The organism is Massilia sp. BKSP1R2A-1 (genome assembly GCF_050586525.1).
Taxonomy (GTDB): Bacteria; Pseudomonadota; Gammaproteobacteria; order Burkholderiales; family Burkholderiaceae_D; genus Telluria.
In genome coordinates, this window is the sequence record NZ_JBOBRE010000009.1 from 1 (window position 1) to 56,240 (window position 56,240).

General features: G+C 67.5%; 46 protein-coding genes and 4 tRNA genes. 23 read left to right on the top strand and 27 right to left on the bottom strand.

What is annotated here, in order from left to right; genetic code table 11:
* Window positions 1-78: 78 nt before the first annotated feature.
* Both ACQ7JA_RS14825 and ACQ7JA_RS14830 read left to right on the top strand, forming a co-directional pair.
* A complete protein-coding gene (locus ACQ7JA_RS14825) occupies window positions 79-468 on the top strand; it encodes a hypothetical protein (RefSeq protein ID WP_430898993.1) in 390 nt (129 codons plus the stop codon).
* Window positions 469-540: 72 nt separating this feature from the next.
* The gene (locus ACQ7JA_RS14830) at window positions 541-3,213 is read left to right on the top strand and encodes a GNAT family N-acetyltransferase (protein ID WP_430898995.1); all 2,673 of its coding nucleotides are present in this window, start codon (window positions 541-543) and stop codon (window positions 3,211-3,213) included.
* Window positions 3,214-3,365: 152 nt separating this feature from the next.
* Here the strand turns inward: ACQ7JA_RS14830 and ACQ7JA_RS14835 are convergent, their stop codons facing one another.
* The 3 genes from ACQ7JA_RS14835 to ACQ7JA_RS14845 all read right to left on the bottom strand — a co-directional run bounded on the left by ACQ7JA_RS14835 (window position 3,366) and on the right by ACQ7JA_RS14845 (window position 5,537).
* A complete protein-coding gene (locus ACQ7JA_RS14835) occupies window positions 3,366-4,613 on the bottom strand; it encodes a DEAD/DEAH box helicase (protein WP_430898997.1) in 1,248 nt (415 codons plus the stop codon).
* A gap of 49 nt (window positions 4,614-4,662) precedes the next feature.
* Window positions 4,663-4,785, bottom strand: a complete 123-nt coding sequence (locus ACQ7JA_RS14840; protein ID WP_430898999.1) for a hypothetical protein — start codon at window positions 4,783-4,785, stop codon at window positions 4,663-4,665.
* Between the two features lie 65 nt (window positions 4,786-4,850).
* Entirely contained in the window at window positions 4,851-5,537 is a 687-nt protein-coding gene (locus ACQ7JA_RS14845) for a hypothetical protein (RefSeq protein WP_430899001.1), read from the bottom strand.
* Window positions 5,538-5,755: 218 nt separating this feature from the next.
* On the opposite strand from ACQ7JA_RS14845, the gene ACQ7JA_RS14850 reads away from it, so the two are divergent.
* The 4 genes from ACQ7JA_RS14850 to ACQ7JA_RS14865 all read left to right on the top strand — a co-directional run bounded on the left by ACQ7JA_RS14850 (window position 5,756) and on the right by ACQ7JA_RS14865 (window position 8,965).
* On the top strand, window positions 5,756-7,021 hold the full coding sequence (locus ACQ7JA_RS14850) for a sensor histidine kinase (RefSeq protein WP_430899003.1): 1,266 nt from the start codon (window positions 5,756-5,758) through the stop codon (window positions 7,019-7,021).
* The gene (locus tag ACQ7JA_RS14855; protein ID WP_430899005.1) at window positions 7,014-7,784 is read left to right on the top strand and encodes a LytR/AlgR family response regulator transcription factor; all 771 of its coding nucleotides are present in this window, start codon (window positions 7,014-7,016) and stop codon (window positions 7,782-7,784) included. Before ACQ7JA_RS14850 ends, ACQ7JA_RS14855 begins: the two co-directional genes overlap by 8 nt.
* Window positions 7,785-7,918: 134 nt before the next feature.
* Window positions 7,919-8,398: a hypothetical protein gene (locus ACQ7JA_RS14860; protein ID WP_430899007.1), complete on the top strand. Its 480-nt coding sequence runs from the start codon at window positions 7,919-7,921 to the stop codon at window positions 8,396-8,398.
* A gap of 180 nt (window positions 8,399-8,578) precedes the next feature.
* Window positions 8,579-8,965, top strand: coding sequence for a VOC family protein (locus ACQ7JA_RS14865; protein ID WP_430899009.1), 387 nt, complete (start codon window positions 8,579-8,581; stop codon window positions 8,963-8,965).
* Here the strand turns inward: ACQ7JA_RS14865 and ACQ7JA_RS14870 are convergent, their stop codons facing one another.
* Window positions 8,966-9,949 (bottom strand): aldo/keto reductase, encoded by a 984-nt coding sequence (locus ACQ7JA_RS14870; protein WP_430899011.1) that lies wholly within the window; start codon window positions 9,947-9,949, stop codon window positions 8,966-8,968.
* Window positions 9,950-10,132: 183 nt separating this feature from the next.
* Between ACQ7JA_RS14870 and ACQ7JA_RS14875 the strand changes: the two genes are divergently transcribed.
* Entirely contained in the window at window positions 10,133-11,434 is a 1,302-nt protein-coding gene (locus tag ACQ7JA_RS14875; protein ID WP_430899013.1) for an NAD(P)/FAD-dependent oxidoreductase, read from the top strand.
* An 18-nt stretch (window positions 11,435-11,452) separates the two neighbouring features.
* On the opposite strand, the gene ACQ7JA_RS14880 is transcribed toward ACQ7JA_RS14875, so the two are convergent.
* A complete protein-coding gene (locus ACQ7JA_RS14880) occupies window positions 11,453-12,163 on the bottom strand; it encodes a sensor histidine kinase (RefSeq protein ID WP_430899015.1) in 711 nt (236 codons plus the stop codon).
* A 179-nt stretch (window positions 12,164-12,342) separates the two neighbouring features.
* Here ACQ7JA_RS14880 and ACQ7JA_RS14885 point away from each other — a divergent pair, with 179 nt between their 5' ends.
* The gene (locus ACQ7JA_RS14885) at window positions 12,343-12,798 is read left to right on the top strand and encodes a hemerythrin domain-containing protein (RefSeq protein WP_430899017.1); all 456 of its coding nucleotides are present in this window, start codon (window positions 12,343-12,345) and stop codon (window positions 12,796-12,798) included.
* 170 nt (window positions 12,799-12,968) lie between these two features.
* Here the strand turns inward: ACQ7JA_RS14885 and ACQ7JA_RS14890 are convergent, their stop codons facing one another.
* A complete protein-coding gene (locus ACQ7JA_RS14890) occupies window positions 12,969-14,591 on the bottom strand; it encodes an ATP-binding response regulator (protein WP_430899019.1) in 1,623 nt (540 codons plus the stop codon).
* Window positions 14,592-14,853: 262 nt separating this feature from the next.
* Here ACQ7JA_RS14890 and ACQ7JA_RS14895 point away from each other — a divergent pair, with 262 nt between their 5' ends.
* Complete coding sequence (locus tag ACQ7JA_RS14895; protein WP_430899021.1) at window positions 14,854-15,303, top strand: hypothetical protein; 450 nt, start codon at window positions 14,854-14,856, stop codon at window positions 15,301-15,303.
* 194 nt (window positions 15,304-15,497) lie between these two features.
* On the opposite strand, the gene ACQ7JA_RS14900 is transcribed toward ACQ7JA_RS14895, so the two are convergent.
* From ACQ7JA_RS14900 to ACQ7JA_RS14915, 4 genes are all read right to left on the bottom strand, one after another.
* The gene (locus ACQ7JA_RS14900; RefSeq protein ID WP_430899023.1) at window positions 15,498-16,502 is read right to left on the bottom strand and encodes a diguanylate cyclase domain-containing protein; all 1,005 of its coding nucleotides are present in this window, start codon (window positions 16,500-16,502) and stop codon (window positions 15,498-15,500) included.
* Between the two features lie 127 nt (window positions 16,503-16,629).
* Window positions 16,630-19,647 (bottom strand): ATP-binding protein, encoded by a 3,018-nt coding sequence (locus tag ACQ7JA_RS14905; protein WP_430899025.1) that lies wholly within the window; start codon window positions 19,645-19,647, stop codon window positions 16,630-16,632.
* Window positions 19,644-20,732: a 5-methyltetrahydropteroyltriglutamate--homocysteine methyltransferase gene (locus ACQ7JA_RS14910; protein WP_430899027.1), complete on the bottom strand. Its 1,089-nt coding sequence runs from the start codon at window positions 20,730-20,732 to the stop codon at window positions 19,644-19,646. The genes ACQ7JA_RS14905 and ACQ7JA_RS14910 overlap by 4 nt, the downstream gene beginning before the upstream one ends.
* 127 nt (window positions 20,733-20,859) lie before the next feature.
* Window positions 20,860-21,699, bottom strand: a complete 840-nt coding sequence (locus ACQ7JA_RS14915; protein ID WP_430899029.1) for a response regulator — start codon at window positions 21,697-21,699, stop codon at window positions 20,860-20,862.
* Window positions 21,700-22,048: 349 nt separating this feature from the next.
* Between ACQ7JA_RS14915 and ACQ7JA_RS14920 the strand changes: the two genes are divergently transcribed.
* The 4 genes from ACQ7JA_RS14920 (at window position 22,049) to ACQ7JA_RS14935 (ending at window position 27,562) form a co-directional block, all read left to right on the top strand.
* Complete coding sequence (locus tag ACQ7JA_RS14920; protein WP_430899031.1) at window positions 22,049-23,962, top strand: TonB-dependent receptor plug domain-containing protein; 1,914 nt, start codon at window positions 22,049-22,051, stop codon at window positions 23,960-23,962.
* Window positions 23,963-23,976: 14 nt separating this feature from the next.
* Window positions 23,977-24,570, top strand: coding sequence for a YfiR family protein (locus ACQ7JA_RS14925; protein WP_430899036.1), 594 nt, complete (start codon window positions 23,977-23,979; stop codon window positions 24,568-24,570).
* Window positions 24,570-26,462 carry a hybrid sensor histidine kinase/response regulator gene (locus tag ACQ7JA_RS14930; protein WP_430899037.1) on the top strand — a complete coding sequence of 631 codons (1,893 nt, stop codon included), beginning with the start codon at window positions 24,570-24,572 and terminating at the stop codon, window positions 26,460-26,462. The genes ACQ7JA_RS14925 and ACQ7JA_RS14930 overlap by 1 nt, the downstream gene beginning before the upstream one ends.
* Window positions 26,463-26,596: 134 nt before the next feature.
* Complete coding sequence (locus ACQ7JA_RS14935; protein WP_430899039.1) at window positions 26,597-27,562, top strand: IS1595 family transposase; 966 nt, start codon at window positions 26,597-26,599, stop codon at window positions 27,560-27,562.
* Window positions 27,563-27,633: 71 nt separating this feature from the next.
* On the opposite strand, the gene ACQ7JA_RS14940 is transcribed toward ACQ7JA_RS14935, so the two are convergent.
* Together ACQ7JA_RS14940 and ACQ7JA_RS14945 are read right to left on the bottom strand one after the other, a co-directional pair.
* Window positions 27,634-28,152: an FxDxF family PEP-CTERM protein gene (locus ACQ7JA_RS14940; RefSeq protein ID WP_430899422.1), complete on the bottom strand. Its 519-nt coding sequence runs from the start codon at window positions 28,150-28,152 to the stop codon at window positions 27,634-27,636.
* 540 nt (window positions 28,153-28,692) lie between these two features.
* Window positions 28,693-28,769 (bottom strand) — tRNA-Arg (locus ACQ7JA_RS14945).
* A gap of 144 nt (window positions 28,770-28,913) precedes the next feature.
* Here ACQ7JA_RS14945 and ACQ7JA_RS14950 point away from each other — a divergent pair.
* Window positions 28,914-30,239 carry an ISNCY family transposase gene (locus ACQ7JA_RS14950; protein ID WP_430899424.1) on the top strand — a complete coding sequence of 442 codons (1,326 nt, stop codon included), beginning with the start codon at window positions 28,914-28,916 and terminating at the stop codon, window positions 30,237-30,239.
* A gap of 65 nt (window positions 30,240-30,304) precedes the next feature.
* On the opposite strand, the gene ACQ7JA_RS14955 is transcribed toward ACQ7JA_RS14950, so the two are convergent.
* The 4 genes from ACQ7JA_RS14955 to ACQ7JA_RS14970 all read right to left on the bottom strand — a co-directional run bounded on the left by ACQ7JA_RS14955 (window position 30,305) and on the right by ACQ7JA_RS14970 (window position 31,341).
* Entirely contained in the window at window positions 30,305-30,760 is a 456-nt protein-coding gene (locus ACQ7JA_RS14955) for a hypothetical protein (protein WP_430899041.1), read from the bottom strand.
* Between the two features lie 92 nt (window positions 30,761-30,852).
* A tRNA-Arg gene (locus tag ACQ7JA_RS14960) sits at window positions 30,853-30,929 on the bottom strand.
* A 129-nt stretch (window positions 30,930-31,058) separates the two neighbouring features.
* Window positions 31,059-31,135 (bottom strand) — tRNA-Arg (locus tag ACQ7JA_RS14965).
* Window positions 31,136-31,264: 129 nt separating this feature from the next.
* A tRNA-Arg gene (locus ACQ7JA_RS14970) sits at window positions 31,265-31,341 on the bottom strand.
* Window positions 31,342-31,447: 106 nt separating this feature from the next.
* Here ACQ7JA_RS14970 and ACQ7JA_RS14975 point away from each other — a divergent pair.
* Window positions 31,448-35,365, top strand: a complete 3,918-nt coding sequence (locus tag ACQ7JA_RS14975) for a two-component regulator propeller domain-containing protein (protein ID WP_430899043.1) — start codon at window positions 31,448-31,450, stop codon at window positions 35,363-35,365.
* On the opposite strand, the gene ACQ7JA_RS14980 is transcribed toward ACQ7JA_RS14975, so the two are convergent.
* Both ACQ7JA_RS14980 and ACQ7JA_RS14985 read right to left on the bottom strand, forming a co-directional pair.
* Window positions 35,358-36,302, bottom strand: coding sequence for a D-2-hydroxyacid dehydrogenase (locus tag ACQ7JA_RS14980; protein WP_430899045.1), 945 nt, complete (start codon window positions 36,300-36,302; stop codon window positions 35,358-35,360). The genes ACQ7JA_RS14975 and ACQ7JA_RS14980 overlap by 8 nt on opposite strands.
* 100 nt (window positions 36,303-36,402) lie before the next feature.
* Window positions 36,403-36,753: a hypothetical protein gene (locus ACQ7JA_RS14985; RefSeq protein WP_430899047.1), complete on the bottom strand. Its 351-nt coding sequence runs from the start codon at window positions 36,751-36,753 to the stop codon at window positions 36,403-36,405.
* Window positions 36,754-36,937: 184 nt separating this feature from the next.
* Between ACQ7JA_RS14985 and ligD the strand changes: the two genes are divergently transcribed.
* Window positions 36,938-39,571, top strand: a complete 2,634-nt coding sequence (gene ligD, locus ACQ7JA_RS14990) for a DNA ligase D (protein WP_430899049.1) — start codon at window positions 36,938-36,940, stop codon at window positions 39,569-39,571.
* A gap of 15 nt (window positions 39,572-39,586) precedes the next feature.
* Here ligD and ACQ7JA_RS14995 read toward each other — a convergent pair whose 3' ends face one another.
* Both ACQ7JA_RS14995 and ACQ7JA_RS15000 read right to left on the bottom strand, forming a co-directional pair.
* Window positions 39,587-41,050, bottom strand: coding sequence for a catalase (locus ACQ7JA_RS14995; protein WP_430899051.1), 1,464 nt, complete (start codon window positions 41,048-41,050; stop codon window positions 39,587-39,589).
* Between the two features lie 99 nt (window positions 41,051-41,149).
* Window positions 41,150-42,601, bottom strand: coding sequence for an App1 family protein (locus tag ACQ7JA_RS15000; protein ID WP_430899053.1), 1,452 nt, complete (start codon window positions 42,599-42,601; stop codon window positions 41,150-41,152).
* 150 nt (window positions 42,602-42,751) lie between these two features.
* Here ACQ7JA_RS15000 and ACQ7JA_RS15005 point away from each other — a divergent pair, with 150 nt between their 5' ends.
* Window positions 42,752-42,877: a hypothetical protein gene (locus tag ACQ7JA_RS15005; protein WP_430899055.1), complete on the top strand. Its 126-nt coding sequence runs from the start codon at window positions 42,752-42,754 to the stop codon at window positions 42,875-42,877.
* A 259-nt stretch (window positions 42,878-43,136) separates the two neighbouring features.
* Here ACQ7JA_RS15005 and ACQ7JA_RS15010 read toward each other — a convergent pair whose 3' ends face one another.
* The 3 genes from ACQ7JA_RS15010 to ACQ7JA_RS15020 are packed head-to-tail and all read right to left on the bottom strand — an operon-like array spanning window position 43,137 to window position 45,449.
* A complete protein-coding gene (locus tag ACQ7JA_RS15010) occupies window positions 43,137-43,394 on the bottom strand; it encodes a hypothetical protein (protein WP_430899057.1) in 258 nt (85 codons plus the stop codon).
* 3 nt (window positions 43,395-43,397) lie between these two features.
* On the bottom strand, window positions 43,398-44,453 hold the full coding sequence (locus ACQ7JA_RS15015; protein ID WP_430899059.1) for a Ku protein: 1,056 nt from the start codon (window positions 44,451-44,453) through the stop codon (window positions 43,398-43,400).
* A gap of 30 nt (window positions 44,454-44,483) precedes the next feature.
* Window positions 44,484-45,449, bottom strand: a complete 966-nt coding sequence (locus ACQ7JA_RS15020; RefSeq protein WP_430899061.1) for an SDR family oxidoreductase — start codon at window positions 45,447-45,449, stop codon at window positions 44,484-44,486.
* 165 nt (window positions 45,450-45,614) lie between these two features.
* Between ACQ7JA_RS15020 and ACQ7JA_RS15025 the strand changes: the two genes are divergently transcribed.
* From ACQ7JA_RS15025 to ACQ7JA_RS15040, 4 genes are all read left to right on the top strand, one after another.
* Window positions 45,615-47,114, top strand: a complete 1,500-nt coding sequence (locus ACQ7JA_RS15025; RefSeq protein WP_430899063.1) for a diguanylate cyclase — start codon at window positions 45,615-45,617, stop codon at window positions 47,112-47,114.
* Between the two features lie 59 nt (window positions 47,115-47,173).
* Window positions 47,174-48,805, top strand: coding sequence for a SulP family inorganic anion transporter (locus ACQ7JA_RS15030; RefSeq protein ID WP_430899065.1), 1,632 nt, complete (start codon window positions 47,174-47,176; stop codon window positions 48,803-48,805).
* 40 nt (window positions 48,806-48,845) lie between these two features.
* A complete protein-coding gene (locus ACQ7JA_RS15035; RefSeq protein ID WP_430899067.1) occupies window positions 48,846-49,001 on the top strand; it encodes a hypothetical protein in 156 nt (51 codons plus the stop codon).
* Between the two features lie 100 nt (window positions 49,002-49,101).
* A complete protein-coding gene (locus tag ACQ7JA_RS15040; protein ID WP_430899069.1) occupies window positions 49,102-50,958 on the top strand; it encodes a DUF1302 domain-containing protein in 1,857 nt (618 codons plus the stop codon).
* 33 nt (window positions 50,959-50,991) lie between these two features.
* Here ACQ7JA_RS15040 and ACQ7JA_RS15045 read toward each other — a convergent pair whose 3' ends face one another.
* Window positions 50,992-51,624 carry a 1-acyl-sn-glycerol-3-phosphate acyltransferase gene (locus ACQ7JA_RS15045; protein WP_430899071.1) on the bottom strand — a complete coding sequence of 211 codons (633 nt, stop codon included), beginning with the start codon at window positions 51,622-51,624 and terminating at the stop codon, window positions 50,992-50,994.
* Between the two features lie 197 nt (window positions 51,625-51,821).
* Here ACQ7JA_RS15045 and arsC point away from each other — a divergent pair, with 197 nt between their 5' ends.
* Both arsC and ACQ7JA_RS15055 read left to right on the top strand, forming a co-directional pair.
* Window positions 51,822-52,169 carry an arsenate reductase (glutaredoxin) gene (arsC, locus tag ACQ7JA_RS15050; protein ID WP_430899073.1) on the top strand — a complete coding sequence of 116 codons (348 nt, stop codon included), beginning with the start codon at window positions 51,822-51,824 and terminating at the stop codon, window positions 52,167-52,169.
* Window positions 52,170-52,350: 181 nt separating this feature from the next.
* Window positions 52,351-54,057, top strand: a complete 1,707-nt coding sequence (locus tag ACQ7JA_RS15055; RefSeq protein WP_430899075.1) for a diguanylate cyclase — start codon at window positions 52,351-52,353, stop codon at window positions 54,055-54,057.
* Window positions 54,058-54,129: 72 nt separating this feature from the next.
* On the opposite strand, the gene ACQ7JA_RS15060 is transcribed toward ACQ7JA_RS15055, so the two are convergent.
* The 3 genes from ACQ7JA_RS15060 to ACQ7JA_RS15070 form a co-directional block, all read right to left on the bottom strand.
* Window positions 54,130-55,374 (bottom strand): right-handed parallel beta-helix repeat-containing protein, encoded by a 1,245-nt coding sequence (locus tag ACQ7JA_RS15060; protein ID WP_430899077.1) that lies wholly within the window; start codon window positions 55,372-55,374, stop codon window positions 54,130-54,132.
* A gap of 108 nt (window positions 55,375-55,482) precedes the next feature.
* On the bottom strand, window positions 55,483-55,935 hold the full coding sequence (locus tag ACQ7JA_RS15065) for an acyl-CoA thioesterase (RefSeq protein ID WP_430899079.1): 453 nt from the start codon (window positions 55,933-55,935) through the stop codon (window positions 55,483-55,485).
* A 75-nt stretch (window positions 55,936-56,010) separates the two neighbouring features.
* Window positions 56,011-56,175 carry a hypothetical protein gene (locus ACQ7JA_RS15070; RefSeq protein ID WP_430899081.1) on the bottom strand — a complete coding sequence of 55 codons (165 nt, stop codon included), beginning with the start codon at window positions 56,173-56,175 and terminating at the stop codon, window positions 56,011-56,013.
* Between the last annotated feature and the right edge of the window lie 65 nt (window positions 56,176-56,240).

Genomic DNA, 56,240 nt, shown 5'->3' on the forward strand with positions numbered 1-56,240 from the left:
TTACAACACCTTTTGATTATAAAATTGCTAAGATCGTGACCGACTGTTAGTATGCTTTCTCCATGTGAGGAGCATAAGATGCCGCTTCTGTTACGCCTGTTCGGGCCGCGACGCAGGAAAACCCAGGACGACGTCGCCGGCCGCGCCGCCGAGGTCGTCGTGCAGGTGCTGTACGACGTCGGCGTCGACCGTTTCCTGGAGGGCAGCGTGCTGCTGGACCGCCGCTTTCGCGTCGTGTTCTACGCCGTGCCGCCGATCGATTCGCCGATCTTCCTGGCCAGGGTGGCGATGCGCGAACTGCCGGCGGCCTGCCGCTTCCGCGATGCCGTCGCCGCCCACGGCTTCGATGCCGCCCTCGACCGGCACGTCCCCGGCATGGTGGACGCGCTGATGCGCGCCCTGCGCGAACGCGCGCCCGCCCTGCGCGCCTTGCACCCGAAGCGCAACAGCGAGGACGCCGCCTGCTGAGCGGTGCGTGCGCGCCGCCTTGCCAAGGGGCGCTATGCTTGCCTGCATCGATCAGCCCAAGGAAAGGCCACCATGAGCGTCCGCAACCTCGAGCACCTGTTCGCGCCGAAGTCGGTGGCCCTGATCGGGGCCTCGGAGCGTCCGGGCAGCGTCGGGGCGACCCTGCTGCACAACCTGCTGGCGGGCGGATACCAGGGCCAGGTCTGGCTGGTGAATCCCAAGTACGAGACCCTCGCGGGCAGGACCTGCTACGCCGGCGTGGCCGAGCTGCCCGAGGCGCCGGCCCTGGCCGTGATCTGCACGCCGCCCGCCACCATCCCCGCCATCGTGCGCCAGCTGGGCGAGGCCGGTACCCGGGCGGCCGTGGTCCTCAGCAGCGGCGTGGACGGCAGGGGCGGGCGCGGACGCAGCCTGCGCCAGCAGATGCTGGATGCGGCCCATCCCTACCTCCTGCGCCTGCTGGGCCCGAACAGCGCTGGCCTGCTCACGCCTGGCCGCGGCCTGAACGCGAGCGTGGCGGCCGGCAGCGCGCTGCCGGGGCGGATCGCCTTCGTGTCGCAGTCGGGCGCCCTGATGTCCGGGGTGCTGGACTGGGCGCGCATGCGCGGCATCGGCTTCTCGCACTTCATCGCGCTGGGCGACTCTGCGGACGTGGACCTGGGCGACGTGCTCGACTACCTGGCCAGCGACGGCGGCACCTCCGCCATCCTGCTCTACGTGCAGGACCTGCGCTATGCGCGCAAATTCATGTCGGCGGCGCGGGCGGCGGCGCGCAGCAAACCGGTGCTGGTGCTGAAAGCCGGACGCGAGACCCACCCCGCGCCCGCCGCCAGCGAGAGCGGGGCGCTGGCCGGCAGCGACGATGTGTTCGACGCCGCGATCCGGCGCGCCGGCATGCTGCGCGTGTATACGACCGAGCAGCTGTTCTCGGCGGCCGAGACGCTCGCCTATGCGCGCCCGCTGCACGGCGAGCGCCTCGCCATCGTCAGCAACGGCGCGGGGCCGGGCGTGCTGGCGCGCGACGCGCTGGCCTACGGAAACGGGGGCGAGGCCGCGTTCCAGGACGCCACGGTCGACAAGCTCGACGCGCGGCTGGCGCCCGGCTGGCGGTGCGGGAACGTGGTCAATCTGCGTGGGGACGCCTCGCCCGAGCTGTACCGGGAGACCCTCGAGCTGCTGCTGCAGGACCCGGGCGTGGATGCGGTGCTGGCGATCCAGTCGCCGACCGCCACGGTCGCCAGCCGCGACGTGGCCGACGCCATCGCGCCCCTGGTCAAGACGGCGTCCAAGACCCTGCTCTCGTGCTGGCTGGGCGGGGAGGCGGTGCGCGAGGCGCGCGCCATCGCCTCGGGCGCGCGCCTGCCGGCCTTCCGCACGCCCGAGGATGCGGTGGCGGGTTTCCTGCAGCTGGTGCAGTACCGGCGCAACCAGAATCTCCTGATGGAAGTGCCGCCCTCGATGGCCGGCACGGTGGCGCCGGACCGGGCGGCGGCGCGCGCCCTGGTGCGCGAAGCGATCGCCGCGAAACGCTACCTGCTGTCCGACCCCGAGACCAAGTCCATCCTGCGCACCTACGGGCTCGCGGTGGTCGAGACGCGCAGCGCTGCCACCGTCGACGAGGCGGTGGCGGCCAGCGAGCGCATCGGCTATCCGGTGGCGGTCAAGATCCTCACGCCCGACGTGATGCACAAGTCGGACTTCGGCGGCGTGACGCTCGACCTGGAGAGTCCGGAGGCGGTGCGCGCCGCGGCCCGGCGCATGCGGCGGCGCCTGGAGGAGCTGTTCCCGCAGGCGAAGTTCGAGGGCTATTCGGTGCAGGCCATGGCGCGCAGCACCCACGCCCACGAGCTGATCGTCGGCGCCGCCCTCGACCCCGTGTTCGGGCCGGTGATCGTGTTCGGGCAGGGCGGGGTGGCGGTGGAAGTCACGGACGACCATTCGGTCGGCCTGCCGCCGCTGAACCTGGTGCTGGCGCGCGACCTGGTCGACCGCACGCGCGTCGCCAGGCTGCTGGCGGGCTACCGGGGACGGCCGGCGGTGAACATGGACGCGCTGCTCGCCTCGCTGGTGCAGGTCTCGCGCATGGTCTCGGACATCCCCGAGATCGTGGAACTGGACCTGAACCCGCTGCTGGCCGACAGCCGTGGCTGCGTGGTGCTGGACGCGCGCATGCGCCTGGCCCTGGCCGACCGCTCGGGCAGCACCCTCGACCGCCTCGCCATCCGCCCCTATCCGCGCGAGCTGGAAGAGACCATCGACTGGAACGGCGGGCCCCTGCTGCTGCGCCCGATCCGGCCCGAGGACGGCCCGGCCCACCTGGCCTTCTTCGATGCGCTCACGCCCGACGACGTGCGCTACCGGATGTTCGTGCGCATCCGCGAGCTGCAGCCTTCGCAGCTGGCGCGCTTCACGCAGATCGACTACGACCGCGAGATGGCCTTCATCGCCACCCGGAAGAACAGCGAGGGCGTGGCCGAGACCCTGGCCGTGGGCCGCGTGGTGGCGGACCCGGACAACATCACGGCCGAATTCGCGGTGACGGTGCGCTCGGACCTGAAGGGCATGGGACTCGGAAAAATCATGATGCAGAAGCTGATCGACTACTGCCGTTCGCGCGGCACCCGGGAGATCGTGGGCGAGGCGCTGCCGCAGAATTCGCGTATCACCGGCATGGTGAAGAAGCTCGGGTTTACGGTAAGGACGAAGGACGAGGAGGGCATGCGCGAGATGCGCTTGGTGTTGTAGGGTGGTCCGGGGCGCGCAGCCGGGTCCCCCGACCGCGCGTCCAGCTCCGGCGTGCATCGTGGCGAATCTTCCGTGAGTTGAACGGGCGGTCAGCGAAGCCGACCACCCTGCGAAAGATTATTTCAAATCGGGCTTCGGAATGAAAGAATATTTCAGCGCCGGAAGCGCACGTCTTCCTGCACGACTTTCACCTCGCCCTTCGGCTTCTTGGGTTTCTTCGGCTTCTTGACGATCTTCCCGCCCGCTTCCGTCACCGGCACGCGGTGATCCGGCTCGAAGCCCGGCTCCTCCACGCGCTCGAGGGTCTGGCGCGTCAGGGCCTCGATGGCCGCCAGCTGCTCGACCTCGTCCGCGCACACCAGCGATACCGCTTCGCCCGAGGCGCCGGCGCGCCCGGTGCGCCCGCTGCGGTGCACATAGTCCTCGGCGACGATCGGCAGGTCGACGTTGACCACCACCGGCAGGTCGCTGATGTCCAGGCCCCGCGCGGCGACGTCGGTCGCCACCAGCACCTTCACTTCACCAAGCTTGAAACGCTCCAGCGCGCGCAAACGCGCGGGCTGGGGCTTGTCGCCGTGGATGGCGTCGGCGCTGATGCGCTTGGCCTCGAGCAGGCCGACCAGCTCGTCGACGCCCTTGCGGGTCTTGGCGAAGGCCAGCACCTGCGGCCAGGCGTGTTTTTTCAGCAGATACAGGAAGAGTTCCGATTTGCGCTTCTTGTCGACCGGGACCAGCCACTGCTTGATCGCGGAGGCCGTGGTGTTGCGCGGCGTCGCCTCGATGCGCACCGGCTCGCGCAGCAGGCGATTGGCCATGGCGCGGATCTGGTCGGAGAAGGTGGCCGAGAACAGCAGGGTCTGGCGCTTCTTCGGCAGGCTTGCAAAGACCTGGTCGAGTTCCTTCGAGAAGCCCAGGTCGAGCATGCGGTCGGCCTCGTCCAGCACCAGGGTCTGCACCTCGTTGAAGGTCACTGCGTTCTGGCGGTGCAGGTCGAGCAGGCGTCCCGGCGTGGCCACCAGCACGTCGACTCCCTTGCGCAGGTTCATCATCTGCGGATTGATGCTGACGCCGCCGTAGGCCACCATGGTGCGCAGCGCGAGTCCGGCGCCGTAGGCCTTGAAGCTCTCGTGCACCTGCTCGGCCAGCTCGCGAGTCGGCACCAGCACCAGGGCGCGCGCCGCGTTCGGGCTCACCTTCGACGTCTTCTTGACGAGGCGCTGCAGCAGGGGCAGGGCGAAGCCGGCGGTCTTGCCGGTGCCGGTCTGGGCAGCGGCCATCACGTCCTTGCCGGCGAGCACGGCGGGAATCGCCTGTTCCTGGACGGCGGTCGGGGTGGTGTAGTCGAGCGAAGCGAGGGTCTGGACGATCGGGTCGATCAGTCCCAGGGAGGCAAAGGTCATGGAGTAGCTGCAGCGGATAAATGAACAGGCCGCAGTTTACCAGTGATCTTCAGTTCGCCAACAGGATGGAGAGGTCGACGATCGGCTTGGCGGGGTCGCGCTGGTCCTTGCAGCCGCTGAGCGCCAGCACGGCAAGGACGAGCACGGGAATCAGGACGCGGCGCGGATGCATGATGGCTCCTCGAGATGAGCTTCCATCATACTCCGGCCCGCGTCGATGTGCATATAAAAATGCTATCAGAAGCTGTACGAGACGCTGGCGCGCAGCACCGGATAGACCTTGAAGTCCGAGGCTTCCTCGGACAGGCGCAGTTCCTCGACGTTGACGTCGCGCGCCAGGGCGCCGCAGACGGCGTTCGAGGTGGTGCAGCCCAGCGAGACCAGGTTCACGCGCGCCTTGCCCTGGTAGAACACGCCGATGTCGCTGTTGAAGTTCCAGCGCTTGTTTGGCGTGAGGGCATTGCCCCAGCCGATGCCGAGATAGGGCGCGGCGCGGCGGAAGGTGACTTCGCCGTTCAGGGTGCCGACGTCGGCGGCGGTATAGGTGTTGCCGTTGAAAGTGAACTTGCCGTCGCCGGCCGCCTTGCCCTTGGCGTTGAAGCGGGTGCCGTTGTACATCAGGCCGCCCGTCACGCGGAAGCTGCTCTGCGACATGAGGTACCAGTCGAACAGCACGTCGTAGGTCTGCAGCTTGCCGTCCATGTGGTAGTCGACCAGGCCGGAACGCTTGTCGAAGTCGTGCTTGAAGTAGTTGATGCCGAAGCGGCCGTTCAGGGTGCTCTCCATCGGGACGACCAGGTGGACGCCGACGCCGGTGGTGCCGATATCCGCGGTCACGGCGGCGCCGACCTGGGCCTGGGCGGCGCTGCTTGCCGCGAATGCGGCGAGTGCAGCGAAGGGGAATACGATGTGCTTGCTTGCCATGCTGGAATAAACCTTCTGTGGTTGCGGTCAACCTGCGATTGTAGCGTCTGCCGGGTCCCCGGGCGAGCGGCTCTCCCGAATGTGAGGGGCGCGCACAACGTTTTTTTGTTCCCCTTGCCCCCGGTTTCGTCGCCGCTACCCCCGCTCCGTCGCATAATGTCACCCGGCAATGAAGACCAGGACTAATCTGGCGCTGCCCTGACCCTTGAGAGACGATCATGATTGCAAGCTTCATCCACCTAATCCGGCTGCTCGCTGCATGGCTGCTGAGCTACCTGTTCCTGTGCATCCTCATCAACGAGACCATCTTCGAACCGCTCGATCGCGACCCCGGCGGCTACTTCGCCATCGTGGCCCTGCTGCTCGGCACCTGGATCGCGTCCGGCGTGTTCTCGCACATCCGCCGCGTGCGCCTGATCGCCGGCGCCCTCAACAGCACCACCTTGTCGAACCGCCAGCGCCGCCAGATCGAAATCCCTTTTGAAGCCGGCGAAGCCTTCGACCTGATCGACGCCGCCATCCGTGAACTGCCGGGCGCCGAGATCGTCGATTCGGCGCGCGACAGCCTGCAGGTGCGCGCCAAGGTCACCCGCATCGACCCCTACGGCGGGCGCAACCAGTCCTCCTACTTCCCCCTCGATCACTTCGGTGCGCGCCGCAACCAGATCCTGGCCACCGTCACGCCCAACGGCGACGACGCCGGCAGCGTCACCCTGATCTGCGAGCCCGAAGGGGCGGCCTGGACCGACCTGTTCCTGGTCGACCACGGCACCAACCTCGAGAACGCCGAAGCCATCGCCCGCGCCATCACCCGCCGCGTGGCGGAGCGCCGCCGGGGAGAAGCGGCCAGGGTGCGCCAGACCGCCACCGAGAAGGAACTGACCGTCGCCAAGCTGAACCTGCTGCACGCCCAGGTCGAGCCCCACTTCCTCTACAACACCCTGGCCAGCGCCCAGGTGCTGACCCGCAGCGACCCGGCCAGAGCCGACGAGATGCTGGGCAACCTGATCCAGTACCTGCGCCATTCGCTGCCGCGCACCGAGGACGCGCCCTCGACCATCGGCGAGGAGCTCGAGCGCGCCCAGGCCTACCTCGACATCCTCAAGATCCGCATGGGCCCGCGCCTGCAGCTGCAGGTCGACATTCCCGACGCCCTGCGCGGTGTGCTGTTCCCGACCATGATGCTGCAGACCCTCGTGGAAAACGCGATCAAGCACGGCCTGGAGCCCAAACCCGGCGGCGGCACCGTGTGGATCCTGGCGCGCCAGGTAGACACTGCGGTGGCCGTGACGGTGGCCGATGACGGCCGCGGCTTCACCGCCGAGGGCGGCGGCACCGGGGTCGGCCTGCGCAACGTGCGCGAGCGCCTGCGCCTGGCCTACGGCAGCGTGGCCAGCTTCTCGATCGTCGCCAACTTCCCGAGCGGGGTGGCGGCCACCATCACCGTGCCGAACACCGTGCAGGCAGGAGTCCATCATGCCTAAATGTGTGATCGCCGAAGACGAAGCGCTGCTGCGCGAATCCCTGGTCCAGCTGCTTGGCCAGGTGTGGCCGGAACTCGAGATCGTCGCTGCCTGCGAGGATGGCGGCAGCGCGCTGGAAGCCATCGCCGCCCACCAGCCCGAGGTGGCTTTCCTGGACATCCGCATGCCGGGCCTGTCCGGCCTGGAAGTGGCGTCGAGCATGCTGGACGCGGGTATGAAGACCGAGGTCGTGTTCGTGACCGCCTACGACCAGTACGCGATCGACGCTTTCGAGCGCGGCGCCGTGGACTACCTGCTGAAACCGGTGGCGCGCGAGCGCCTGGCGGGGACGGTGGGGCGGCTGCGCGAGCGCCTGGCGCGCGGCGGCCAGGACATCGGCCAGCTGCACACCCTGCTGCAGCAGCTGCAATCCGTGGCGCCGCCCCAGCCGAAGACGCCGCCCCTGGTCTGGCTGACCGCCAGCCGCGGCCAGGAGACCCGCCTGATCATGGTCGACGACGTGGCCTATTTCCAGGCCGACAGCAAGTACACGGTGGTGATGACGGCGGACGGCGAGGCGCTCCTGAGGAAACCCATCCGCGACCTGCTCGAGGTACTGGACCCGGCCATGTTCAAGCAGGTCCACCGCTCGACCATCGTCAACATGCGCTGCGTCTTCGGGGTCACCCGCGACGAGAGCGGGCGCGGCACCCTGCGCCTGAAGAACCGGCCCGAGACGCTGGCCGTCAGCCAGCCCTTCATGACCCTGTTCAAGAACATGTAAGGCAGCCTCAGCGAGCCGTCCGACGATTGTAAGCAGATGTGAAAGCATGCACAGAGTGTAAGAGTGTGGGCTGGCTAACCGAATCCGTCAATTTCCGGTGGTAAAGTCCTGCCAACGACACACGGAGACCCATCATGAAAGCACTCTTTCTCTGCGCAGCCCTGGCGGCGGCATCGGTCCCGGCCCTGGCCCAGACCAATGTCAGCATCAGCGTCGGCCAGCCCGGCTTCTACGGCCGCATCGACATCGGCGACGGCTACTACGGCCCGCCGCCGGTCTATGTGCGCGAACCGGTCATCATCGAGCGCCACTACCATGCGCGCGCCCAGCCGGTCTACCTGCGCGTGCCGCCGGGCCACCGCAAGAACTGGCGCAAGCATTGCCGCAAGTACGGCGCCTGCGGCCAGCCGGTGCTGTTCGTGCAGGACCGCTGGTACTCGGACGTCTACGCGCCGCGCTACCGCGAGCGCCATGGCGGCTACGACCGTCATGACCGCCACGACCGTCATGACCGCCGCGACCGCCACGACGACCGTGGACACGGCCGCGACCATGACCGCGGCCACGGCCACGGCAACGGTCACGGCAAGGGCCACGGCCGCGGCCACGACTAGGAGCGCCTAACAAAACCCCCAGGGCAAGGCGGATCGTCGAAGACAGTACGCCAGTACGGCGAGACGATCCAACGCAGCCATGGGGGGAATTGTTAGGCGCTCTAAGCCTGTCGATATGGCAACACACCCGGGCTGCCCGGGTGTAGACTTGCTCCTTCATGACAAGACAAGGGGGCAGGGATGAAACGCGTCACGGGTATCGGCGGCATCTTCTTCAAGGCCCAGGACGCGGACGGCATGCGCGCCTGGTACAAGACCCACCTCGGCATCGAGGTCCAGCCCTGGGGCGGCGCCGCCTTCAGCTGGACCGACGACGAGGGCAAGCCGACCGGCGGCACCACGATCTGGAGCATCTCCGGTCCGGGCGAAGACCCGCCGCCCGCCAGCAGCGCACCATTCACGATCAACTACCGCGTCGCCGACGTCGAGGCCCTGCTCAGGGTCCTGCGCGAAGAAGGCTGCAATGTGGTCGGCGAGGTGCAGGATTCCGAGTACGGCAAGTTCGGCTGGGTGCTCGACCCGGAAGGCAACAAGGTCGAGCTCTGGCAGCCGCCGCCCGGCCAATAGTCAGGCCGGCACGGGAGCGCGCGCATCCAGCAGGCCATCGGCGCGCAGCTCCTCCCAGAAATCCTTCGGTATCGTCACCGCCATCAGCGCCGCGTTGCGCTCCAGGTGGCGCGTGCTGCTGGCGCCCGGGATCGTCGCCGCGACCAGCGGATGCGCGGCGCCGAACTGCAGCGCGGCCGCCGCCAGGTCCACGCCGTGGCGTCCCGCCACCGCGCGCAGGCGCTCGCGCCTCAAATGATGTTCGGGCCTGGCCGGCTGGTAGTCGTAGCGGTCGCCGCCGGCCAGGAAACCCGAGTTGAAGGGCCCGCCCAGCACGAAGCGCGCGCCGCTCTTTTCGGCCAGGGGGAAGAGTTGGTCGAGCGGGGTGGTCTCCATCAGGGTGTAGCGCCCGGCCAGCAGGAAGATGTCCGGGTTCGAATCGCGCAGGGCGCGCAGGCAGGGTTCGACCGTATTCACGCCCAGTCCCCAGGCCTTGATCAGGCCTTCCTCGCGCATCCGCACCAGGCCCTCGAAGGCGCCGCCGGGACCGGCCGCGATCCGGTAGTAGTGGTCGAACTGCTCGCCGAAATGGTCGGGCGAGAGGTCGTGCACGTAGACGATGTCGATCGCGCCCAGGCCCATGCGCTGCAGGCTGTCCTCGACCGAACGGCGCGCGCCATCGGCGCTGTAGTCGACGACGCGGCGGTAGGGCATCGACGAGACGAAGGGCTCCTCGATATTGCCGTCCAGGTCGGGAACCAGGATGCGCCCGACCTTGGTCGACAGGGTGTACTCCTTGCGCGGACGCTGGCGCAAGGCCTGGCCGAAGCGGTGCTCGGACAGGCCCGTGCCGTAATGCGGCGCGGTGTCGAAGTAGCGGACGCCCGCCTCCCAGGCCGCGTCGACGGTCTCTTTCGCCGATTCTTCGCTGGTCTTGTGGTACATGTCGCCGAGCCCGGTGCCGCCCAGCCCCAGTCGCGTGATCGGTTGGTAGCGCTGTGTCACGTGGATTCCTTTCGTGTCTTGAACATGTCCAGCCCATGCTAGCGCGCGGCGAGGAATGGCGGCGCGCACGCCGCATGCGGACAATGCGGGGTGCCGCACTACCTGACTCATGAATACGTATTAGAATCACCACATCGCCCATGTGCTGGCATTGCCGGACGGGCGCCATGACGGAGGTGAAGCTTGCGTAGCGATATCGTGATCGTGGGAGGCGGGGCCGGGGGACTGGAACTTGCCTGCAAACTGGGGCGCAAGCTGGGCCCTTCCAAAGTGACGCTGGTGGACAGCCGTCTCTACCATATATGGAAGCCCTCGCTGCACGAAGTGGCGGCCGGGACCCTGGACATCCACCAGGAAGGCCTGTCTTACCAGATGCTGGCGCACGACAACGGCTTCAATTTCGTGTTCGGCCCGATGACGGCGCTCGACACCGGGAGCCGCAGCATCACCGTGGGCGCCATCGTCGCCGCCGCGGACAACGACGAAGTGCTGCCCGAGCGGCGCCTCACGTATGGCTCGCTGGTGCTGGGCATCGGCAGCGTCTCCAATTATTTCGGCGTGCCCGGCGCGCAGGAACACACGATTTCCCTGAACGCCACCGAGGACGCCGAGCGCTTCCGCCTGCGCATGCTGCGCCTGATGCTGGCGGCCGAGCAGGACCATGAAGAAGGCAAGGGCGGTGGCCTCGACGTCGTGATCATCGGCGGCGGCGCCACCGGCGTGGAGCTGGCTGCCGAACTGCGCGAAGCCTCGGGCGCCTACGTTACCTATGGCTTCGACCAGCTGGACGTCAGGCGCGACGTGCGCATCACCATCCTGGAAGGCGCGCCGCGGGTGCTGGCGCCGCTGCCGGAGAAGGTGTCCGCCGCCGCGACCGACCTGCTCGCCAGGCGCGGCATCCGCGTGGTCGCCAACTGCCGCGTGACCCAGATCGACAAGGACCGCGTGATCGACAAGGACGGCAACGTCTATCCGGCCAATCTGTGCGTGTGGGCGGCCGGGATCCGCGCGCCGGACCTCCTGTCCACGCTCGGCCTGCCGACCGCCAAGGGCGGCCAGGTCGAAGTCGACGCCCACTTGCGGGTGAAGGGCGTGCCCGATGTGTACGCGCTGGGCGACTGCGCCGCCTGCGTGGACGGCAAGGGCAACGCGGTGCCGCCGCGCGCCCAGGCCGCCCACCAGCAGGCCGACTACCTGGTCACGACCTTGCTGCGTCAATCGAAGGGCGAGCCGCCACAGGATGTGCCGTACGAATACCGCGACTACGGTTCGCTGGTGTCGGTCGGCCGCGACACCAGCGTGGGCAGCCTGATGGGCTCACTGCGCGGCGCCAGCTGGTTCGTGCAGGGGACGATGGCGCGCATGATGTACACCAGCCTGCACCTGATGCACCATCGCGCGGTGCTGGGCACGATGCGTACCGGCGTGCTGGCGCTGGCGCGCTTCCTGGTGCGGCGCGCGACGCCGCTGGTCAAGCTGCATTGATGCCCTGGGCCGGCCGGCTCAGGCGGGGGCGCTCTTCGGCAGCGTGATGCGCAGCACGGCGCCGCCGCGCTCGCCCGGGCCGAGTTCGAGCGTCCCGCCCAGGTAGCGGGCGCGCTCGCGCAACAGGCGCAGGCCGTGGCAGCTGTTCGATTCGCGGGCCGCGTCGTGCTGCGGCAGGCCGCGGCCGTTGTCGCGCACGGTGAGCATGATCTGCTCGCCATCGTCGTCCAGCACCACCTCGACCTCGGTCGCCTGCGCATGCGCGGCCACGTTGCGCAGGCCTTCCTCGGCGCAGCGCAGCAGCACCACGCCCTGGGTGCGGGTATAGCTGCCGTCCTCGTCCGGCAGGCTGGCGCGGGCCGTGACGCCGGTGGCGGCGCCCCAGTCAGGCACCAGTTCGGCCAGCGCCGCTTTCAGGCCGAGGAACTCGAGCTTGTCGTTCCACAGCTCGAGCTGCATCTTGCGGTTGGTCTCGATGATGTTCGCAAGCAGCGTCTTCATCTGCGCGCTGCGGTCGCGCATCGCCTTGTTGTCGGCCGGGATGTGCTGCGTCAGGAGCGCCAGGTGCATCGTCAGCGCCGTCATCGACGAGCCGAGGCTGTCGTGCAGCTGGCGCGCCAGCAGGCGGCGTTCCTCGTCCCAGCAGGCGGCGAGATAGCCCAGCATTTCGGCGAGGTCAGCGGTGCGGTCCGCGCCGGTTGCGGGCTGCGGATGTGCCGGTTCGGTCATCGTAGGCTCGGGTTAAATGTTTCCCAAAATAATACAACAGTTGGCGATCCGGCGGCGCGCAAAGCGGACCGGAGCAGCGTGCGCTGCCGAACGGTGTGCACAGCAGTTTCCGGCCAAGCTGGAAGCGTGGGCTGGTATTGATATCGGCCACGCTACTCAACAACAACGGGGGTATTACCATGACGACCGCAAACAAGACGCAGGATGCCATCACGCTGCTCACGGCGCAGCACCGCGACGTGCACGCGATGTTCGAAAAATTCGAGAACATGACCGACCGCGCCAAGGTCAGCAAGAAGAAGCTGGCCGACGAGATCTGCCAGGCCCTGATCATGCACACCACGATCGAAGAAGAAATCCTGTATCCGGCCGTGCGCGAGGCGACCGAGGAAACCGAGGACATGGTGGACGAGGCCGTGGTTGAACACGCATCGGCCAAGGACCTGATCGCCCAGATCCAGGAAATGGACCCGGGCGACGACCTGTACGACGCCAAGGTGAAAGTGCTGGGCGAGCTGGTCGACCACCACGTCGAGGAAGAAGAGAAGGAAATGTTCCCGAAGATGAAGGAACTGAAGCTGGACCTGAAGGCCCTGGGCGAGGAAATGGCGGCGCGCGCCGCGGAACTGCAATAAGCAGCACTTCTTTCGCAGGGTGGGCGAGTTTCTCGCCCACGCGGTGATCGATATCGGCTTCGCTCTCGCACCGAATGATCTTGCTGCCAACAATCACCGCGTGGGGTGTTTTGGTCCGGTGGATCAAAACACGAGCCGCCCACCCTACCCAACTTTTCGAAAGCCTGGAATCAGGCCGCGTGCGCCTGCACGTTCGCCGGCGCCAGTGCTTCCAGCAGCTGCTCCATGCTGACCGGCTTCACCAGGTGCCGGTCGAAGCCCGCTTCCAGCACGCGCCGCTGGTCTTCCGCCAGGCCGTAGCCGGTGAGGGCGATCAGGCGGATGCCGCGCGTGCTTGGATCCTTGCGCAGGCGGCGCGCCACTTCGTAGCCGTCGATGCCCGGCAGGCCGATGTCCACCAGCGCCGCCGCCGGCAGCTTGGCCATTGCCGCGGCCACGCCCTGCAGGCCGTCGGCCGCCTGGTCCACCGGGAAGCCATGGGCGGCCAGCATGGTCGCCATCATCTCGCGGCCGTCTTCATTGTCTTCGATGAGCAGGACCGAGGGCTTGCCGCTGTTGTCGCCAAGGGTCGTCTGCTGTGCCTGGGGGGCCAGCGCCGGCTCGGTGCGCGGCAGGCGGATCGTGAAGGTGCTGCCGTGGCCGCTGCCTTCGCTGTGCGCGCCGACGCTGCCGCCGTGCAGTTCCACCAGGCGGCGCACCAGGGACAGGCCGATGCCCAGGCCGCCCTGGGAGCGGTCGATCGAGATCGCGCCCTGCACGAAGACGTCGAACACCTGGGGCAGCAGCTCGGCCGGGATGCCGACGCCGGTGTCGCGCACGCTCAGGACCACGTCCTCGCCTTCCTGGGCCAGCTGGATGTCGATGTTGCCTCCGCTCGGCGTGTACTTGAGCGCATTGTCGAGCAGGTTCGAGGTGATCTGTTCGAGGCGGGTCGGGTCGCCGTCGACCCAGCCGGGGCTGAGGTCGACGCTGAAGCGGTAGCCGGCGGTGCGGCCGGTGGCGCGGAAGGTTTCCATGCAGCCGGCGACGAGGTTGGCCAGGTCGGTCGGCTTGCGCGCCAGGAGAATCTTGCCCGACATCGCGCGCGACAGATCGAGCAGGTCGTCGACGATGCGCGACAGGTGCTGGCTCTGGCGCTGGATGATCTGCTTGGCGCGGCCGACGGTCTCGCTGTTCGCGCCCGGCAGGCCGATCAGGCTCGATGCGCTGCTGATCGCCGACAGGGGATTCCTCAGCTCGTGGCCGAGCATGGCCAGGAATTCGTCCTTGGCGTGGCTCTTGCGTTCGGCGTCGCGGCGTTCTTCCATCTCGCGCACCAGGCGGCGGTTGGTCGCGGTCAGCTCGGTGGTGCGCTGGGACAGCTTCTCGGCCTGGCGCTTGAGCTGCTCGTTCTTCATGGCCAGGGCCACGAACACCGAGACCTTGGCGTGCAGGACCTGCGGGATCACCGGGGTGAACAGGAAGTCGGCCGCCCCACGCTGGTAGGCTTTCAGGCGATCGATCTCGTCGGCCAGGAAGGCGGTGACGAAGATGATCGGGATGTCGGCCGAGCGCGCGCGCTGGTGGATGGCTTCGGCGGTCTCGAAGCCGTCCATGCCCGGCATATTCACGTCGAGCAGGATCACGGCGAAATCGTGCAGCAGCACCTGGCGCAGGGCATCCTGGCCGGAACGGGCGGAATGGACGGTGTAATTGCTCTCGTCGGCCCACTGATCGAGCAGGCTGGTCAGCGCAAGCAGGCTGGCGGCGTCGTCGTTGACGACCAAGATCTTCGGTTTATCGGTGTGTGCCACGATGGTTGCGATGCTTTCGCCAAAAGGGTCGTGCCTTCAGCAAAGATATTATCAGAGCAAGAGTGTTTCGTTAAAGAAATTGGCCGTAATAACAGCGAATGATATCACGCCCAAATCAGTGCAATTGAGCAAAAAACTCAATCGTGCGCATGGAACGATGTACGGTGCCGCACATACGTCACGGAGGGCTTGTGCGATAGTGGAATCGTCCAGTTCAACCGTATCCACGAAGGACGGGGCTGCCTACATGAAAGGACATTCCATGAATATCGACTCTATCGTAAATCAACAGTTCCACGGCAAATCTTTTAGCGAGTTGGTCAAAGCGCCCTTGACCGCCCTGTGCGGCGTCAACGAACAACAGGCGCAAGCCTTCGCCGGCATCGGCGTGCACACCGTCGGCGATCTCGCCAACCTGCAGGTCCTGAACTACGCCATCGCCATCAAGGCGCTGTCCGGCTGCGAAGGCATGTCTTCCAAGCAGCAGGCGGAAGAGGGTCTGCTCGACGACGCCGTCGAAATGACCTTCCCGGCCAGCGACCCGATCTCGGTCGACGCCGGCATCACCCGCATCGAAGTGGCGCCGGACAAGGTCGAGGCCAGCACCGACCACCAGCACGTGCAGTCGATCGAGGCCCACAACGAGGAAGCCCTGGGGAACGCGGCGATCCGTACCGGCTACCTGCAGAAGGAAGAGGGCGGCAACCGCTGATCAGCATTCCGGCGGTATGTGAAGGCCACCGGCGGCGCAGGCTGCCGGTGGCCTTTTCTTGTTGCGCGCTGAAATTTCGCAGGAATGGAGAAGGCGGCAGTTCAGGAGCTGCCTGAAGGCGCATGCGGCGTCGAGGCCGCAGGCAGGACAGATCGATCGGTTGAGCCGCGCACCCGGCGGGGCGGCGTAATGGATCAGCGGTGGGGCGCGGCCATTTCCGCGGCCGGCGTGGCGGCCTGGGTGGACGGCATCTTGGCCGCGCCCTGGCGGTTCGCCGCCGGCGAGCAGAAACGGTTCTTGCCCGCGCGCTTGGCCTCGTACAGGGCGTAGTCGGCGATATTGATCAGGGCGTCCACCGTGTCGGCGTCGTCCGGATAGATGCTGATGCCGATCGAGGTCGACAGGCGCAGGGTCAGGTCGTTGATGAAATACGGTTCCGACAGGGCTTCGACCAGCTTGGCGGCCGGGCCCTGGGCGTCGGCCAGGGTGTGGATGTCGCCCAGCACGACCATGAATTCGTCGCCGCCCAGGCGCGCCACCGTGTCTTCCTTGCGCGAGCTCGACAGCAAGCGCTGGGACACCATCTTGAGGATGTCGTCGCCGTAGGCGTGGCCGTAGGTGTCGTTGATCGCCTTGAAGCCGTCCAGGTCCAGGTACATGACCGCGGCCTTGGAATGGCTGCGGTTGGCGTGCTGGAGGGCCGTTTCGATGCGGTCTTCCAGCAGGCGGCGGTTGGGCAGGCCGGTGAGGGCGTCGTGCAGGGCCAGTTCCTGCTGGGCCTTGGAGTACTGGGCCAGTTCCTTGTAGAGCAGGCGCACTTCCAGCATGTTGTGGATGCGCTTGTGCACCTCCAGCAGGTCGAAGGGCTTGCTGATGAAGTCGCGCGCGCCCGCTTCCAGGGCGGCGATCTTGAAGCTGGGTTGCGCCGTCAGCGCCAGCACCGGCAGGTAGCCGCCCTGTTCGATTTCCTTCAGGCCCTTCATGACCTGGAAGCCGTTCAGGCCGGGCATCTGCAGGTCGAGCAGGATCAGGTCGTAGTTGTGTTCCCGGTGCAAGGGGCAGACCTGCTCCGGCAGCATCGTCGAGCTGACACAGGTGTAGCCTTCCTCGCGCAATATCTCTTCCATCAGCTCGATATTGTCGGGCGAGTCGTCCACCACCAGGATCTTCGCGTTCAAAATGTCTTGTCTGCTCGGCATGCTCGTCTCTTCTACTCTGGGGGGATCACCACATGTCCAATCGGAATAGGTACATCCCATCTCTTCATAGTCTAGCAAACCCTACAAAATTTCTTGTAGGACAGCGCCGCGTGTCGGGGTAGGAGCGTCAAGGACCATGGACACGCGACTTTCCGGCCGCCTGGCGCACCCCCGGCCCGGCCACCGACGCCACCGCCGCAATCAGCTCGCCCGGCTCGACCGGCTTCGAAATATGGGTCGAAAAACCCGCTTCCAGGGCTTTCAGACGGTCTTCCGGACGGGCAAAGGCCGTCAGGGCGATGGCCGGCAGCTGGCCGCCTGCCTCGCGCGGCAGCGCCCGCACCCAGCCGATCAGCTCGAATCCATCGAATTCCGGCATGCCCAGGTCGCTGATCAATACGTCGGCGCGGTGGGCGCGCAAGGCGTCGAAGGCTTCGCGCGCGCTGGCCGCCACCCGCACCCGGGCGTGACAATCCGTCAGGATACGCGCAATCAGCTCGCGGCCGTCGCGCGCATCGTCGACCACCAGCACCGTCAGGCCGGCAAGGTCGTGGGCCGCCGCTTCCTGGGGCTGCGGCGTAGCCTGCGCCGGCGCGGGAAGGGCGCCTTCGGCGCGTCCCGCCGGCGCCTGCGCGCGCGGCAGCTCGATCGTGAAGCTCGAACCCTGGCCTTCGCCGGGACTTTCCGCATGGACCGTGCCGCCATGCTGTTCGACCAGGTGCTTGACGATCGACAGGCCCAGGCCCAGGCCGCCGTGGCGGCGCGTCATGGAGGCGTCTTCCTGGCGGAAGCGCTCGAACACGTGGGTGATGAATTCCGGCCGGATGCCGGCGCCGTTGTCGCGCACCGTGATCGCGACCGTGTCGGCGCCCTCGACCGCGCGCAGCGCGATCTCGACGGTCACCATCCCTTCGCGCGGCGTGAACTTGATCGCGTTCGACAGCAGGTTCCAGATCACCTGCTGCAGGCGGCCGCTGTCGCCGGCCACCAGCAGGCCGCCGGCCTGCGGGTCGTAACGTTTCTCCAGCACGATGTGCTTGGCGTCGGCCGCCGGCCGCACCGTCTCGATGGCGGCGTCGATGAAGGTGGCGGGGTTGATGGTCTGCATGTCGAGCAGCACCTTGCCCGAGGTGATGCGGCTCATATCGAGCAGGTCCTCGATCAGCTGGGCCTGGGCGCGCGCGTTGCGCTCGATGGTCGAGAGGCCGCGCTGCAGGTCGGCGCCGTCGCGGCTGCCGCGCCGCAGCACCTGGGACCAGCCGAGGATGGCCGACAGCGGGGTGCGCAGCTCGTGCGACAGGGTGGCCAGGAATTCGTCCTTCATCTGGCTGCTGCGCTCGGCCTCGGCGCGCGCCTCGCGCTCGCTCTCGAGCAGCACCTTGCGTTCCTCGGCGGCGCGCGCGGTGGCCTCGTAGAGACGGGCGTTGTCGACCGCGATCGCGGCCTGCGCCGCGATGCCGGTGACGATGCGCTCGCTGCGTTCGCTGAACACGTCCGCGTCCGGGTGGCCGAACAGCATGGCGCCCAGCAGCTCGCCGGACGGCGCCAGCACCGGCACCGCCATGAAGCTCGCGACCGGTCCGAAGGGCAGGGCGGGGCCCGCCAGTCCCGCCTCGAGGTCGGCCGCGCGCAGCGTGCGGCGCGCCTGCAGGGCGGGGCCGAAGCGGGCGAGGGCCTCGGCGAGGGGCAGTTGGGTGAACCCGGCCGTGGCCTCGCCGCCCGGCGCCGTGGTCGAAAACAGCGTTCCCTCGCCTTCCTCGGCGACGTGATAGAAGGCCCCGTAGCGGGCCCCGCTGATGCCCAGGGCCGCCTCGGTGGCGGCGCGCAGCAGGGAGCGCAGGTCGCGGGTCGAGGCCAGGATGCTGCCGGTGTTGTTGAGCAGTTCGAGCACGTGGGACTCGTCGCGCAGCGCCTGCTCGGTACGCTTGACGTCGTCGACGTCGGTGTTGGTTCCGAACCAGCGCTGGACCCGGCCGTTGCGGTCGCGCACCGCGCTCACCCGCGTCAGGTACCAGCGGTACTGCCCGTCGGCGCCGCGCAGGGGGAATTCCATCTCGAAGGGCTCGCCGCGCTGGACGGTCTCGCGCCAGCGCTGGTCGAGCCGGGCCAGCGCATCCGGCGCCACCGCGTCCTGCCAGCCCCAGCCCACGCTCTGCTCGGGCGTGCGTCCCGTATAGGCATACCAGCGGTCGTTGAACCAGACGATGGCGCCGTCCGTCCCGGCCATCCAGGCCAGCTGAGGGATGGTGTTGGCCAGGGCGCGCAGCAGTTCCTCGCTCTGGCGCAAGGTGTCCTCGGCGCTTTTCCTGCCGCTGATGTCCTGCACCACGCCGGTCATGCCGGCCAGCAGGTCCTGGGCCCCCGCATAGTCCGGGCGGCCGACCAGGGCCACCCAGCGCGCCTCGGGCGTGTCGTGCGCGAGCCGGCACTCGATGTTCAGGTCGGCCCGCGCCTTGAAGGCCTTCAGCACGGCGCGCCTCACCTGCAGGCGATGCTCGGGGTGGAGGCGGGCGCGCAGCTGCGGCCAGGGCAGCGGGGTGTCGGCCGGCAGGCCGAGGATGCCGGCCGCGCGCGGCCCCAGCAGCACCCGGTCGGAGGCCGCGTCCCAGCGCCAGTCGCCGAGGCGCCCGGCCGCCAGCGCCACCTGCAGGCGGGTATTGTTCTCGACCAGCGCCTGCTGGTCGAGCTTCCTCTGGGTGATGTCCTGGAAGTAGAGGGTCAGGCCGTCGGGCGAGGGATGCAGACGCATCTCCAGCCAGCATCCCAGGCGCCGGTAATAGAAATCGCGCACCACGGTCTCGCGCTGCTGCATCGCGCGCAGGCAGTCCTCGGCCACCGAGGTGCCGTGCAGGTCCTCGAACTCTTCCCACAGATTGCGGCCGACCAGGCCCGCGCGGCTCTTGTCGAGCGGGGCGATCATCTGCAGGGCGCGCCCGTTGATATAGGTGATGCGCCAGTCGCGGTCGACGGCGCAGAAGCCGTCCGACAGGCTCTCGAGCATGTTCTCCATGCGCTCGCTGGCGCGGCGCAGCGCTTCCTGGGCGGCGATCAGCTCTTCCTCGGCGCGCTGGCGCGCGGCCAGCACGCTCTGGGCATTGCGCAGGGCGGCGGAGCGCATCATCTCGAGCTCTTGTTCGTCGCTCATGCGGCCCGCTCCAGGATGCTGCCCGCGAGGACGCTGCCCTCGACCCGCGCGCGGATCTTGGCGAAAGCGGTCTCGCGCGAGATGCGGGTGTCGTCGTAGAAGGGCGCGAAGCCGCTGTCGTCGGTGCTGCCGAGACGCTCCGGGCCCAGGTATTCGGCCGCCAGCAGCAGCCGGTCGGCCACCTGGCGCGCGCTTTCGACCTGCGGGTCGGCCGGGTTGGTGACGCCGACGAACACGCGCTGCTCGGGCCGGGCGTAGTCGCGCGCGATGCGCAGCACGCGTTCGGGATCGGGCTGGCCGGCCATGGCGATGTAGACGCTGCCGGCGCGGATCTCGAACAGCGCCGGCAGCAGCTCGGCGTAGTCGGCCTCGCCCTCCTGCGTGCTATCGGCGCCGCCCGGGGGCTGGATACCCAGGGGCGAGACGTGCAGGCCGATCAGGGCCCGCTCGGCGCTCGAGAATCGCCGCAGGGCCAGGTTGTTCAGGTGGACGAAACTGGCCAGCAGGGCGCCGCTCGGGTCGAGCCGCATCGCCAGCGGACCTTCGGCGAAATCGACCTGCACCTTGTGCGCGCCGGCAGCCAGGCAGCGCCGGATCTCGGTCTCGTGCTCGTGCACGAGGTGTTCCAGGAACTGCTCGCGCGGGTAGCCGGGGATGCCGTCGGGCGGATACATCAGCGACAGTGCCGAGGGCGAGATCACGGCCTGCTTGAGGGGCCTGGTCGCGTGGCGGCGCGCGGCGGCCAGGAAGCTGTCCGCATAGCACTGGTAGCGGAAGGGGCCGCTTGCGAGACGCGGCATGCGGTGCCGGGCGTCGTCGTTCGAGGACAGTTTCGCCGGAATGCGAAAGCCGTCCGGCGCCGCGTTCGGCGCGCCGTGGACCGGGTAACTCCAGAAGTTCTCCAGCTTGCCCTGTTCGCCGTCGCAGACCACTGGCGCCCCCGTCGCTTCCAGGGCGGCCACGGTCGCGCGCACCGTTTCGTCGAGCAGCGGCGCGAGCGCGCGCGCGTCGAGGCCGGCGCGCACGGCGGCGACCAGTTCGGGCGGGCGGGGGATGCTGCCGATGGCTTCGGTCGGGATCATCATCGCTGGCTTGGCTGGAAATGCGGTGCGCCGCGCCGGGGCGGCAAACGGGAATCGGGGCCAGGCCATTGTAGCCCAGCCAGGCCGGCTTGGGGCGGGATTACCAAGGGCAAGACCAGACCCGCGCCTCTTATCCGCCGTGCGCCGGCAGGCGCGCGACCTTGGCCAGGGCGTCCTGGAGCTGGTCCAGCTCGTAGGGCTTCTGCAGGGACAGGTAGGGGAAGTCGAGCTGGCGCAGCAGGGTGTCGCCATAGCCCGAGGCAAAGATCACCTTCAGCGTATTCTGGTTGCCGACGGCCTGGCGCGCCAGGTCGACCCCCGACATGCCGGGCAGGCTGACGTCCGAGAACAGCACGTCGTAGCGCCGGCTGCCGAGCAGTTCGAGGGCGTCGTTCGGATGCGCCACGCCGTCCGCCTCGTGGCCGAAGGCCTTGAGCATCTCGCACACCAGGTACTGGGAATCGAGGTTGTCCTCGACCACCAGGATGCGCAGGCTGCTGTCTTCGGGCGCCGTCTCGGGCGCGCTCGCGGCCGGGGCGGGCGGGGCCAGGACGACCATCACGCCGGCAACCTGGGCGCCGTCGTGGACCGGCGTCAGCCACAGGTCGCAGCGGTGCTCGCGCATGCCGTCCGCATGGCGGAAGGCAGGTGCGGCGCCGGCGACCATGGCGGGCTGGCCGGACCAGGCCTGCTGCAGGGCGGCGCCGGCGCTCGAAAGCGGAGGCGGCAGCACCGAGGGCACCGAGCCGCCGGGCACGCGGCCGCCGCCGATGCCGGCCAGTGCGGCGTAGGCCTCGTTGAAGACCAGCACGGTTTCACGGCCCCAGACCAGCAGGCCGGGAAGGGGAGAGTTCAGCAAGAGATCGGCAGCCACCCGCAGGGGGGCGGGCCAGCGCGCGGGCTCGCCCAGGACGCTGGTGGACCAGTCAAAGGAAGTTGCGGCGCGCGGGGACGGGACGTTCTCAGGCATGGGCGAGTGTTGTAGGAACGAAAACATGGCGGTCATCGTACACCAAATGCCACAGTGTTGCCTTTTCGCTCCCGTGCGGGGTTGGGTGGCGCCGCCGCCCGTTGCCGGGTCAAAAAAAAGCCCGCTTCCGGAGAAGCGGGCTGAATCTATTTCCTTGGAGGAGAATAGAGGAGACAGGGAGCATGATGCTGCATCGCGGAAAATACGTCCAATTTATATTTGTAATGACCGCCATCAGGAATATTGATAAGTTTCATTTGTCAAGCGGTACGTCGCATCGGCGCGACGCACTGCGCTCTCCCCCTGCGCACGCTTGGTGCAAGGTAGAAAATGTTCTACGATGGCAACTATGTTAAAACCTTCCCTGTTCGCCTGCGCTTGTGCGGCCCTGTTCCTGTCGCACGAAGCGCACGGGCAGGCTGGCGCCCAGGAAGCATTGCCGCTGGCGGACTATTCCCTGGAGCAGCTGTCCAGCATCGTGGTCACCTCGGTGTCGCGCCAGCCCGGCAGGCTGGCCAGCGCCCCGGCCTCGCTGTACGTGATCAGCGGCGCCGACATCGCCCGTTCGGGCGCCACCTCCCTCCCGGAAGCCCTGCGCCTGGCGCCCAACCTGCAGGTGGCGCTGGCCGGTGGCCGCGAATACGCGATCAGCGCGCGCGGTTTCTCCTCGCAGCTGGCAAACAAGCTGCTGGTGCTGGTCGACGGCCGCAGCGTGTATTCGCCGCTGTTCTCGGGGGTGTTCTGGGAGTCGCTCGACCTCGCCCTGGCGGACGTCGAACGCATCGAGGTGAGCAGCGGCCCGGGCGGCACGATCTGGGGCACCAATGCCGTCAACGGCGTCATCAACATCATCACCAGGAGCGCCGCCGACACCCAGGGCGGCCTGGTCCAGGGTTACGGGGGCAAGCGCGAAAACGGTGTCGTGGCGCGCTACGGCAGCCGCCTGGGCACTGGCGCCTGGGTGCGGGCCTGGGCCAAGCGCGACCATGCCGACGCCCCGGCCGCGGACGGCTTCGCCACCGGCAACGGCAGCACCGCCAGGCGCCAGGCCGGTTTCCGGCTCGACTGGGGCGTGGACGACCGGTCTCTGACCCTCAGCGGCGACGTCTACCAGGGCGCCCTGCGTGCATCGCGCAGCGAGTCGCGCGTGGATTTCTCGGGCGGCAACCTGGGCGCGCGCTACGACAGCCGCCTCGGCGAGGACACGGCGTTGCGGCTGCAAGCCTGGTTCGACCAGTCGCGGCGCGACCAGTTCGGCGTCGGCCGGCACCACCTCGATACTGCCGAGCTGGAGGCCCAGTTCGCCACACCCCTGGGCGAAGGCCACGCCCTGACCTGGGGCGGCGGCTACCGCCACGGGCGCGACCGCTTCCGGAACGGCCCGGTGCTGCAGTTCGCGCCGAACCGGCGCACGCTGCGCTGGACCAACCTGTTCGCCCAGGACGAGGTGACGCTCGCGCCCCGGCTGCGCGCGACGGCCGGCCTGCGCCTGGAGCTCAACGACTACACCGGCACCGAAGTCCTCCCGAACCTGCGCCTGGCCTGGGAGGCGGCGCCCGGCGCCATGCTGTGGGCGGCCGCATCGCGCACGGTGCGCGCTCCGGCCCGCATCGACCGCGATCTGCGGCTGGCCGATCCGGCCTCGCACGGCGAGCGCTACCTGGTCGTGGAAAGCCCGGAGATGGATTCGGAGACGGCGAAGGTGTTCGAACTCGGCTGGCGCGCCCAGCCGACCCCCGCGCTGTCCTGGTCGGCGACCCTGTTTTATAGCGACTATGCGCGGCTGCGCACCCTGGAGCCGCAGGCGGGCGGCCCGGCGACCTTCCGCAACCTCGGCCACGGCCGGGCGCGCGGGATCGAGCTGTGGGGCAGCTGGCAGGCGGCGCGCGGCTGGCGCCTGCTGGCGGGGGGCGTCTGGCAGGACATCGACACCGGCGTTGCTTCCTCGAGCCTGGACGCCTCGGCCCGCACCGGCCTGGCGACCAACGACCCGCGCCATTTCTGGAACCTGCGTTCAGCGCACGACATCCTGCCCGGCCTCACCGCCGATTTTCTGCTGCGGCGCGTCGCGCGCCTGCCGCAGCCGGCCGTGCCGGGCTATCATGAGCTGGACGCCAGGCTGGCCTGGCAGGCGGGACCCGAGCTGGAACTGGCCCTGGCGGGCCGTAATCTGCTGCATGCGCGCCATCCCGAATTCGGGACGGCGGGCATGCGCCAACTGGCCGAGCGCAGTGTGTTCGCCAGCGCTTCGCTGCGTTTCTGATCGATAAACAATACATGACGAACATTCCTCCCGACCGAAAGCGCCGCCTGGCTTGCCGGACGCTTGCGCTGCCGCTCCTGCTGGCGGCTGCGGGATCCATGGCGCCCGCGACGGCTTTCGGCGCGGCGCCGGATGCGCCGGCGCTGGAGCGGCGGGTCAAGGCCGCCTTCCTGTACAAATTCCTCGGCTACGCGGAGTTTCCTCCGAATGCCTTCACCGAGCCGGGCGCGCCCCTGCTCATCGCCGTGGCCGGCTCGGACGAGATGGTGGCCGAACTGTCCCGCATCACGGCCGGGCGCGTCGTGGCTGGACGGCCGATCGTGGTGCGGCGGGTGGCCGACAACGAAGCGCCGCCGCCCGCGCACCTGCTGTTCGTGGCAGGCGGCGACGGCGAGCGCTGCACCCGAATGCTGCGCGCCGCGGCAAACGCCTTCCTGACCGTCACCGAGTGCGAAGGCGGGCTGCGCCAGGGCAGCGTGATCAACTTCCGCATCATCGACGAACGCGTGCGCTTCGACGTGTCGCTCGACGCCGCGGATCGCAAGAACGTCAAACTCAGTTCGCGCCTCCTGACCGTCGCGAACCGGGTCCAGAAGGGAGGGTCGTGATGAGCACCCACGATACCGGCTCCGTGCGCAGCAAACTGATTCTCATGGCCGTGGCGACCACCATCGTGGCGCTGCTCACCGCCTTTGTCGCCATGCTGGTGGTGGACGCCCGCTCGGCCCAGCGGGTCTGGATCGACGACCTCGCCACCCAGGCCGACATCATCGCCGACGTCGCCGCCCCGGCGGTCTCGTTCAACGACAGCGACAGCGCCGCCCGCAACCTCGCCGTGCTGCGGGTGCGCCCGCAGATCATGGCCGGCGCCATCTATACCAATAGCGGCCAGCGCTTCGCGACCTGGTCGCGCGACGGCAGCGCTGCCGGCTTCCCGCAGCGTCCGGAAGCGGCCGGCCACCGAATCGAGCGCGGCGAACTGGTCGTGTTCCGTCCCATCGTGGAAAACGGCGAGCCGCTCGGCACCGTCTACCTGCGCTCGCGCTACGGCCTGTTCGACCGGGTGCTGAGCTACGGCGCCATCCTGGGCGGCGTGATGCTGGGCGCCCTGGTGATCGCGGCCCTGGTGGCTTCGCGCCTGCAGGCCTCGATCACCCGTCCGCTGCAGGCCGTCACCCAGGTGGCGCGCCAGGTGATGCTGCGGCGCGACTTCACCTTGCGGGTGCCGGGCCGGGAGAAGGGCGAGATCGGCGTGCTGGTCGAGGCCTTCAACGACATGCTGGCCGAGATCGGCCGCCGCTCGGATGCCCTGCAGGCGGCCAACCGCACGCTGGAGCACGAGATGACGGTGCGCGAGCGCGCCGAGCAGGCCCTGATCGTGGCCGACCGCAGGAAAGACGAGTTCCTCGCGACGCTGGCCCACGAACTGCGTAATCCGCTCGCGCCGATCCGGACCGGCCTCGATATCCTGCGCATCCGCAGCGGCGACGCCCAGGCGACCCAGCGCGCCACCGACATCATGGAACGCCAGCTGCGCCAGATGGTGCGCCTGGTGGACGACCTGCTGGACGTCTCGCGCATCAATACCGGCAAGTTCACCATCAAGATGGGGCGCGTGGAACTGAAGGCGGTGGTCAACGACGCCCTCGAGGTGGTGCGCTCTTATATCGAGCTGCACGGGCACGAGCTGGTCATCGACCTGCCGGACCGCCCGGTGTTCCTGCACGGCGATGCCACGCGCCTGGCCCAGGTCCTGTCGAACCTCCTGAACAATGCGGCCAAGTACACCAACCGCGGCGGGCGCGTGACCCTGAGCGCCGGCGTGGAGGACAAGACCCTGGTGCTGGAAGTGGCGGACACCGGCATCGGCCTGGCGCCGGACATGCTCGATTCGGTGTTCGAGATGTTCGTGCAGGTCGACTCGACCCTGGAGCGCAGCAACGCGGGCCTGGGCGTCGGGCTGTCGCTGGCGCGCAAACTCGTCGAGCTGCATGGTGGGACCATCCAGGCCTTCAGCGAAGGGCTGGGGCAGGGCAGCCGTTTTGTCGTGCGCCTGCCGATCGTGGTCGATCCGGAGCCGCTCACCAAGCCGACGCCGGCCGCCTTCATCAGCACCGAGAGCTACCGCATCCTGCTGGCCGACGACAACGTCGACTTCGTCAACAGCATCGGCGCGCTGCTCACCGCCATGGGGCACAGCGTGGTGATCACCCACAATGGCCCGGACGCGCTGGCCGCGGCGGCGCGCTTCTGTCCGGACTATGCCTTCCTCGACATCGGGCTGCCGCACATGTCGGGCTACGACCTGGCGCGCGGCATCCGCAACCTGCCGGCCGGGACCATGACGGTGCTGATCGCGGTGACGGGCTGGGGGCAGGAGAAGGACCGGCAGCTGGCTTTCGAGGCCGGCTTCGACCATCACATGGTCAAGCCGGTGCGCTTCGAGCAGATCGAGGAGATTCTGGGGAATCGCAGCATTATCAAGAAGTTGCGTACCTGAGGCGGGCTGGGTGGGCCCGAGCCGGGCGTGCAGCGCCAAAAAAAAAGCGCTGTCACCGTTGGCTGTTGGGCCAGGTTGAACTGTCGAGCTGCTTCGCTGTCTGACTGCCATCTCGGTCGATAACGGAGGCAGTAATGCAGGCGGCGGGCTTCAGGAGGTGGCTGGCGCGCGTCAGGCATCTCGACCGGCGCCAGCGCGAGCAATTGCTTGCGCTACTGGGCCCGGCAATCGGACTCGACCGGGTTTGTGCAGCCATCGACGGAGCGCGGCCGGCGCCTTGCTGTCCAGCCTGTGGCCACCGGCACAGCCACCGTCACGGAAGCGACCGCGGCATTCAGCGCTACCGCTGTTGCGGCTGCGGGCGCACCTTCAACGCGCTCAGCGGAACCCCGCTGGCCAGGCTGCGCCACCGTGCCAAGTGGCTGGAGTACCTGGGCAACATGCTCGACAGCCGCACCGTGCGTGCGGCGGCCGACGCGGTCGGCGTGCATCGCAACACCAGCTTTCGCTGGCGCCATCGCTTCCTCCACCTGGTGAAACACGATCGGCCCGATTCGCTGGCCGGGATATCCGAAGCCGACGAAATGTTCCTGCTCGAGTCGCAGAAGGGATCGCGCAAGCTCAGGCGAGCGCCTCGCAAACGGGGCGGCGTCGCCAAACGCCGCGGCATCAGCCGCGAGCACGTCTGCATCCTGGTGGCCCGCGATCGGACTGGCGGAACAATTGACTGCGTGACCGGACGCGGCAAGGTGACCGTGGCCCAGCTGCGCCGGCACCTGCTGCCGGTGCTCGACCGCGACGTGTTGCTGGTCACGGACGCCCACCCTGCCTACAGAACATTTGCCCTGGAAGCTGGCATATCGCACGAAGCGGTGAACGTCAGTAGCGGAGAAAGAGTGCGTGGCGCCATACACGTGCAGAACGTGAACGCCTATCACCGCCGTTTCCGTCAGTGGCTGGCGCAGTTCAATGGCGTGGCGTCACGATATCTGCCGAACTATCTTGGCTGGCAGTGGGCGCTCGACGGTCGGCGCATCAAGACGGCCGAGCGGCTGTTATGTGTGGCGCTTGGTGGTTTCAGCACGGCGAGCCCACACTGAACGGTGACAGCGCCAAAAAAAACGGAAGCGCTTGCGCGCTTCCGTCGATTACCCAAAGGTCCGGGCGAGGCTTAGGCTTGCTTGGCCTTGCGGCGACGTGCCAGGAAGCCCAGGACGCCGAGGCCGCCCAGCATCATGCCGTAGGTTTCCGGTTCCGGAACCGGAGCCAGCATCATGGCGCCGCCGAACGATGCGCCAGCATCCGACACCAGGGTGCCGCTGACTTGCAGGTAGTAGTTACCTGCAGCGAGGTTGTCGGCCGAGATGCTCCAGACGTCCATTTCGCCGCTCATCATCGAGGTACCGTTGGAGATCAGGACGTCGTCTTCGCCATACAGGGCCAGGCCTGTGATGTCGAGGCCGGTGTCGGCGCTGCCGCTGATCGACGAGATGATCGCATTCAGGTTCATGCCGATGTCACCGTCGATGGTGAAGGTGAACTGGTCGGCGAAGGTGTTGCCTTCGTTGTCAGCGGCGAAGGTGTCACCGAAGAAGGCGCTGTTATCGATCAGGTTCAGTGCCTGTGGGGTATCGCCGATGACGTCCTGGGCCATGACAGCCGACGAACCGAACGAAGCGGAAGCCAACACAATTGCAGCAATCAGAGATTTTTTCATTTCTTTCCTCGCATAGAATCAGCCGCGTCCTGCAGCCTGGGTTTCAAGTATCGGGGAACTTCATGCTATCAAAAGAGCATGGAAAAGCACGCGGAAGTCTGATTGGACAGTCAATAGGTGGCATTCATTCCAACAATCAAGATATTTCCGATTGGACATGCTAAAGCCGCGTTCTTCATAGGAGAACCCAGCATTTTGAGGTTGATGAGCAGAAAAGATTGCTGGGCTTGCTCAAAATACGTCAGCACAGTCCTACGAAAAGAGGAGGGCCATTCCGGCGCAGAGGTCGCGCAAATTAAGGCCGGTTTAAATAACGAAGACGCGATATGGATGAGAGATGCACGCTTTTGCTGAGTTGCTTGAAGCGCGAAAGCAGCGGTTTCCGCGTACACGAGGTGGTTCTCACGCGTGATTCGCCACGTGAGGTAGGAAACTGCCGAGGTGATCCCCACTGGTGGATGGCAGAAAAGAAAAATGGCCCAGAATCGCTTCTGAGCCATTTTCTTGAAAAGTTGGCGCGGCTGGCAGGAATCGAACCCACGACCCCTTGGTTCGTAGCCAAGTACTCTATCCAGCTGAGCTACAGCCGCCCGAGGCACGCATTATACCAGTACCTTCGAAATTGGCAAAGCCCTACGGTGTTTCCTATTAGCGCTAAGTAGTAATGTCCCCTCTCCGCTAAGTAGAGATGTCCCCTAGGATGCGTTCGAGGGGAGGATGGGATAGTGATCAAGATGACGGCCAAGGATGTGCTGCGTAGCCAGGTGATGGCGCAGGTAGTAGAGGGTAAATTGGATCAGGCCAGCGCTGCGGCAAGGCTGGGGATCAGTGTCCGGCAGGTCAAGCGTCTGAAACGGCGCCTGCAGGACGAAGGTGCGGAAGGTCTGCTGAGCAAGAAGCGCGGGCGGCCATCGAACCGGCGCACGCCACCAGATGTTCTGGCCAAGGCGATTGCCCTGATCGGAGCGCACTACGCCGACTTTGGCCCGACGCTCGCCTGCGAGAAGCTCGATGAGCTGCATGAAATCAAGCTGTCGGTTGAAACGGTACGCCAGGCGATGCTGCGTGCCGGTTTGTGGAAGGCCCGGCGTGGCGCTGGAATCCGCACCCATGCAATGCGCGAGCGCCGGGCCCGACGGGGAGAGCTGATCCAGATCGATGGCTCTCCGCACGACTGGTTCGAGGGCCGGGCGCCACGCTGCAGCCTGCTCGTGTTTATCGACGACGCCACGAGCGAACTGTTGGCGCTGCGCTTTGTCGACGCTGAAACGACCTTTGGCTACATGGGGTTGTTGGAACAGTACATTCTGGAGCATGGCTTGCCGGCGGCCATCTACAGCGACCGCCACAGCATCTTCCAGGTCAACCGGGGCGATCGCCAGGATGCCAGCCATGCCCAGACCCAGTTTGCGCGCGCCCTGGAGCAGCTTGGCATCGAAGGCATCCAGGCCAACAGCCCGCAGGCCAAAGGGAGGGTCGAGCGGGCAAACCAGACGCTGCAGGACCGCTTGGTCAAGGAAATGCGTTTGCAGGGCATTAGCAGCCAAGAGGCGGCCAATGCCTGGCTGCCACAGTTCATGCGAGCGCTCAATCGCCGTTTCGCCGTCATGCCAAGCTTGCCTACCGATGCCCACGTGCCTTACACCGGCACGCACGCGGCCTTGCGCCGAATCCTGTCCGTCCATACCCCGCGCCGCCTGTCGAGCAACCTGAGCTGCCAGCTGGAAGGCTTGCTGTACCAAATCCAGCCCGCCGACCGTGGCCTGGCCTTGCGCGGCGCCGACGTTACCATCGTCACGCATCCGGCCAGCGCGACAGAAGTGCTCTGGCAGGGGCGCGTGCTACCGCATACCCTCAGCAGCAAGGCGGTCAGGCAGCAGGTGGCCGTCGATGGTAAGGACGTCAACAGCAAGGTCGACAGGGCACTGAGCCGACGTACCCCGCCACAACCAATCGGGCATCCGTGGAAAAAGAAAATGTCCAATGCTCCGGGCACGACCCCGCCACGCGCCGAATTCGTGCAGACCAAGGCTCACCTGCTCTTGGTTGCTACTCCCTGAATGCGCCCCCAGGGGACATTTCTACTTTGCGGAGCAGGGGACATTTCTATTTAGCGTAGACAGCCCTACGGTGTTTCCGGCTGCCGGCGGCGCCCGGCCGCTTCGCCCCCGTCCTTCATCACGACCAGCATCTGCTCCTTGCGCGCCCGCGAGCCGTCCTCGCATCCTTCGAGGGAATCGGCCTGGACGTCCACCGGCCCGTACCATTCCTCCACGCCGGACACGCCGCCGGTGCGACGGATCCACGCCCGGTTTGCCTGGCGGTCGATGAACAAGGTGTGCGCAAACCCGTCGCTGACCAGGATCGACGTCGGCAGTGCGATCCGGAACAGGGATGGGACTGGCCCGGATGTCGCGAGGGGAGGCGGCGACAGGAAGCCGCCATCGCTGATGCCGTAGCGTTCAACCAGCGCCTTCGACACCGGACAGGCCGATGCGCTCGCGCTGACGAGGAAGGTAGTGAGGAATGCGGCGGTCCGTTTCATTGCAGCCTGCTCCTTGGCAAGGACGATGGGAGCCATGCTAGCAGAGCGTCGTCCGGGAAGATGCGCGGAATCTCACGCGCGCGCAACGAAAAAAGGGACCAGATCTTTCAATCTGGTCCCTCATATTCTGGCGCGGCTGGCAGGAATCGAACCCACGACCCCTTGGTTCGTAGCCAAGTACTCTATCCAGCTGAGCTACAGCCGCCCGATGCACGCATTATAGCAGGCGATCGCCCCTTGGCAAAGCCTCATTGTTGCTTTGCCATGCCGGAATGCCCCGCGTGGCGCACAATGAAAAAAGGGACCAGATCTTGCAATCTGGCCCCTCATATTCTGGCGCGGCTGGCAGGAATCGAACCCACGACCCCTTGGTTCGTAGCCAAGTACTCTATCCAGCTGAGCTACAGCCGCCCGAGGCACGCATTATAGCAGGCGTTCGCCTGTTGGCAAAGCCTCATCGTCGCTTCGCCATGTCGGATCACCCGTCGTGGCGCACAATGAAAAAAGGGACCAGATCTTGCAATCTGGTCCCTCATATTCTGGCGCGGCTGGCAGGAATCGAACCCACGACCCCTTGGTTCGTAGCCAAGTACTCTATCCAGCTGAGCTACAGCCGCCCGAGGCACGCATTATAGCAGCGTAATTTCATTTCCGTAAGCCTCAAATTTTTCCACAGGCAAACAAGGTCTGGTAGATTAACCGGGTCGAACGTTTGGAAAGCGTATGGTTGCCTCGCTCACGGGAATAACGCGTGCCCCGGCCGCAGCACTGCGGATGCTGGCGGCGCTGCTCTTGCTCATGGTCTGCACGAGCGCCCTCCAAGCCGCGCCGCGCACCCTGCGCTTCGAACGCCTGTCGGTAGAGCAGGGCCTGTCGCAGCAGTCGGTGCTGACCATCCTGCAGGACCGGCGCGGCTTCATGTGGTTCGGCACCCAGGCCGGCCTGAACCGCTTCGACGGCTACCGCATCACCAGCTGGCGCAACGACCCGGACAACCCCGACAGCCTCCCCGACAACTACGTCATGGCCGCCCACGAAGACGGCAAGGGCCGCCTGTGGTTCGGCACCAAGGGAGGCCTGGCCCGCTACGACGGCGCCACCGGCAAGTTCGTGCGCTATGCGGCGCAGGACGAGGCCACGCGCCGTGCCGGCAACCGCAGCGTGTTCGCCATCGTGCCCGCGAAGGGCGGCGGCTTGTGGCTGGCCACCGGCGACGGCCTGCTGCACGTCGACCCCGACACCGGCCGGGTACGCACCTACCGCCACGATCCGGCGGACCCGCACAGCCTGGGCGACGACCGCGTCAATGCCCTTGCGCTCGACGGCAAGGGCAATCTGTGGATCGGCACCGGCGCCGGCCTCGATCGCCTGGCGCCGGGCTCCGAACGCTTCGAGCACCACGTGGTCCACGCCCACGACCCGCAGCGCAATACCGTGCTCTCCCTGTCGATGGGGCCGCGCGACACGCTCTGGATCGGCAGCGCCGCCGGCCTCGAAGCCTGGCGCCTCGGCCAGGGCGTGCCCGAGCGCCGCCGCCTGGGCGAACCCGAGGGCATCGGCGACATGCGCGTGCTCTCGCTTTACCACGATGGCGGCGGCACGCTGTGGGTCGGCACCGACATGGAGGGCCTGAAATGGCTGGACCCGGCCACCGGGCGTTTTCTCACCTACCGCAACGACCCTTCCGACCAACACTCGCTGGCCGACAACCAGGTCAGCGCCATGCTGGTGGACCGTACCGGGACCCTGTGGGCCGGCACCCAGTACGGCGGCGTGAGCCGCACCGATCTCGCCAGCGGCGGCTTCGTGCGCTATGGCGGCGCCGAAGGCCTGGGCCGGGCCAAGGTGCGCGCCATCGTCGAGGATCCGGGCGGCAGCCTGTGGATCGGGACCACCGGCGACGGCCTGCTGCGCATGGAGCGCCCGGGCGGACGGATCGAGCGGTTCGGCGAAGGCAACGGCCCCGGCGACCTGGTGACGGCCCTGGCGGTGGCGCGCGGCCGTACCTGGATCGGCACGCCCACGGGCCTGCTGTGGCGCGACGGCGCGGGAACGTTCGGCGCCCTCAACCTGGGAGCCTCCGCCGGCGCGAACTACGTGCAGGCGCTGCATGCGGGCCGCAGCGGCACCTTGTGGATCGCCACGCGCGGCGGCCTGGCGGCGCTTGCGCCGGGTGCGAACACCGTGCGCACCTGGCGCCACGACCCGGACGACTCCGCGACCCTGGGCGAGAACTATGGCTTCACCGTTCTGGAAGACCGGCGCGGCATCGTCTGGATCGGCACCGAGAACGGCCTGGAACGCTACGATCCCGCAAGCGGACGTTTCTCGCGCTACCGCCACGAACCGCGCGATCCGAACGGCCTGCGCCACAGCCGCATCTATTACCTGATGGAGTCGGCGCGCGGGGAGCTCTGGGTCGGCACCGCCGGCGGCCTGCATCGCATGGAACAGGGGCCCGCGGGCGTGCGCTTCCGCTTCTATCCCTTCACGCGCGCACGCGAAGCGCTGGCGATCGGCGCCGTGCTGGAAGACGGCCACGGCATCCTGTGGGCCAGCACCACGGCCGGCATCACCCGGCTCGACCCGGTCACCGGCCAGGCCAAGAACTACAGCGCCAAGGACGGCCTGGTGGACGGCGCCTACTTCGTCGGCGCCGGCCTGCGCGCGGCCGACGGCCAGTTCTATTTCGGCGGGGTCAACGGCATGACCTCCTTCGAGCCGGACGCGGTGCGCGACAACCCCTTCGCGCCGAAGGTCGCGATCACCGATTTCCTGGTGCTGAACCGCTCGCGCGGCATCCCCGACATCCACGACAGGCCGGAACTCGCGCTGACCTACAAGGACGCCGTGTTCACCCTCGAATTCGCCGCCCTGCATTACGCCGACCCGGAATCCAACCGCTATGCCTACCAGCTCGAGGGTTTCGACACCGGCTGGGTCGAGGCCGACGCGCGGCGCCGCTTCGCCACCTATACGAATCTCGACCCGGGTCCCTATGTGTTCCGGGTGCGGGCCGCCAACAAGGATGGCGTCTGGAGTCCTGACGCGGCCACCCTGCGCATCACGATCGCACCGCCGTTCTGGAAGACCTGGTGGTTCCGCCTGCTTGCGCTGCTGCTCCTTGCGACCCTGTTCACGGCCGGCTACCGGCTGCGCATCCGCGCGCTGGTGGGCCAGAAGGACCTGCTCGAACGCGAGGTCGGCGTGCGCACCGACGAATTGCGGCGCCAGAAGGAATCGGCCGAGCGGCGCAAGCAGGAAGTCGAGGACCAGAAGGAAGTGGTCGAGCAGGCCCACCGCAATATCGCGCTGCTGTCCGACATCGGACGCGCGCTCACCGCCAACCTGGACAAGGATGCGATCATGCGCACCCTGTACGAGCACGTGCGCGCGCTGATGGACGCGAGCCTGTTCGCCGTGGTGCTGCGCCGCCCCGAGCACGGCACGGTGGAGTACGTCCACGCGGTGGTCGACGGCGAACGGGTGGAGGCGTTCGAGGTGCCGGAAGACCCGCGCGCGCACCTGGCGTCCTGGTCGATCGTGCATGGCCGCGAAGTGCGGGAGCAAGACCTGGCCCGCACCCTGCCGGCGCAGCTGGCGGTGCAGTCCTCCAGCGCCCTGGATACCGCGCTGCCCTGCGCGGCGCGCGCCAGGATGCATCCGCGTTCGCTGCTGCTGGTGCCGGTGGTGGTGGGCGAGCGGGTGCTGGGCGCGCTCACGGTGCAGAGCCGGGTGCAGCAGGCCTACGGCCAGGTCCACCTCGACATGCTGGAGACCCTGGCGGCCTACGTCGGCGTGGCGATCGACAATGCGGCGGCCTACCGCCAGCTGAAGGACACCCAGGCCCAGCTCGCGGCCCAGGAAAAACTGGCTTCCCTCGGCTCGCTGGTGGCGGGCGTGGCGCACGAGCTGAATACCCCGATCGGCAACAGCCTCCTGATGGCCAGCACCCTGCAGGAAAGGACGGGCGAGGTTGTCGCGCGTTTCGACGCATCCAACCTGCGCCGCTCCGAGCTGGCCGACTACATGGCGGCCGCGCGCGAGGCGACCGGCCTGATCCAGCGCAGCCTGCACAACGCCGCGGAACTGGTGAACAGCTTCCGCCAGGTCTCGGTCGACCAGGCCAGCGCCCAGCGCCGCCGCTTCGACCTGGCCCAGGCCTGCCAGGAAATCGCGGCAACCATGATGAACACGGTGCGCCTGGCCGGCCACCGGCTCGAGCTGGCGGTGCCGGCCGGGATCGTGATGGACAGCTTCCCCGGTCCCTTCGGGCAGGTGGTGATCAACTTCGTCAACAACGCGCTGCTGCACGCCTTCGAGGCGCCGGGCGGCTGCATGCTGCTGGAAGCGGCGCTGCAGGACGGCGGCACGGTGCGCATCGTGTTCCGCGACGACGGCCGCGGCATCCCCCAGGAGCACCAGGCGCGCATCTTCGACCCCTTCTTCACCACCCGCATGGGGCAGGGCGGCACCGGCCTGGGCCTGAACATCAGCTGGAACATCGTGACCACGCTGCTGGGCGGGACGGTGCGGGTCGACAGCGAAGCGGGACACGGGACGGCCTTCATCCTGGAACTGCCGCTGCGCGCGCCGGAGGCGCAGGCGATCGAGGCCAGGCCCGCCGACCACCTTACGTGACGATGTTGCGCGGCTGCCCCGCAACCCAGGCCTCGATATTATCGACCAGCATGTCGGCCAGGGTCTGCATCGCCCCGCCGCTGGCCCAGGCCACGTGCGGGGTCAGGATGAAGTTCGGCAGGTGCAGGCGCAGCAGCGGATTGTCGGGCAGGGGCGGCTCCTTGCTGAGCACGTCGAAGCCTGCCGCGATCGCGCCGGTTTCCAGCACCGCGGCCAGGGCCGCCTCGTCCACCAGGCCGCCGCGCGCGGTGTTGACGAGGATGGCGCCGGGCTTCATCAGGCCCAGCTCGCGCGCGCCCAGCATGTGGCGGGTTTCCGCCGTCAAGGGCAGGTGCAGGCTGACCACGTCGGATGTGGCCAGCAGGTCCTCGAGCGGCAGGCGGGTGACGTCCGCATCCTGGAGCGGCGAGCGGGTGCTCGCCACCACCTCCATGCCGAAGGCGCGCCCGAGCTGGGCCACCTTGCGGCCCAGCGCGCCGTAGCCGACGACGCCAAGGCGGCTTCCCGCCAGGTCGCCGATCGGATGGTCGAGCAGGCAGAAGCGGCTGGACTGTTCCCAGCGGCCGGCCTCGACGTCCCGCATATAGGCGCGCAGGTTGCGGCGCAGCGCGAGGATCAGGGCGAAGCTGTGTTCGGGGACCGAAACCACGGAGTAGTCGCGGATGTTCGAGACCACGATGCCGCGGGCGCGGCAGGCCTCCAGGTCGACGTTGTCGGTGCCGGTCGCGGCGATCGCCACCATTTTGAGGTCGGGCAGCTTCTCGATGACGCCGGCGCGCAGCGGCACCTTGTTGCTGACGGCGACCGTGGCGCCCTGGAGGCGCTCGACTACCTCGTCCTCGCGGGTGCCGGCATAGTTCACCCAATCGTGCGGGAAGGGCAGGTCGCGCAGGCGGGCCTGCAGGCTGTCGCGGTCGAGGAAGACGATCTTGTGCATGGCGGCTCGGATGGGAGATTGAAACCATTGCATTGTAGACGCCAAAGAAAAAGACAGGGCGAGCCCTGTCTTTTTGGGATATGGGGGCCTGGGCGGCGTCTTATTTGTGGGTGCTGGCGGCCGTGGTCTGGAGGTCGGCTTTCGCTTCCGCCTTGTCGGCCTTGGCTTCGGCCTTCTTCTCGGCGGCGTCCTTCCTGGCTTTCGCGCTCGCGTTCGGCATTGCCGAAGCTCTCTCCTTGGCCGCATCGGCCTTGGCTTCGGCCACGTCTTCCTTCGCTTCGGCGGTGGCCTTCTCTACCTTCGCATCGGCCTTGGCAACTTTTTTCTCCTGCTTGGCGTCGGCCTTGGCGACCTTTTCGCCAGCCTTCGCTTCGGCCTTGGGTTCGGTGGTCTGGGCGAACACGGACGTTGCGAACAGGCCGGCGATCAGGGTAGCGACGATTTTACGCATGACGAATCCTCTTCAGGTTGGGTGATGGGAGATCCCGTGTTACTGAGCAATCAACGAAGGCCCGAAACGCCGCGTTGACGGTATTTACATTCGCTTACAAGTCCGGCAAGACGGTTAGCTGGCGTACAGTCGCGCTCACCTCGATCGGCCTAGACTTTTCCCACACCCACAGCCGGGAGGGGTCATGCCAGACGCGCTCAAACGCTATCAAGCCAAGCGCAATTTCGATATCACGTCCGAGCCCCTTGAGGGAGGCACGCCCGGACTCGATGCGCTGACTTTCGTGATCCAGAAACACTGGGCCACGCGCCTGCACTATGATTTTCGCCTGGAACTGGACGGCACCATGAAGAGCTGGGCCGTGCCCAAGGGCCCCAGCTACGACACCCACGACAAGCGCATGGCCGTGCACGTCGAGGACCACCCGATTTCCTATTCCGATTTTGAAGGAACCATTCCGCCGAAGCAGTATGGCGCCGGCAAGGTCATCATCTGGGACAAGGGCACCTGGACCCCGATCGGCGACCCGCACGAGGGCTACCGCAAGGGCAACCTGAAGTTCGAGATCCATGGCCACAAGATGCACGGGCGCTGGGTGCTGGTGCGCATGAAGGGCCGGGGCGAGAAGCAGGAAGGGTGGCTGCTCATCAAGGAGAACGACGGGTACGCGCGCTCGAGCGAGGAGTTCTCGGTGGTGGACGAGATGCCAGACAGCGTGAAGGACCTGCCGATGCCGAAGCCGGCGCGCGGCAAGGTGGCGGCGCTGAAGGCGGAGGCGCAAGGCGAATCGCCGCGCAAGCCGGCGCGCAAGAGCGCGGCCAAATCCGCAGCCACGCCCGCGGCGAAGCCGGCGGCGAAGCGGGTGAAGAGCACGACGCCGGGCCTGCCCGAAGGCGCGAAGCCGGCCGAGCTGCCCGAGGAGTTCACGCCCGAACTCGCCACGCTGGTCGACGCGCCCCCGCTCGACCCTGCCGAATGGGTGTTCGAGGTCAAGTTCGACGGCTACCGCATGCTGGCCCGCGTGGAAGGGGGCGCGGTGCGCCTGATCACCCGCAACGCCAACGACTGGACCGGCAAGCTCCCGCCCCTGCAGCAGGAACTCGAGCGCATGGGGCTGCCGGACGGCTGGTACGACGGCGAGATCGTGGTGCACGACGAGAACGGCAAGCCGAACTTCGGCCTGCTGCAGCTGGCCTTCGACGGCGTGCGCACGGCCGACATCCAGTACTTCCTGTTCGACATTCCCTATTGCGGCGGCTACGACCTGCGCGACGTGCCCCTGGTCGAGCGCCGTGCGGCACTCGAAGCCATCCTCAAGAAGGCGAAGTCGGACCGTGTGCGCTTCTCCGGCGAATTCGGCGACAACCCGGAGGAGCTGTTGGTCGCCGCCTGCCGCATCGGCCTGGAAGGCGTGATCGGCAAGCGCCGCGATTCGCGCTACGTCTCGCGCCGCTCGCCCGAGTGGATCAAGCTCAAGTGCGGCCTGCGCCAGGAATTCGTCATCGGCGGCTTCACCGACCCCAAGGGCTCGCGCAAGGGCGTCGGCTCGCTGCTGCTCGGCTACTACGACCGCGAGGGCAAGCTGCGCTACGCCGGCAACGTGGGTTCCGGCTTCAACCACGCCTCCCTGATGGACGTCAAGGAGCGGCTGGAGGCGCTGCGGACCGACGAGAGTCCCTTCCCGCCGCGCGCCGTGCCGGGCCGCCAGCACCACTGGGTCAAGCCGACCCTGGTGGCCGAGGTGAGCTTCTCGGAATGGACCAATACCGGCTCGGTGCGCCACCCGGTGTTCCAGGGGCTCCGCAACGACAAGCCGGCGCGCGGCATCCGGCGCGAAGAGCCGCGCCACATCGACGATGTCAAGGGGGAGAAACAGCGACCCGCGCTGGCCGACGAACCGGTCTCGCCGCCGCCCGCCGGCCTGCATGGCAATCTGCCCGAGACCCTGCGCGTGACCAATCCCGACCGCGTGGTGGACCCCTCCAGCGGCGCGACCAAGCTGGATGTGATCCGCTACTACGCCCTGGTGGGCGAGCTGATGATGGAACACCTCAAGCGCCGCCCGGTGACCCTGGTGCGCGCACCGGCGGGTATCGGCGCCGAGCTGGTGTTCCAGAAGCATGCGGACGCGAAGAAGCTGCCGGGCGTGAAGCAGATGGACGCGGCCCTCGATCCGAGCAACCCGCCGATGCTCGAGATCGCGAGCGTCGCAGGCATTCTTTCAGTCGCGCAGTGGAATGCCATCGAGATCCACACCCAGAACGCTGTCGCCAAAGCCTACGAGGAGCCGGACCGCATGGTCTTCGACCTCGACCCGGGCGAGGGCGTGGAATGGAAGGCCATGCAGGAAGCGGCGCAGATCTTGCGCGCCTTCCTCGACGAGCTGGGACTGCCCGGTTTTCTCAAGACCAGCGGCGGCAAGGGTCTGCACGTGGTGGTGCCGGTGAAACCCGAGTATGGCTGGGATACCGTGAAGGCCTTCTCGCAGGCCATCGTGCGCCACCTGGCGGGAACCCTGCCGGACCGCTTCGCCTTCAAGAGCGGGCCGAAGAACCGGGTCGGCAAGATCTTCATCGACTACCTGCGCAACGGGCGCGGCGCGACCACGATCTGCGCCTGGGCGGCCAGGGCGCGACCCGGGCTGGGCATTTCCGTGCCGCTCGAGTGGGATGAACTGATGACGCTGAAATCGAGCGCGCAGTGGACGGTGTTGAACGTCCACACGCGGCTCGACAAGGGAAACGATCCCTGGAGCGGCTATGCGAAGGCCGCCAAGGGGATCACGAAGGCCATGAAAATCCTCGGCTACGAGGATTGACACGGCCAACTTGCATCAGTCGGCGTTGCGGCCGAGCGCCTTGAGCGAGGCCCGCACTCCGCGTCCGTAGGCCGGGTCGGCCTTGTCGAAGTGCCGCAGCTGGCGCCGCAGGATGTCCTCGTCCACGGTGGACAGCGGCCCCGCCAGGTTGTCGCACAGGTTCTGGCGCTCTTGCTGCGTCATCAGGCGGAACAGGTTGCCGGCCTGGGTGGTGTCGTCTTCCATGCCGCGGAAGTCGTAGCGGCCCGCATCGCCCGTGATCGGCAGCTCCGGCTCGCCGTGGCCCATGCCCAGCGCCCCGCGGCCCTCCGAGTCGACGGTCGCATAGTTCTTCGCCGCGCCGCCGTTGGCGATCGCCATCGCGCCGTCGCGCTGCTGGTTGTGGAAGGGGCAGCGCGGGGCGTTCACCGGCAGGTGCTGGTGGTTGGTGCCGACGCGGTAGAGCTGGGCGTCGTGGTAGGCGAACAGGCGGCCCTGCAGCATCTTGTCCGGCGAGTAGCCCATGCCCGGCGGGACGTTGGCGGGCGAGAAGGCGGCCTGCTCGACCTCGGCATGGTAGTTGTCCGGGTTGCGGTTCAGCTCCAATACGCCCACCTGCAGCATCGGGAAGTCGCCGTGCGGCCAGACCTTGGTCAGGTCGAACGGATTCCAGCCGGTGCGCTGTTCCCAGTCTGCCAGTTGCTGCGCGCTCGCGACCTGCACCTTCACGTCCCACTGCGGGAAGTCCTGGCGCGCGATCGCCTCGAACAGGTCGCGCTGGGCGTGGTCGGGGTCCGTGCCGGCGATGCGGGCAGCGTCAGCCGCGCTCAGGTTTTTGATGCCCTGGCGGGTCTTGAAGTGCCACTTCACGTAGACGCGGTCGCCGGCTTCGTTGATCAGGCTATAGGTGTGGCTGCCGAAGCCGTCCATGTGGCGGTAGCCGTCCGGGGTGCCGCGATCCGAGAACAGGATCGTCACCTGGTGCAGGCTTTCCGGCGCATTGCTCCAGAAGTCGAACATCATGTTGGCCGACTTCAGGTTGCTTTGCGGGTCGCGCTTCTGGGTGTGGATGAAGTCCGGGAACTTGATCGGGTCCTTGATGAAGAAGATCGGGGTGTTGTTGCCGACCAGGTCCCAGTTGCCTTCCTCGGTATAGAAGCGCAGGGCGAAACCGCGCGGGTCGCGCTCGGTGTCGGCGCTGCCTTTTTCGCCGCCGACCGTCGAGAAACGCAGGAAGACCGGGGTCTGCTTGCCGACTTCCGAGAACAGTTTCGCCTTGGTGAAGGGACGCAGGTCATGGGTGACCGTGAAGGTGCCATAGGCGCCGGATCCCTTGGCGTGCACGACGCGCTCGGGGATGCGCTCGCGGTTGAAATGCTGGAGCTTCTCGATCAGGTGGAAGTCCTGCAGCAGCAGCGGGCCGCGCGGGCCGGCGCTGAGCGAATTCTGGTTGTCGGCGACCGGGATGCCGGAGGCGGTGGTCAGGCGGGGTTGGCGCATCGGGAATCTCCTCTTTCTGTGTGAACTGGCAATGGAAGAGATTCTAGGTGCTGCCGAGCAATTATAAAAGTTGATTGATTCTATCCATCCAATAGTTTTTCATAATCCAGAACTTGCAGGGGCGGCCGTGTCGTCCTCGCGCTTGTCCAGTCGCACCGCGCCCAGGCGGTCGACGGCAATCAGGCCCTCGGCCGCCGCGTGCGAGGCGGCGAACACGCTGTCGGGCGAGAGCACCAGCTGGATGCCGGTGGCGCTGACTTCCTCGATCAGGCGGTCGAGGGCGTCGATGCGCGAAGGGTCGGGGTTGACGTTGCGGATGTAGATCATGCGCACCGCCCCCGGGTGCCGGCGCACGACCTCGGTGTAGATTTCCGGATCCTGCTCGCCGCTGTCGCCGATCAGGACGAATTGCATCTCCGGATAGAAGCCCAGGATGCGCTCGATCTGCTCCAGCTTGTGGTTGCCGTGCTCGTTGATCTTGAGTACCTGGCGCACGCTCAGCTCGCGCAGCAGCAGGGGGCCGAGCGGGATGTCCTGCAGCTTGAGGAACTCGACCAGCGGCCCGTACAGGTGCCAGGGGCTGCTCGAGACGTAGAACATCGGGTTGTTCTCGCTCCCGCCCGCGCCGTCGCGCAGGGCGCGATAAAAGCCGGCCACGCCCTTGAAGGGCTTGCGGGTGTGGTGGTTGGTGCGGGCCAGCATCAGGGCCATGTTCAGCTTGTTGGTGACGTTGGTCCACAGGACCGTGTCGTCGATGTCGCTGATGATGCCTAAGCGGGCCGTCGGCGCCGGGACCATGATGGTGGCGGCCGCGCGCAGGGACTGGCCGTCGGGCTGGACGTTGTCGGGGAAGGCGAGCTCCACCGCATGCATGCCGCCTGCCAGCTCGGCGTCCAGGGCGATATCGAAGGAGAAGTAGCCGCCGCGGTCGGTGCGCGCCTCCACCGTCCGGCCCTGGAAGGTGGCCAGCACACGGGCGTCGGCCACCTCGTCGGACTCGAGGCGCTGGTAGAGGGCCACCAGGTTGGCCCAGCCGCTGTCCGCCACGCTCTGTTCGCGAAAACCGTATTCGTCCAGCAGGCGGCCCTTGAGCCAGATGCGCCGCGCGTTGCCGAAGCCGAGGTAGGGCACGGCCATCAGGGCGCGCCCCTGTTCCGGCGAACGCAGGCGGCGCAGCATGCCGCTTGCGACCGCGCCGGCGGTGCGCGCCAGGCGCGTGCGCAGCGGCGTGGTCGACACGACCGGCGCCTGGGGGCGCTGCACCTTGTCGACATAACTGCCGGTGCGCGGCGCGCCGCGTTCGACCCAGACGCTGCCGCGTTCGTTGCGCGTCAGGAGCAGGGCTTGCTGCATCTCGCGCACATTGCCGGGGTCGACGGGCGTGGCCATCACATGGACCGCCGTGCCGCGCTCGCGCAGCTGCGCGATCTCGTGTTCGGTCAGCAGGCCGGGGTTCAGGTAGAGGGCCGCCTTGCCGAGGTCGACGCGTCCGGCGATGTCGTCGTAGCCGGCGCGGGTCAGTACGAGGAAGGGCATGGCTGTCTGGGGCATCGCTGGGTCCTTGGCATGAACATCACGCCAGTATCGCGCACGGGACGCGATCGCCACGCACGCTTCGGCGACGGGGCAAAGGCGGGGCGGCCAGCCGTGCTCGGCGTAAATCCATGGGAGGCTAGACTGCGCCAACCACAGGATACCGCCATGAACATCGTCTGCATCGCCTGGGGCTCCTTGCTGTGGAAGCCCGGTCCCCTGAAACTGGCATCCGGCTGGCATCCGGCTGGCATCCCGGCGGCCCGCGCCTGCCGCTCGAATTCCTGCCCGTGAGCGACGACAGCCCGGAGGTCGCGCTGGTGCTGTGAAGGCGCGCGCCTGCAGGCGACTTGCTGGGCGTATGTCGATACCGGGGACCTGGTGGCCGCGCGCGCCATGGTCGGCGCACGGGAGAAGATCACGCCGGCACGGTCGGACTGGAGCGGCAGCATCCCGGGCAGGGACGTGCGCTGCACGCCGGCCCATATCGACACCGCCTACCGCCGCCACATCGAAGCGGCGCTCGGCTGGCGGGCATCGCGCGAGGCCCACGTCACGCGGATTCGTTCGCTTTGCCGGAATGGTCGTTCTTGAAGATCCCGCGGATATTCGTCACCATCAGCGCGGTCTGCAGCGCGATCAGGGCCCAGGCTTCGTCATGCACGCCCCAGACGATCCAGAGGAGGTTGCTGACGATGAAGGTGCAGAAGCCGAACACACGGCGCCTGGGATTGGTGGAGCCGATCAGGTAGGCGGCCAGCAGGGTGACCAGCATCGCCGGCCACTGCAGGAAGTCGATAAATTCATCCATTCGCTAGGCCGCCTTCCTGCGCCGCGCGGGAGCGGCCGTCGATTTGGCGGCCGCTTTCTTGGCCGGCGGTTTCGCCGCGGCCTTGCTCGCCGTCTTGCGCTTGGGCGCCGCGCCGCTGGCCGCGACCCGGTCGCTGCCGTGCGCGGCGGTCTTGCGGCGGGGCGGCGGTGCTTCTTCCGCGTCCTCGTCGTCCTCGCTGGCGGGGCGGCGCTTCTTCGGTGGCGGTTCGTCGTCATCGTCGTCGTCCGCCGAGGCCTTGCCCGGCTTCTTGCCCAGGCTGGCCTGAAGCAGCGAGACCAGGTCGATGACCTTGCCGGTCTCGCGCTTCGGTTCGCCCTTCTCGGGCATGGTGATGGTCTTGGTCTGGTGCGCCTTGACCTTCTTCTCGATCAGGGCCAGCACGTCTTCGCGGTAGGTGTCGTGGTACTGCCCGGGGTCCCAGTCCTCGGCCATGCCCTGGACCAGGGCCATCGCCATCTTGAGCTCCTTGTCGGTGACGGCCACCTTCCTGTCGTTCTTTGCCGGAATCTTGAGGTCGCCCGCGTCGCGGATCTCGTCGGCATAGCGCAGGGTGTTCATCACGATGGTGTCGCCCACGCAGACCAGGGCCGCCAGGTGCTGCTTGACGCGGATGACGACGCGCGCGATGCCGATCTTGCCCGCCTTGCGCAGGGTCTCGCGCAGCAGGGCGTAGACCTTGTCGCCGCCCTTGCCGGGAGCGAGGTAGTAGGGCTGCTCGAAGTAGAGCAGCGATACGTCCTCGGCGTCGACGAAAGCCACGATGTCGATGGTCTGGGTCGCCTCCGGATTGGCGCGGTGCAGGTCCTCGTCGGACAGCACGACGTATTCGCCGCTGGTGTATTCATAGCCCTTGACGATGTCGTCCCAGGAGACTTCCTTGCCGTTGCCCTTGTTGTAGCGCTTGAACCCGACCGGCGAAAAGTCGCGCCGGTCCAGCATGGTGAGGTCCAGCCCCTTGCTGTCGACGGCCGGGTACATATCGACCGGAATGTGCACCAGGCCGAAACTGATGGCGCCTTTCCACATGCTGCGTGGCATGGAAGTCTCCTTATGGTGTGTGCGTGAGCCTTATTCGCCGACCTTGCCCGTCACCGGCAGGATGATGCCGGTGATGTAGCCCGAGCACACCGGCGAGGCCAGGAACACATAGGCCGGCGACAGTTCTTCCGGCTGGGCCGCACGGCCGAAGGTGGTGCTGGCGCCGAACTCCTTGATCTTCTCGGGCGACTGGTCGGCCGGGTTCAGCGGCGTCCACACGGGGCCCGGGGCCACGCAGTTGACGCGGATGCCCTGGTCCAGCAGGCTCGCGGCGAGCGACATGGTGAAGGCGTGGATGGCGCCCTTGGTGCTCGAGTAGTCGAGCAGCTGCTTCGAGCCCTTCAGGCCCGTCACCGAGCCGGTGTTGATGATCGAAGCGCCGCGCTTCAGGTGGGGGAGGGCGGCGCGCGCCATGTGGAAGTAGCCGTAGATATTGGTGCGGAAGGTTTCGTCCAGGCGTTCTTCCGTGATGTCCAGCAGCGAGCCGGCATGCTCCTGGAAGGCGGCGTTGTTGACCAGAATGTCCAGGCGCCCGAATTCGGCCACCACCTTTTCTACCGCCTCGTTGCAGAAGGCGGCGTCCTTGACGTCGCCGGGAATGGTGATGCAGCGGCGGCCCTCGGCCTCGATGCAGCGCCTGGTTTCGGCGGCGTCCTCGTGTTCGTTCAGGTACATCACGGCGACGTCCGCGCCTTCGCGCGCGAACAGCACCGCGACCGCGCGGCCGATGCCGGAGTCGGCGCCGGTGACGATGGCGCTCATGCCCTCCAGCTTGCCGCTGCCCTTGTACTGTTCGGCCATGAACTTCGGCTTGAGTTCCATCTCGGCCTCGATGCCGGGCTTGGCCAGGTGCTGTTCCGGGAACGGCGGCGCCGGCTGGGGGATGCCGGTCTGGGCGGCCTCGTCGCTTTCCGCCTTCTGCATGCTCGCGTCCTTCCGGTCCTGGCGGCTCTGGATTGCCTTCTGCTTGTTCGCCACCTCATCCTGATTTGCCATCACATACTCCCATGAACGTTTCAATCGACCGGGAGAGTATTCACCGCGCGCCTCGGCTGCGACGGTGCGCTTCCACACACAGGCGGCATGGTCGTCCTCCATCGATGGCTTTTATGGCAAACTTGCGAGCGTTTTGTTCAGAATTTGCTTGTCAGGGAGAAAAGGATGTCCCAGCAGGAAGGTGCGCACACACAGCCGGAGCCCGTGTCGGGCCTGTACCTCAATCCGGTCGGCCAGCGCCGCATCGATTTCCAGCAGGCCTGCGGCGCGCTGTTCGACGGCCTGCGTGTCGCCGGCGGCATCGAGGAAGCCGGCGCGATGCTGGACGCCGACACGGCGGACGTGCTGGTGCTGGACCTCGAGCGCTTCGAGCCGGGCATCGACCTGCCGCTCCTGGCCGACCTGGTCGCGCGGCGCAATGGCGCGCCGGTGCTGGTGCTGTGCCCCTTCACGAATGCGCGCTGGCTGCCTTCCCTGATGGCGCATGGCCCGCTGCAGTACGTGATCGGCCCGCTGACTCCAGAACAGCTGCGCGAGGAAGTCGCGGCCCGCCTGCGCGCCGGCTTCGCGACTGCCGGCGCGGCCACGCCGGTGGAAGAAGAACTGGCGGCGCTGCTGGGCGTCCGTTCCGACGCCCAGCAGGCGCTGGCGGAGGCCGACGACAGCATCCGCTTCGCCGAGCGCCTGTGCGTGGCGCTGCTGGGCTGGCCGGGCGTGGTGCATGCGTCGATGTTCCAGCTGCGCGAAGGGAAGGACCTGCGCCTGGAAGCGCAATCCAGCCAGCCGGCCTTCCTGCCGGGCGCACGCGGCCTCGACCTGCTTGCCGTGCTGGGACGGGGCGAGCGCCTGCTTCAGTCGCCCCTGCGCCACGCCTTCCCCGGCCTGCTGGCGGCAGCCAGCGGCGAGACCGCGCTGCTCGATGCGCCTGACAAGGCCGGCGAAGCGGAGCTTGCCGCGACCCTGCGCGCGCACGGCGTCGCGATGGTGCTGGGCCTGCCGATTCCGGCCTCGGGCCCGGGCGCCCCGCGCGGCGCCCTGTGCCTGATGTTCGGCGAACGCCGGGCGTTCTCGCATGCCCAGCTGGCGGCCTTCGACGACCTGGCGCAGCTGGCCGCCTTCGGCTTGCGCATGGCGGAACTGATGCGCGAGAGCGAGGAGCTGCTCGGCCGCGTCACCCAGCTGGCCACGCTCGACGCCCTCACGGGCGTGGCCAACCGCCGCCACGGCGAATTCCTGATGGAGCAGGAGATCCGGCGCGCGCGCCGCTACCGGGTGCCGCTGGCCCTGATCGCCTTCGACATCGACCGCTTCCGCAACATCAACGACAGCTTCGGCCACCCGGTCGGCGACGTGGCGCTGCGCACCGTGGCCGATACCGCGCGCGCCTTGCTGCGCTCGAGCGACGTGCTGGTGCGCTCGGGCGGCGAGGAATTCCAGGTGATCGCACCGCACACCAGCGCGATCGACGGCCTCAAGATGGCCGAGAAGCTGCGCGCCGCCATCGAGGCCGCCGAGATTCCGGGTTGCGACCATGTGACCATCAGCCTGGGCGTGGCCCAGTTGGGGGAGACCGAATCGGGCGACTCCCTCGCCGTGCGCGTCAATGCCGCGCTGGCGCGCGCCAAGCGGGCCGGCCGCAACTGCGTCGAACTGGCGATGCAGTGAGCGGCCCCGCCGGCGCTGCCCTGTGGTAGGCTGGCAGCTTTTCTAGCAAGCAATATCCCATGCTCTCCTGGCTTCGGCACTACCGGCGCGCGATGCTGCCCGGCGATATCAGCGCCGGCATCGTCGTCGCCATGATGATGATCCCCCAAGGCATGGCCTACGCCCTGGTGGCCGGCCTGCCGCCCGTGGTCGGCATCTACGCCAGCATTTTGCCGCCGCTCCTGTATGCGCTGTTCGGCACCAGCAGCACGCAATCGGTCGGGCCGATGGCGATCATCTCCCTGATGACGGCCTCCAGCCTGGCGCCGCTGGCCGCGCCCGGCAGCGCGCTCTACGGGGTGCTGGCGGCCCAGCTGGCGGTCCTGTCCGGCGTGGTGCTGCTGGCCTGCGGCCTGCTGCGCATCGGCTTCCTGGCCAACTTCTTTTCCCGCCCCGTGATGAGCGGCTTCACCATCGGCTCGGCGATCCTGATCAGCTGGGGGCAGCTGCCGGTTCTGCTGGGCGGCAAGCTGCCCGATATCCACTTGCCGAGCGCGCTGTTCGGGCTGGGCGCGCTGGCGATCCTCGTGTGGGCGCGCCAGTTCATGGCGGGGACCTTGCGTCGCCTCAGGCTGCCCCCGGTGGCGGCCGACGTCGGCGCCAAGCTGGCCCCGATGGCCGTGGTGCTCGGCTCCCTGGCCCTGGTGGCGGCGCTTGGCCTGGATGCGCAGGGCGTGGCCACCACCGGCGCGGTCTCGGGCGGGCTGCCGGGCCTGAACCTGGCGACCTCCAGCGCGCACTGGCAGGCCCTGCTGCAGCCGGCGCTCCTGATCGGCTTCATGATCTTCTTGATCAGCATGTCCGGCGCCCAGACCCTGGCGCTCAAGCGCGGCGAGAAGCTGGCCAGCAATGCGGAACTGGTGGGCCTGGGCGCGGCGAACATCGGCAGCGCGCTGAGCGGCGGCTTTCCGGTCACCGGCAGCATCTCGCGCTCGGCGGTCAACTTCGCGGCCGGCGCCAACAGCCAGCTGGCCAGCGTCATCACGGCGGTGCTTCTCGGCGTGGCCCTCGTCGCCCCCAACGGCTGGCTGGCGCTGCTGCCGCTGCCGGTGCTGGCGGCCACCATCATCGTCGCGGTGCTCGGCATGCTCGACCTGTCGCTGCTGCGCACCGCCTGGCACTACGATCGCGCCGACGCGGCGGCACTGGTGGCCACGGCGGCCGGGGTGCTGGGCCTGGGCGTGGAGGCGGGCGTGGTGGTCGGCGTGGCGCTGTCGATGGGCGCCCTGATCTGGCGCGCCAGCCGGCCGCACATCGCAGTGCTGGGGCGCATCGCGGGCACCGAGCACTTCCGCAATATCGACCGCTATTCGGCTGCGACCGCGCCTGGCCTCCTGATGCTGCGGGTCGACGCCGGTCTCTTCTTCGGCAATGTGGAAGCGGTGAACGAGCGCATCGAGGACGAACTCGCGGCGCATCCGGCCACGCGCCACCTGGTGCTGGTGCTGTCGGCCGTGAATGCGATCGACACCTCGGCCCTGTTCGGGCTGAGGGAACTGAATGCCTCGCTGCGCCAGCGCGGCGTGTTGCTGCACCTGGCCGAGGTCAAGGGGCCGGTGATGGACAGGCTCAAGCAAAGCGATCTATTGCAGAACCTGAGCGGCCGGCTCTACCTGAGCGCGGCCATGGCCTGGGACGACCTGGTTCAATGACGGCGGATTCCCTGTTCGCTTCACCATCAGGAGAAATACGATGCGTCACCATCTTTTCACGCTGGGCTGCTTTGGCGCCGCGATGACCCTCTATGTGCTCGGCGAGCAGCAACATGCCGGGCTCCCGATACTGGCGGGCGCTCTCAGTGAACTGCTGGGCTGGAAACGTCTGCTGTCGCGTAAGCAACGCGGCTGAGATGCAGGTGTATTGACGCGACACATCCCGCGACGTAGGATTGTTCCTACGCGACCTGCATGGGGCCACATCGACAGGCCGCATAAGAAAAAGGGCAGGGATGACCCGACACGAGACACCGGCGACCCGGTTCGCCAGCTGGCGCGCGGCCGGCACCATTGCGAGGCCGCCCCGGGCGCAAGGCCTGCTGCCCACGATGTTCGCGGCCGCGCTGGCCGGCGCATTCGCCGGCAGCGGCGCCGTCCTGTTTTCCAGCCCCGCGCAGGCCGCCGACGTCAAGGCCAGCGGCCGCATCATGGCTGGCCACATCGTGCGGGTCCAGGAACGCGATCCCCATTTGCTGAGTCGCGTGAATGCCGCCGCCATCGGCCTGCCGGGCCTCGGCAGCGGCGGCAATGCGGACGACGCCAATACCAACTACGACAAAGGCGACGCGGTCTCGCGCGCCGTCAAGGCGATCGTCGAGGTCTCGGCCGTGCAGGGCAGCTGGTCCGGCCTGTTGCGCGCCAAGGCCTGGCACGATGCCGGCATGAACCGCGACGGCCGGCCATGGGGCAATGTGCCGAACGGCTATGCGGCCGGCGCGCCCCTGTCGGACAGCGGGGCGCCGCGGCGTTCGCGCTTTTCCGGCGTGGCCGTGCTGGACGCCTGGGTGCAGGGACGCTTCATGCCGGCCGCGCTGCCCTTGACCCTGCGCCTGGGCCAGCAGACGCTCGCCTGGGGCGAACGCGCGCTCACGCCGGGCGGACTGGAAGCGCTCAATCCGCGCGATGCCCCCGGCCTGCACCGGGCCGCGGCCGTCCAGGCCGAGACCGTGGTGCCGCGTCCGATGCTGTTCGGGCGTCTCGAACCGGCGGCCGGATTCGGCGTGGAAGCGTTTTACCAGCCCGACTTTCGTCCCTCCACGCTGGACGTCTGCGGAACGCTCTGGTCGATGAGCGACTACCTGGTCGACGGCTGCGACAAGGTGATGTCGGGGCAGCCCATTGTCAGCGACCGCGCGCGGCTGCCGCTGGGCGCCTACCAGAAACGCCTGCCGACACCGCATCCGGACGCCGGCGAATTCGGCGTCGGTGTTACCTGGCGCCCGCACGGGACGGAGCTCGAGGTCGGCCTTTTTCACGCGCGCTACAACGCCCGCAACGCCCTGCCCAGCCTGCGGCGCTCGGGCCGCCCGGGCGGGCCCGCCCTGATCGCCGGCGACCCGGATGGGCGCAATATGGCCTATTTCACCGAGTACCCGGAAGGCTTGCGCATCAGTGCGCTCACGCTTGCGTACAAGCTGGGCGCCGGCTCCATCTACGGCGAACTGTCCTACCGTCCCGGTGCGCCCTTCATGCTGGCGCCGGGCGACGTGCTGCAGCCTTTTCTCAGCGCGACGGCAACCGCGCTGCTGCGTGCCCGCGCGAACGGGGTGGCGCCGGGCGGCGTCTTCCATGGCTACGACCTGTATGCGATGTGGCAGGCGCAGCTCGGCGCGCGGCGCGAATGGCAGTGGGACGGATTCAGGCTTGCTGGGACGGCCGAACTCGTGGGCAAGCATGCGCGCGACCTGCCTGCCGCAAGCGTGGTGCGTTACGGCCGCGCCGACATCTTCGGCGTCGGTCCCATCCACGGGCAGTGCACCGTGACCACGGGCGATGCCGCGCGCCAGTGCAGCCTGCGCGGCTATGCGACACCGAATGCCTGGGGCTACCGGCTGCGCCTCGACGCGCGCCTGCCGCTTCCAGCGCCGCAACTGGCCACCAGCGCGAGCCTGCTGTTCGTGCATGACGTGAAAGGGTGGTCGGGAGACCTGCTGCTGAGTGAAGGACGCAGGTCGATGAACCTGGCGCTGCGCTTCGAATACCGCCAGCGCTACCTGGCGGAGCTGGGCTACCAGCCTTCATGGGGAGGCGACTACCACCAGGCGGCCGACCGCGATACGGCGTCCTTCGCGGTGGGGCTGAAGTTCTGAGCCTGCCGCGTGGCGGCAGGCGGAGGGAAAAGCTCAGGCGCGGCGGCGCTGCGGCTCGGAGGGGTCGCGTGGCGGGGCCAGCTTGATCGGCGCGGCCTGGTCCGGGTACAGGGCCTGGCGGCCGTCGTAGACGGCGGCAATGGCGGCCATGTCCTTTTCAGGGTCGCCGCTCACGGTCAGGGTGTCGACCACGCTCAGCACCTTGGTGCCGTAGTCGATGTAGACCAGCAGCAGCGGGACCTTGGCGGTGGTGGCCAGGTGGTAGAAACCGCTCTTCCAGTGCGGGCGGTAGCTACGCGTGCCTTCCGGTGTGATACCGATCCAGCACCATTTTTCTGCCAGCATGGTCTGGGCCAGCTGGCGGGTGGCGCCCATCGAGGCGCGGCGGTCGATCGGGATCCCGCCCCAGTAGCGCATGATTGTCCCCATCGGGCCACGGAACAGCGAGTCCTTGGCCACCCAGCGAAACTTCAGGCCGATCGCCCACTTGCCCAGCAGGCCGACCGGGAAGTCCCAGTTCGAGGTGTGCGGATAAACGACCGCGATGCCGTGGGGGCCCGGCAGGGGCTTGTATCGCACTTCCCAGCCGGCCAGCGTGAGCAGGCGCAGGGCGGTCCGCTGGCCCCAGGTAGGCAGGCTGTCGGGGCGCAGCTTGAAATCGTCCATCAATTCTCCGTCGCGATTTATATATTGTTATTCTGCAATTTCCGCTTCCTGCGGAAAAATAAGCGAGGAATTCTATAGTGCTGCGGAAAGACGAACAAGGAAAAAAGCTGGTGGGAGTCATGAGCTGTGGTTATCATGCCGCTGTTTAATTAGCAATGCCACGCCCGATTCCTGGGAATATTGACGAGCTTACATCAATGGATATCACGATTTACCATAACCCGCGCTGCGGGACTTCCCGTAACACCCTGGCGGCCATCCGCGAAGCCGGTCACGAACCGCAGGTCGTCGACTACCTGGCCACGCCGCCGTCGCGCGAGGCGCTGCGGGAGATGATCGCCGCGTCCGGCCTCACGGTGCGCGAGGCGATTCGCAGCAAGGAGGCGGTGTATGCGGAACTGGGTCTCGATGCGCCGGGCGTCGGCGATGATGCTTTACTCGACGCGATGATGGCCCATCCCATCCTGATCAACAGGCCTTTCGTCGTCACGCCAAAAGGGGTTCGGCTGTGCCGTCCCGTCGAACGCGTCGGCGAGATTCTGTGAGCGCAATCCGCCCATACGCGCGTCGGGACGCATCCTTTGTGCAGGCGCGTTAGCTTGCGATGAAATTGAAGGCTGGCAAAGGCGTCGGTCACGAGAATACATCGGATAGTAGCCCCCTGTTCCGACGATCGGCGGCACTGGCCTGAGGTAAGATTCGTGAAAATCGTTATTTCTCAAAAGCATGTTTTCGCGACTCGACCCAAGCATCAAGCTCTTCGGCATATTGATCATTATCATCGTGGCCTGCCTGGCCACGCTGCCGATCATGAGCAGCCACCAGGCAAACATCACGCTGGACGCGCTGAAGGAGGGCGCCAGCAAGGAGCGCGCCTATAACCTCGTGCTCAGTCTGCTGAAAGATGCGGAAACCGGTCAGCGTGGTTATCTCATCGGTAACGACGACAGCTTTCTGGACCCTTACAATGCCGGCGTTGCCGGGATTCCCGATGCACTCGACGATTTGCAGCGTTTTGCGGTTTCGGAAAAGGAAGGCGCCCTGGTAGCGCGCATCGCCGAGCTGAGCCGCGCGAAGATACGCGAGATGGATCAGACCATCCGCGCCAAGAAGGGCGGCGATACCCAGGCCGCCCTCGACATGGTGGCTAGTCAGCGTGGCAAGGTATTGATGGACGAACTGCGCGCGCTGCTCGGGCACGAGCTGCGGGCCCTGGCGGCGAACCGAAACCAGTTACGCGAAGAACTTACCGCGACCTTGGGCTACAACTCGGCGCTGGGCGTCGGCGCAAGCCTGGCAAGCCTGGTCCTGATCGTCGCCGTGGTCTACATTGTCAGCAAGAGCCTGAACGAGCGCGCGGAGTCGGCCCGCCAGTCGCGCACTTTAGCCGAGAGCAATGCACTGCTGGCTCAGCAGTCTGCCGTGAGGGCCGATCGGCTGACACTGACGGCCAATATGCTGCAGGCGCTCGATAGCGTGAAGTCGCCGGCCGAGTTGACACGCGTGCTCCCGATCTTTCTGCGCAAGCTGTTGCCGGATACCTCAGGCGCAGTCTATCTTTATCGAAATTCACGCGACATCCTGGAAATGAAGGCTTCCTGGGGAGCGGCAACCGACGCGCCGCCGACGTTGGCGCGGGGGGACTGCTGGGGCCTGCGACTCGGGAAAGTACATGTTGCCACGCTTGAGCACGATCTCTGTTGCGATCATGGTGGAGTCTGGCTGGACAAGCATGGCACCCAGACTTGCGTGCCCATGATTTCCCAAGGCGACGTCATCGGCGTGCTGGTCATTGCCAGCGACCGGTGCGAGCACCTGTCCGTCGACGACGCACATATTGCCACCCTGGCCGAGCAGCTCAGCCTTGCTGTCAGCAACGTGTCGCTGCGCGACACGCTTCGCCACCAGTCGACCGTGGACCCGCTTACCGGCTTGTACAATCGCCGCTTCTTCGACGAGTCGCTCAAGCGCGAACTGGCGCGCGCCCAGCGCAGTCGGAGTGCGTGCTCGGTGGTAATGGTCGATCTCGATCACTTCAAGCGGGTCAACGACACGTATGGCCATGACGGCGGCGACCTGGTGTTGCAGGCTGCCAGCCGCGCCATACTGCAGCGGGTGCGAGCCAGCGACGTGGTATGTCGTTACGGCGGCGAGGAACTGGTGCTGATGCTGCCGGATTGCGGTGCGGAGGAGGCTGCCAAGTGCGCGGAGGCGATCCGCAATGCCCTGACGGCTATCGTCATCCAGCATGCAGGCCAGACCATCTCCGGTATATCGGGCTCGTTTGGCGTGGCCCAGTGGCCGGACCATGGTAACGCCGATCAGGACTTGTTGCAGGCGGCCGATCGCGCCATATATGCTGCGAAGAAGACTGGTCGCAACAAGGTAGTGATTGCAGAGGCGGCATCCGCGCCAGTCCGCCAGGTCGCCTGAGAGGCAAGACCCTTTTTTCGTTCGCCTCTTCCCGCATCGCCTGCGAGGACGGTTTCAAGCTTTCCAGGACGTTTACGGCGAGGATTGCGTCAACCCCGCCGGCCCCGGTCCGTCGTGCGGCACCGCGCCGATATCGGGCTGCCGTAGCGGCTGCATCGTCACCGCATCGGTCGCACTCGGCGGCAGGCCCTTGCCGATCGCCGGTGAGCCGGGCCGCAGCCGGAAGTCCGGCACCGGCTGGGAGCGGCGGTAGTCGGCGAACAGGGGCGGGGCGCTGACCGTGCCTGTGTGCTGGCGCCCCGGCGAGAGCTTCCAGTCGCCCTCGGCGTTCTGGTAGACCAGGTTGTGGCGGTAGCTCAGGTTGGGCCCGGTCGCTCCCTGTTCGACGATGCCCTGGATATTGTCGAACACGATGTTGTTCACCGTGTGGGTGTGATCGTTCGGCCCCTTGCCATGGTAGAAGTCGCCGCTGCCCACGAAGATGCCGATGCCGGAGGCGGCCACCGTGTTGCCGCGGATGGTGACGTGGCTGGCGTCGTGCCACAGGTGGATGCCGCTGCCCGAGGCGCGGTAGATGATGTTGTCGCGCACGCCGGCCGTGGTGCCGACGTAGATGCCGTGCATGGTGCGGCAGTCCGGCGGGCCGATGTCGTGCACGTGGTTGCCGGCGACGTCGGCGTCGTTGCCCTTGTAGTAGCCGTCGACGCCGATGCCGGCCCCGCCGCGCGGCTCGCAGGGCACGTCGGTGCCGATGTGGTGGACGTGGTTGTGGTGGATGCCGTTGTGGGAGCCGGCATTGTAGATGCCGCTCAGCCACTTGATGCCGCTCTGGTACTGGGTGCCGTCGATCTCGAAGCCGATGATGTCGAGGTAGTTGGCGCGGTTGTCCCAGGCCGAGGGCTGGCGCGAGTCGAGCGGCGGCACCACCCGCGCGGCGCCGCGTTCGCTCGATTCGAAGACGATGCGCGCCTCGGCCGTGCCGTGCGTGGTGGTGCGCACGCCGCCGAAATAGATGCCGGGGGCGACGTGCACGGTGGTGCCGGGCGTGGCGGCCTGGGCCGCGCGGGCCAGGGTGCGGAAGGGTTCCTCGCGGGTGCCGGGATTGCTGTCGGAACCCGAGGGGGCGACGTAGAGCTCGGTGCGCACCAGTTGCGGGATGACGAGGTCTTCCTGGCCGCCATCGCGCAGGCGGCAGCCGCCGAGCAGGGCAGGCAGGAGCAACAGCGACAGCAGCGCAAGCAGCGCTGCCGCCAGCCTCCCTGCCGTCAAGGCGGTGCGCAGTGAGCCGGGTGCGGCATGATCGGGTGTGCGCGGCATCTTTTCCTCGTGGCGGTGTGACCCGTCCAGTTTGACGCGGCACAAGCCGAAAGGGGGCCGGTTAGCTCAACGTCTTCCTTGAGCGTGCTCAACACGCCATCCGGCACCTCAGGACTGGATGGCGCCGGTCGCCAGCGCCACCGCCGGCATGTACGCGTCGAGGAATTCGGCCGGCATGCGGCGCGGGCGGCCGCTGGCGATCTCGATGCAGACCAGGTCCCAGCGTCCGCGCAGCACCGTGGCGCTGTCGCTGTCGCGGCGCAGCTGGAAGCGGCGTTCCATCGCCAGCTTGCCGTCGCCGGCCACCAGCCAGGTTGCGAGGGTGAGCGCTTCGCCGCGAAGGGTCGGCAGCAGGTAGTCGTACTCGCCGCGCCGGATCGCCATCGCGCGGTCCAGGCGCCGGTAGTCGTCCAGGGTCAGGCCGAGCTGGTGGGAGTGCGCCCAGCCGGCCTGCTCGCACCAGCGGACGTAGACGGCGTTGTTCGTGTGGTGCAGGCCGTCGATGTCGCCGGGCTGGGGCGTGACGGGCAGGGTGAAGGGGTGCGGATAATCCCAATCCAAGTGTGGCCTCGTGTTGCTGTTGGGCGGCAGGCGCCGCCAAACGGCCATTGTACGGTGCCGGGGAGGAGGGCGTGCTCAGGCGCCCCAGTCGAGCTCGACCAGCAGGGCCTTGTGGCTCGACCCCTGTTCGCTGGCGTCGACCCGCACCCGCCGGACCTGGCCGGCCAGGTCGGCGCTGGCGAACACATAATGGAAGGTGAAGGAGGCGCAGGCTTCCGGATGGTGGTCGTGCAGGCCCACGGTGGGCGCATGGCGGCGATCCCGGTGTAGCCGGGCAGGCGTTCGCGCAGCATGGAGAACTGGTC

Bases quoted from the DNA above. Each gene is read 5' to 3' on its own strand.
- ACQ7JA_RS14900 (WP_430899023.1), bottom strand. From the start codon at position 16,502: ATGCCGAGCAGACAAGACATTTTGAACGCGAAGATCCTGGTGGTGGAC.
- ACQ7JA_RS14910 (WP_430899027.1), bottom strand. From the start codon at position 20,732: ATGATGATCCCGACCGAAGCCATCGGCAGCATCCCCCGCCCGCCCGAA.
- ACQ7JA_RS15045 (WP_430899071.1), bottom strand. From the start codon at position 51,624: ATGGACGATTTCAAGCTGCGCCCCGACAGCCTGCCTACCTGGGGCCAG.
- ACQ7JA_RS15020 (WP_430899061.1), bottom strand. From the start codon at position 45,449: ATGGCAAATCAGGATGAGGTGGCGAACAAGCAGAAGGCAATCCAGAGC.
- ACQ7JA_RS14850 (WP_430899003.1), top strand. From the start codon at position 5,756: ATGATTGCAAGCTTCATCCACCTAATCCGGCTGCTCGCTGCATGGCTG.
- ACQ7JA_RS14925 (WP_430899036.1), top strand. From the start codon at position 23,977: ATGACGAACATTCCTCCCGACCGAAAGCGCCGCCTGGCTTGCCGGACG.
- ACQ7JA_RS14840 (WP_430898999.1), bottom strand. From the start codon at position 4,785: ATGCATCCGCGCCGCGTCCTGATTCCCGTGCTCGTCCTTGCCGTGCTG.
- ACQ7JA_RS14905 (WP_430899025.1), bottom strand. From the start codon at position 19,647: ATGAGCGACGAACAAGAGCTCGAGATGATGCGCTCCGCCGCCCTGCGC.
- ACQ7JA_RS15035 (WP_430899067.1), top strand. From the start codon at position 48,846: ATGCGTCACCATCTTTTCACGCTGGGCTGCTTTGGCGCCGCGATGACC.
- ACQ7JA_RS14955 (WP_430899041.1), bottom strand. From the start codon at position 30,760: ATGGCTCCCATCGTCCTTGCCAAGGAGCAGGCTGCAATGAAACGGACC.
- ACQ7JA_RS15055 (WP_430899075.1), top strand. From the start codon at position 52,351: ATGTTTTCGCGACTCGACCCAAGCATCAAGCTCTTCGGCATATTGATC.
- ACQ7JA_RS14950 (WP_430899424.1), top strand. From the start codon at position 28,914: ATGACGGCCAAGGATGTGCTGCGTAGCCAGGTGATGGCGCAGGTAGTA.
- ACQ7JA_RS14855 (WP_430899005.1), top strand. From the start codon at position 7,014: ATGCCTAAATGTGTGATCGCCGAAGACGAAGCGCTGCTGCGCGAATCC.
- ACQ7JA_RS15025 (WP_430899063.1), top strand. From the start codon at position 45,615: ATGTCCCAGCAGGAAGGTGCGCACACACAGCCGGAGCCCGTGTCGGGC.
- ligD (WP_430899049.1), top strand. From the start codon at position 36,938: ATGCCAGACGCGCTCAAACGCTATCAAGCCAAGCGCAATTTCGATATC.
- ACQ7JA_RS14995 (WP_430899051.1), bottom strand. From the start codon at position 41,050: ATGCGCCAACCCCGCCTGACCACCGCCTCCGGCATCCCGGTCGCCGAC.
- ACQ7JA_RS15015 (WP_430899059.1), bottom strand. From the start codon at position 44,453: ATGCCACGCAGCATGTGGAAAGGCGCCATCAGTTTCGGCCTGGTGCAC.
- ACQ7JA_RS14845 (WP_430899001.1), bottom strand. From the start codon at position 5,537: ATGGCAAGCAAGCACATCGTATTCCCCTTCGCTGCACTCGCCGCATTC.
- ACQ7JA_RS14980 (WP_430899045.1), bottom strand. From the start codon at position 36,302: ATGCACAAGATCGTCTTCCTCGACCGCGACAGCCTGCAGGCCCGCCTG.
- ACQ7JA_RS14860 (WP_430899007.1), top strand. From the start codon at position 7,919: ATGAAAGCACTCTTTCTCTGCGCAGCCCTGGCGGCGGCATCGGTCCCG.
- arsC (WP_430899073.1), top strand. From the start codon at position 51,822: ATGGATATCACGATTTACCATAACCCGCGCTGCGGGACTTCCCGTAAC.
- ACQ7JA_RS14975 (WP_430899043.1), top strand. From the start codon at position 31,448: ATGGTTGCCTCGCTCACGGGAATAACGCGTGCCCCGGCCGCAGCACTG.
- ACQ7JA_RS15010 (WP_430899057.1), bottom strand. From the start codon at position 43,394: ATGGATGAATTTATCGACTTCCTGCAGTGGCCGGCGATGCTGGTCACC.
- ACQ7JA_RS14880 (WP_430899015.1), bottom strand. From the start codon at position 12,163: ATGACCGAACCGGCACATCCGCAGCCCGCAACCGGCGCGGACCGCACC.
- ACQ7JA_RS15060 (WP_430899077.1), bottom strand. From the start codon at position 55,374: ATGCCGCGCACACCCGATCATGCCGCACCCGGCTCACTGCGCACCGCC.
- ACQ7JA_RS14920 (WP_430899031.1), top strand. From the start codon at position 22,049: ATGTTAAAACCTTCCCTGTTCGCCTGCGCTTGTGCGGCCCTGTTCCTG.
- ACQ7JA_RS14825 (WP_430898993.1), top strand. From the start codon at position 79: ATGCCGCTTCTGTTACGCCTGTTCGGGCCGCGACGCAGGAAAACCCAG.
- ACQ7JA_RS14865 (WP_430899009.1), top strand. From the start codon at position 8,579: ATGAAACGCGTCACGGGTATCGGCGGCATCTTCTTCAAGGCCCAGGAC.
- ACQ7JA_RS14885 (WP_430899017.1), top strand. From the start codon at position 12,343: ATGACGACCGCAAACAAGACGCAGGATGCCATCACGCTGCTCACGGCG.
- ACQ7JA_RS14915 (WP_430899029.1), bottom strand. From the start codon at position 21,699: ATGCCTGAGAACGTCCCGTCCCCGCGCGCCGCAACTTCCTTTGACTGG.
- ACQ7JA_RS14930 (WP_430899037.1), top strand. From the start codon at position 24,570: ATGAGCACCCACGATACCGGCTCCGTGCGCAGCAAACTGATTCTCATG.
- ACQ7JA_RS14835 (WP_430898997.1), bottom strand. From the start codon at position 4,613: ATGACCTTTGCCTCCCTGGGACTGATCGACCCGATCGTCCAGACCCTC.
- ACQ7JA_RS14895 (WP_430899021.1), top strand. From the start codon at position 14,854: ATGAATATCGACTCTATCGTAAATCAACAGTTCCACGGCAAATCTTTT.
- ACQ7JA_RS14935 (WP_430899039.1), top strand. From the start codon at position 26,597: ATGCAGGCGGCGGGCTTCAGGAGGTGGCTGGCGCGCGTCAGGCATCTC.
- ACQ7JA_RS14985 (WP_430899047.1), bottom strand. From the start codon at position 36,753: ATGCGTAAAATCGTCGCTACCCTGATCGCCGGCCTGTTCGCAACGTCC.
- ACQ7JA_RS14830 (WP_430898995.1), top strand. From the start codon at position 541: ATGAGCGTCCGCAACCTCGAGCACCTGTTCGCGCCGAAGTCGGTGGCC.
- ACQ7JA_RS15005 (WP_430899055.1), top strand. From the start codon at position 42,752: ATGAACATCGTCTGCATCGCCTGGGGCTCCTTGCTGTGGAAGCCCGGT.
- ACQ7JA_RS15030 (WP_430899065.1), top strand. From the start codon at position 47,174: ATGCTCTCCTGGCTTCGGCACTACCGGCGCGCGATGCTGCCCGGCGAT.
- ACQ7JA_RS15040 (WP_430899069.1), top strand. From the start codon at position 49,102: ATGACCCGACACGAGACACCGGCGACCCGGTTCGCCAGCTGGCGCGCG.
- ACQ7JA_RS15000 (WP_430899053.1), bottom strand. From the start codon at position 42,601: ATGCCCCAGACAGCCATGCCCTTCCTCGTACTGACCCGCGCCGGCTAC.